This window comes from Streptomyces sp. NPDC085596, from assembly GCF_044541565.1.
Lineage (GTDB): Bacteria > Actinomycetota > Actinomycetes > Streptomycetales > Streptomycetaceae > Streptomyces.
Genome location: NZ_JBITTC010000007.1, coordinates 1 through 57,671, shown reverse-complemented (window position 1 = coordinate 57,671; position 57,671 = coordinate 1). Strand labels below are relative to the sequence as shown.

Below are 57,671 nucleotides of genomic sequence, written 5' to 3'. Positions count from 1 at the left end.
TCGCCGGCAACGTCACCTTCAAGAACGCCCAGAACCTCCGGGACGCCCTGGTCGTGGCCCCCCTGGAGCTGGTCCTGGTGGAGACCGACGCGCCCTTCCTCACCCCGGCGCCCTACCGCGGCCGCCCCAACGCCCCGTACCTGATCCCGGTCACCGTCCGCGCCATGGCCGCCGTACGCGGCACCGACGAGGACACCCTCGCCGCGGCCCTCGGCGCCAACACCGCGCGCGCCTTCGGCTACTGAGGCGTACGGAGCTGTCACTGAGGCGCCAGTTCGAGGCGTGACCCCGCGTGGTCGCGTCGCTTTGGAGAGTGACGCCCGCTCCGCTAGGTTCTGGGGGCCCGATCGGCCAAGGCCCCTGGAGCGTGTCGCGGTGAGCAAGAGTTACGAGCGGTACGGCCCCCACGGCACCCTCGGCGACGAACCGGCCGTGCCGTCGGTGCACAGCGCGCTGACCCTGCCGTACGGCGTGCCCGGCGACACCTACCGGCCCGCCTACGAGGCCGTACCCCCGCCCCGCCAGGCGCCCGGCGAGGGCGTCGGACCGGCGGGGCGCAGACGCCGGGCCGCCGCCCGGCCCGAGTCCCCGGTGCGCCGGCTGCTGCCCCAGGCGCTGGTCGTCGCCTTCCTCGCCGGGGGCACCGCCGCCTTCGTCGCCGAGGACAAGGCGGTCGAGCTGACCGTCGACGGACGCCCCCGCACCCTGCACACCTTCGCCGACGACGTCACCGGACTCCTCGCCGAGGAGGGCGTACGGGTCGGCCCGCACGACGTGGTCGCGCCCGCCCCCGGCACCCCGCTCACCGACGGCGACGAGATCGCCGTCCGACACGGCCGCCCCGTCCGGCTCACCATCGACGGCGAACGCCGCGTGGTGTGGACCACCGCCGACACCGTCGAGGGCGCGCTGCGGCAGCTCGGGGTGCGGGCGGAGGGCGCCTACCTGTCCGCCTCGCGCTCGCTGCCCATCGGGCGGGCCGGACTCGCCCTCGACGTCCGTACCGAGCGCAGCGTCACGATCATGGCCGACGGCCGTACCCGCACCATCCGCACCAACGCGGCCACCGTCGCCGACGCCCTCGGCGAGGCCGGGATCACCCTGCACGGCCAGGACACCACCTCCGTGCCCGGCACCAGCTTCCCGCGCGACGGCCAGACCGTCACCGTGCTGCGGATCACCGGCACCCACGAGACGCACGACGAGGAGATCCCCTACCCCGTGCGCCGTACCGAGGACCCCACCCTGCCCAAGGGCACCGAGGTCGTCGACCAGACGGGGCGGCCCGGACTGCGCCGCACCACCTACCTGGTGCGCACCGTCAACGGCGTCCGGCAGCGCCCGCGCCGGACCCGCTCCGAGGTGGTCCGGGAGCCGCGCCGCCAGATCGTCCGCGTCGGCACCAGGGCCCGCCCGGCCACCGCGTCCGGCGCCGACCACCTGAACTGGCACGCCCTGGCCGTCTGCGAGTCCGGCGGACGCCCCGACGCCGTCGACCCCTCCGGCACCTACGGCGGGCTCTACCAGTTCGACACCGCCACCTGGCACGGCCTCGGCGGCAGCGGACGCCCGCAGGACGCGCCGCCCGCGGAGCAGACACAGCGGGCCAAGACGCTGTATCAGCGCCACGGCACCTCGCCCTGGCCGCACTGCGGGGCCCGCCTGCGCGGCTGACGCCGGCACCGGTGCGGCGGGACGCCCTCCGCCGCCCCGTACCCTTGTCCCGTGAGCAGCCCCACCCCCGACGCCCTTCTCGGTCCCGCCGACATCCGTGAGCTGGCGGCAGCGCTCGGTGTGCGACCGACCAAGCAGCGCGGCCAGAACTTCGTGATCGACGCCAACACGGTCCGCCGCATCGTGCGCACCGCCGGGGTACGCCCCGACGACGTGGTGGTGGAGGTCGGGCCGGGACTCGGCTCCCTCACCCTGGCCCTGCTGGAGGCCGCCGACCGGGTCACCGCGGTCGAGATCGACGACGTACTGGCCGCCGCCCTGCCCGCGACCGTCGCCGCCCGGATGCCGGCGCGCGCCGACCGGTTCGAGCTGGTGCACTCCGACGCGATGCTCGTGGACGAGCTGCCCGGCCCGCCGCCGACCGCGCTCGTCGCCAACCTGCCCTACAACGTCGCCGTCCCCGTGCTGCTGCACATGCTCGCCACCTTCCCGAGCATCGAACGCACCCTGGTGATGGTCCAGTCCGAGGTCGCCGACCGGCTCGCCGCCCCGCCCGGCTCCAAGGTGTACGGCGTGCCCTCGGTCAAGGCCAACTGGTACGCCGAGGTCAAGCGCGCCGGAGCGATCGGGCGCAACGTCTTCTGGCCCGCGCCGAACGTGGACAGCGGCCTGGTCTCGCTGGTCCGGCGGACCGAGCCGGTCAGGACGTCGGCCACCAGGGCGGAGGTCTTCGCCGTGGTCGACGCCGCCTTCGCCCAGCGCCGCAAGACGCTGCGCGCCGCGCTGGCCGGCTGGGCCGGGTCGGCCGCCGCCGCCGAGGCCGCGCTGGTCGCGGCCGGGGTCTCCCCGCAGGCGCGCGGCGAGGCGCTGACGGTCGAGGAGTTCGCGCGGATCGCCGAGCACAAGGGAGCGGGCGCTTGAGCGTCACGGTACGGGTGCCCGCCAAGGTCAACGTCCAGCTCGGCGTGGGCGCCGCCCGCCCCGACGGCTTTCACGACCTGGCCAACGTCTTCCTCGCGGTCGGCCTCCACGACGAGGTCACCGTCACCCCCGCCGACGAACTCCGGGTGACCTGCTCCGGCCCCGACGCCGCGCAGGTCCCCCTGGACCGCACCAACCTCGCCGCCCGCGCCGCGCTCGCGCTGGCGGAGCGCCGGGGCATCGAGCCGACGGTCCACATCCACATCGCCAAGGACATCCCGGTCGCGGGCGGCATGGCCGGCGGCAGCGCCGACGGCGCGGGCGCGCTGGTGGCCTGCGACGCGCTGTGGGGTACGGGCGCCACCCGTGCCGAGCTGCTCGACATCTGCGCCGAGCTGGGCAGCGACGTCCCCTTCAGCCTGGTCGGCGGCGCGGCGCTGGGCACCGGGCGCGGCGAGAAGCTGACCCCGCTGGAGGTCGGCGGCACCTTCCACTGGGTGTTCGCCATGGCGGAGCGGGGCCTGTCGACCCCGGCGGTCTTCCGCGAGTTCGACCGCCTGACGGAGGGCCACGACATCCCGGCCCCGGAAGCCGACCCATCCCTCCTGACGGCCCTGGCGAAGGGCGACCCGGAAGCCCTGGCAGCAGCCCTCACCAACGACCTCCAGCCGGCCGCCCTCTCCCTCTACCCGGAGCTGGCGGCCACCCTGAGAACGGGCGAACGGGCAGGGGCTCTGGCCGCCCTGGTCTCCGGCTCGGGCCCCACCACGGCCTTTCTGGTCCGCGACGCGGACTCCGCGAACCACATCGCGGCCACCCTCCGCACCTCCGGCACCTGCCGAGTCGTACGCACGGCCTCGGGCCCGGTGCCGGGGGCGACGGTGGTCTCAGCCGGTCAGCGCCGGTCGATGCCGGTCAGGTCGACGCCGATCGGGTAGGGCTTGTCGACCTTGAGCTGGTCCCTGTGCAGGCCCATGTGAACGTATCGGCTGGTGAGCGGGTCGATCTCATAGACATGGACGAGTGGGCCGCCGGTGGTTCCGTCCTGCTCGACACGCCAGAAGTTCCGGATTCCCGCGGCGGCGTACTTCTGCGGCTTCGTCGTACGGTCGCGGGACCCGGACTCGGGTGAGACGACCTCCACGACGAGCAGCACGTCCTCGGCCCGGAACCTGGTCTGGTCCAGCCCGGTGACCGCGCCGGCGCGGACCACACAGACGTCGGGTTCGGGCCCGTTGCGGTCGTCAAGGATGACGGTCATCTCCCGTTCGACGCTGAACTCCGGGGGGAGAGCAGCGCGTAGTCCGTCGAACAGCAGGTTGATCGCAAGGTAGTGGAAACGCCGCTGCGGACTCACGAAAACCAGGCTCCCGTCGATCAACTCTGTGTGCGGCGGGAGATTGGGCAGCGTGAACAGGTCATCCACGGTGTAGCCGTCCTGCGGCGGCACCGGCCACTCGACCTGGTGCTCGACGGACTCGGCGGTCATTGTTCCTCCCATGAACGGAGATCCTGCTGCCTGCCCTCCACGGTAGCGGCCGTATCCCGATCCCGTCATCACAAAGGGTGACCGACACCTCGCGCTCCGCTCCCGCACCGCAGGGCCTACGCTTGAAGGCTGATCGATCCCCCTGCACAGGAGTGAAATGGCCGTCAATCTGGTCAATGTCGAGAACGTCAGCAAGGTCTACGGAACGCGGGCCCTGCTGGACGGCGTCTCGCTCGGTGTGTCGGAAGGGGACCGGATCGGGGTCGTCGGGCGCAACGGCGACGGGAAGACCACGCTCATCCGGATGCTCGCCAAGGTGGAGGACGCCGACAGCGGGCGGGTCACGCACTCCGGGGGCCTGCGGATCGGGGTGCTGACACAGCACGACTCGCTCGACCCCGAGGCCACCGTCCGGCACGAGGTCATCGGTGACCTGGCCGACCATGAGTGGGCGGGCAACGCCAAGGTCAGGGACGTGCTGACCGGCCTGTTCGGCGGGCTCGACCTGGCCGGCTTCCCCAAGGGGCTCGACACCGTCATCGGCCCGCTCTCCGGCGGTGAGCGGCGGCGGATCGCGCTCGCCAAGCTGCTCATCGAGGAGCAGGACCTCCTCGTCCTGGACGAGCCCACCAACCACCTCGACGTCGAGGGCATCGCGTGGCTCGCCCGGCACCTGCGCGAGCGCCGCTCCGCGCTGGTCTGCGTCACCCACGACCGCTGGTTCCTGGACCAGATCTGCACCCGCATGTGGGACGTGCAGCGCGGCGACGTCTACGAGTACGAGGGCGGCTACTCCGACTACGTCTTCGCCCGTGCCGAGCGCGAGCGCATCGCCGCCACCGAGGAGACCAAGCGGCAGAACCTCGTCCGCAAGGAGCTGGCCTGGCTGCGCCGGGGCGCCCCCGCCCGCACCTCCAAGCCCCGTTTCCGCGTCGAGGCGGCCAACGAGCTGATCAAGGACGTGCCGCCGCCCCGCGACAGCAGCGAGCTGATGAAGTTCGCCTCCTCCCGGCTCGGCAAGACGGTCTTCGACCTGGAGAACGTCAGCGTGACCGCCGGCCCCAAGGAGCTGCTCAAGCACGTCACCTGGCAGCTCGGCCCCGGCGACCGCGTCGGCCTGGTCGGCGTCAACGGCGCCGGCAAGACCTCGCTGCTGCGGGCCATGGCGGAAGCGGCGCGCACCGAGGGCGAGACGCAGCCCGCGGGCGGCCGTGTCGCCGTCGGCAAGACCGTCAAGCTCGCCTACCTCTCCCAGGAGGTCGCCGAACTCGACCCGGCCATGCGGGTCCTGGAGGCCGTGCAGCAGGTGCGCGAGCGCGTCGACCTCGGCAAGGGCCGCGAGATGACGGCGGGCCAGCTGTGCGAGACGTTCGGCTTCACCAAGGAGAAGCAGTGGACGCCCGTCGGTGACCTCTCCGGCGGTGAGCGCCGCAGGCTCCAGCTGCTGCGCCTCCTCATGGACGAGCCCAACGTCCTCTTCCTCGACGAGCCCACCAACGACCTGGACATCGAGACCCTGACCCAGCTGGAGGACGTCCTCGACAGCTGGCCCGGCTCGATGGTCGTGATCTCCCACGACCGGTTCTTCGTCGAGCGCACCACCGACAAGGTGTTCGCCCTGCTCGGTGACGGCGCGCTGCGCATGCTGCCGCGCGGCATCGACGAGTACCTGGAGCGCCGCCTGCGCATGGAGGAGGCCGTCGCCCAGCGGTCGGCCGCCGCCGCGCCCGCCCCGGCCGTCGCGACGGTGAGCGCCGCCGACCAGCGGGCCGCGAAGAAGGAACTCCAGAAGATCGAGCGGCAGTTGGACAAGATCTCCGACAAGGAGTCCAAGCTGCACACCCGGATCGCGGACAACGCCACCGACTTCGCCAAGGTCGCCGAACTCGACGCCGAACTGCGCGGACTCTCCGGCGAGCGCGAGGAACTGGAGCTGCGCTGGCTGGAGCTGGCCGAGGACGCGTAGCGCGTGCGGCGGAATCCGGCCATACCGGCGGGTGCGTAACGGGCGCATCACGGGGTGGTTCGTCCTTGGGCACAGGGGTTCGCATGGGCCCCTGTGCCGTCGGTGGTGGGTGATAGAAAGGCTGTCCGAGGGCTAAAAGTCAGTGAACGAGGGGGAGCGCGCTGATGAGCCAGCCGCCCGGCCAGCCGCCGCACGGCGGCTTCGGCCCGCCGCAGAACCAGCCACCGCAGAACCAGCCACCGCAGGGCCCGCCGCCGCAGGACCCGCCGCCACAGGGTGGCTTCGGCGCACCCCAACAGCCGCCGCCCCAGGGGGGCTTCGGCGCCCCGCAGGGCCCGCCGCAGCCGGGTTACGGCTACCCCCAGCAGCCCCCCGGCCCGTACGGCCAACCCGGCCCCTACGGTCAGGCCCCCGGCCCCTACGGCCCCCCGCCCGGGGCCCCTTACGGGACATACCCGCAGCCCCCGTACCCCGGCGCCCCCGGCAAACCGCCGGGCAGGAAGCGCACCGCGCTGATCGCCGGTGCCGTCGTGGCCGCGCTGCTGCTCGTCGGCGGCACCGTGTACGCGGTCGCCGGCGGCGGCGGGGACGACGACAAGCCCGTCGCCCACCCGAGCGGCGACACCAGGCACTCGGCCACCGCGTCCCCCTCCGTCGACCCCGGCGACGGCAAGGGCGACGGCCGCGCGGACGCCGAGGACCTCAACGCGGGCCGCAAGCCCGGCGAGTCGAAGGTCCTCTGGTACAAGTCCGCCCCCGACGCCCCGGCCAACGGCGCGGAGGCGCCCGGTCTCTGGGTCACCGGGAAGACCGCGGTGAAGGCCGCGTACAAGGAGGTCGTCGGCTTCCGTGTCGCCGACGGCACGCCCGCCTGGGACCCGATCGCGCTGCCGCACGCGGTCTGCGCGGTCACCCGCAGCGCCGACGCCACCGGCAAGATCGTCATCGCCTACATGAACGGCGTCAGCGACCGCGCCGACTGCAACCAGCTCCAGCAGATCGACCTCGACACCGGCAAGAAGGGCTGGCACGCCCAAGTAGCCGACGGCACCGCCCTGTTCGACAGCACCCGCAGCATCGAGCTGACCCTCAGCGGCAAGACCCTGATGGTGGGCCGCGCGATGTCCGGCACCGCGTACGACGCGGCGAGCGGCCGCAAGCTGTACGACACGAAGAAGTACGGCACGGACTGCTACCCGGCCGGGTACGCCGGTGGCACCGGGCGCCTGGTCCAGGTGGCCTCCTGCGGCGCGGGCGGTGCCAAGGAGCGCGAGGAGATCCGCGAACTCGACCCGGCCACCGGCAAGGCCAGGTGGACCCGGCCCGTCACCAAGGGCTGGCGGGTCGAGCGCGTCTTCTCCGTCAACCCGCTCGTGGTCTACCTGACCAACCGCGACAAGAAGGCGTGGAACATCTCCACGCTCGACGCCGGCGGCCGCTTCCGCGCCGAGGTCAAGGTCGACAAGAAGTTCGCCCCCGGCTGCGGCTGGTCCTCGCTGATGCGCGGCCTGCAGAACTGCCGGGGTGTCGCCGTCGACGCCAAGACCCTCTACCTGCCCACGGAGGCCACGACGGGGGCGAACGAGATCGTCGCCATCGGCCTCGCCGACGGCAAGGAGAAGTGGCGGGTGAAGTCACCGATCGCCCGCCCGATGGTCCCCGTCGGTCTGCAGGGCGGCAACCTCATCGCCTACGCCGACGCTGCCTCCACCCAGGGTGGCCGGGTGCTGTCCATCCCGACCGGCGCGGGCGCGCACCGGCCGGTCACGCTGTTGCGGAACCCCGACGGCGCGGCTCAGATCGAGAACGGCTTCTTCGACAGCGCCACGGTCTGGTCCGGCGGGCGCTTCTTCATCGCCACCAACCGGCTGGGCGGCCAGGACGACTCCGAGGAGAAGCTGATGATGGCCTACGGCAAGTAGCCGTCCTCCCCGCGCCCGCCGTCCCCACCAGCCGTTTCGAGGTACCCCACCATGACCGACCAGCCGCCGCCCCCGGGCCCGCCGCAGGACCAGCCGCCCACGCCGCCCGTCCCGCCGGGCAACCCCCAGCCCACCTACGGCTATCCGCAGGCACCCCCGCCGCAGCCGCAGCCCGGTTACGGCTACCCGGGCGCACCGCAGCACCCGTACGCCCAGCAGCCGGGCTATGGCTACCCCGCCCAGCCGCCCACGGTAGTGGCGGGCAGCGGTGACACCGGGAACCAGAACCGCACCATCGCCCTCATCATCCTCGCGGCCGTCGTCGCCATCGGGCTGATCATCGGCTCCGGCGTCTGGTACGCCCGCTCCTCCGGCGGCGGCGGTGGCACCGCGGACCCCGGCGGCGGGAAGAACGGCACCGCCACCGTGGCCCGCGGCAAGGAGAAGGTGCCGGACGACCCCGCCGCCGACGTCCTGTTCAAGGTCCCGGAGCCCAAGACCGAGGAGAACGTCGTCACCACCCCGGGCTCCTGGCTGACCGGTGGCGTCTACGCCAAGAGCGGCATCGCCGAGATCAACGGCTACGACCCGGCCGACGGCACCAAGAAGTGGACGCTCAAGTTCCCCGGCCCGGTCTGCGCGGCCGGCGAGCACGTCACCGCCGACGGCCGCACCGGGATCGTCTTCCAGCCCTCGATGCCGACCAAGACCACCCACCCGGGCTGCACCCAGGTCGCCGGGATCGACCTGAGGGCGGGTACCAAGCTGTGGACCAGGTCGGTCGGCACGGGTGAGTTCGCCACCCAGTTCCAGAACGTCACCGTCGCCCGGAACACCGTCGCGGCCGGCGGCCTCCATGGCGGCGCCGCGTACGACATCGGCACCGGCAAGGTGCTCTGGCAGCCCAAGCCCGGCGACAACTGCAGTGACGTCGGATACGGCGGCGGCACCAAGCTGGTCGCGGTGCGCAAGTGCGGCGCGTTCGGCAACCGCACCCTCAGCATCCAGACCCTCGACCCCACTTCGGGCAAGGTGATCTCCGAGTACAGGATGAGCGCCGGCATCGAGTACGCGGGCATCGTCTCCACCGACCCGCTGGTGGTCGGCGCCGACGCCGGGCACAGCGCGAGCGGCGGCAGCGGTGTCTCGGACTACTTCTCCATCGACAACCGCACCGGCAAGCTCCTGGCCCGCATCCCCGTGTCGGGCGACGCCTACGAAGGCGAGTGCGAGACCATCACCCGCGTCGAGGAGTGCAAGGGGGTCGTCGCGGGCGAGGGCAAGCTGTACCTGGCGACCGAGGAACGCAGCGAGAAGGGCGAGCTCGGCCGCACCAACGAGGTCGTCGCCTTCGACCTCGCCACCGGCAAGCAGACCGGCCAGCGCGCCCCGGCCGGCGAGAACTACACGCTCTTCCCGCTCCGTATGGACGGCGGCAACCTGATCGCCTACAAGAAGCCGCCCTACGACAAGGGCGGCCAGGTCGTCAGCATCGACGGCGCGAGCTTCAAGTCCACCAAGCTGATGGAGCTTCCCGCCGACAGGGCCGGCCGCGACCTCCAGACCGGTCTCCAGCCGGCCTACTCGGAGTACCGCTATGCGCAGGGCAAGCTCTTCATGGCGTCGCCGAACGCGGCCAAGCCCCTCGGGAGCTTCGACAAGGACAAGAACCTGTTCGTCGCCTTCGGCACCCGCGACTGACCGAAGCCCGCACGGCAGGCGCCCCGAGCGTGTAACTTCCGGGACATGAGGGACGAGGCGCCGGGGGGCCCTCTGTCCTCGCATACCGGTGGAGTCCATAGTGGGGCATCCATGGGGGGGACTGGGGGGTTGCTCTATGGGAGTGCGGCTCATGGTCGTCGACGACCACCGCCTGCTGGCGGAGGCGTTGGCGTCGGCGCTGAAGCTGCGCGGGCACCGGGTGCTCGCGGCGGCGGCGCCGGCCGCGGGCGCGGCCGAGCTGGTGATATCGCGTGCCCCCGAGGTGTGCCTGCTGGGCACGGCGGCGCCCGCCGAGCCGGGCGCGTTCGACCCGGTGGCACGCATCAAGCGGGAGCGCCCGCAGGTGGCCGTACTGGTCCTCGGCCCCGTGCCGTCCCCGCGCGGTATCGCGGCCGCCTTCGCGGCGGGCGCCGCCGGGTACGTACGGCACGACGAGCGCATCGAGGGTGTCGAGCGGGCCATCATGAAGGCCAGGGCCGGTGAGGCGGCCATAGCCCCCCAGCTGCTGCAGGGCGCCTTCGCGGAACTGCTGAACCCGGCCGTCCAGCCCGACGACGAGGGCCAGCGGCTGCTGCGGCTGCTCACCCCGCGCGAGGTGGAGGTGCTGGTCCGGGTCGCCGACGGCGAGGACACCCGGCTGATCGCGGCCGGCATGGGGATCGCGCCCAGCACCGCCCGCACCCATGTGCAGCGGGTCCTGATGAAGCTGGGCGTCGGCTCCCGGCTGGAGGCGGCCGCCCTCGCGGCCCGCACCGGCCTGCTGGACCGCGCGGGCGCCGTGCCGCACACGACGGGGCCGGAGCTGTAGGTTCCCGGCTCCGGCCCCGTACGGCGCGCGTGTCCCGTCAGTGGACGGGGTCCTCCTCGCCCGCGCCCTCCGCGGGCAGCGGCGGCGGGGTCGGCCGCAGCTTCAGCCAGGCCAGGAAGAACACCCCGAGGATCAGCATGCCGATGCCGGTCCACAGGTTGATGTTGACGCCCTCGGCCTTGTCGATCGCGGCCTGGGAGTCGGTGAGGCCGGTGATGGTGACGATGATGCCGTACACCACGAACAGGCCGCCGATGATGCGCCGCAGGTCGAAGATGCGGGCCGCGGTGGCGGACTTGCCCTCCAGCTCGGTGACCTCGCGCTGGACGTCGTGCTCGGTCGCGCCGTGCTCGGGGCGGGGGGATTCGTCGGTCATGGTTTCCTCATCCTCCCGCGATCAGAACGAGAACGGGATGTAGCAGGCGGCGGCCAGGACGACCGCGCCCCAGCCGAGCAGGGCGGGCTTGCGGTACCAGGCGTCGTCGCCCGCGGCGGGTGCCTCGGTCATGCCCGGCGAGGTGGTGCCGTAGACCAGGCCCTGGAGCTCCTCGGCCGGCTTGGGCTTGGTGAACAGCGACACCGCGACCATCACGACCGCGCCGGCCACGAAGCCCGCGATGGCGGAGACGAAGTTGGCGCCCTGGTCGGAGGGGATCGAGATGATGCCCTCCTTGTAGAACACGAAGTAGTTGACCATCGCGGTCGCGGTACCGGCGAGCAGACCCCAGAAACCGGACTTGGCCGAGGCGCGCTTCCAGAACATGCCGACGATGAAGACCACGAACATCGGGACGTTGAAGAAGGAGAACAGCGTCTGGAGGTAGCTCATGATGTTCGAGAACGACGACGCCAGGAACGCCGTGCCGACCGAGGCGGCCACGCCGACCACCGTGATCAGCCGGCCGAAGCGGACGTAGTAGGCGTCCTCCTGGCCGGGCTTGACGTAGCGGGCCCAGATGTCGGTGGTGAACACCGTGTTGAACGACGACACGTTGGCCGCCATGCCCGCCATGAACGCGGCGAGCAGACCGGTGACCGCGATGCCGAGCACGCCGTTGGGCAGCAGCTCCTGCATCAGATAGGGGATCGCGTCGTTGTACTGGAGCCCGGAGCCGGGCTGGCCGATCTTCGGGACCAGGGCGGCGGCGACCAGGCCGGGGATCATCACCAGGAAGACGATGAAGATCTTCGGGTAGGCCGCGATCAGCGGGGTGCGCTTGGAGGCGGAGAGGTTCTTTGCGGACAGCGCGCGCTGTACCTCGGCGAAGTTGGTCGTCCAGTAGCCGAAGGACAGCACGAAGCCGAGACCGAGCACGATGGTCAGCCAGTTGGCGCCCAGCGGGTTGGCGCTGCCGATGCCGGTGCCGCCCCACGCGGTGGTGAAGTTGTGGCCGTGGGCCGCGTCCAGCTTGTGCGTCAGGCCGTCCCAGCCGCCGGCCTTCTTCAGGCCGAGGATGGTGATCGGGATGAGGGCGGCCAGGATCACGAAGAACTGGAGCACCTCGTTGTAGATCGCCGAGGACAGGCCGCCCAGCGTGATGTAGCCGAGCACGAAGGCGCCCGCCACCACGATGGCCACCCACTGGGGCCAGCCGAGCAGGGCCTCCACCACGATCGCCAGCGCGTACAGGTTCACGCCCGCGATCAGGATGGCGGCGAAGGCGAACAGGACCGAACTGAGCAGGTGCGCGGCCTTGTCGAAGCGCAGCAGCAGGAACTCGGGGACCGAGCGGACCTTGCTGCCGTAGTAGAAGGGCATCATCACCAGGCCCAGGAAGACCATGGCCGGGATGGCGCCGATCCAGTACCAGTGCACGGTGTACGCGCCGTACTGGGCGCTGTTGGCCGCCATGCCCAGGATCTCGGTGGCCGCCAGGTTCGCCGAGATGAAGGCGAGGCCGGTGATCCAGGCGGGCAGCGAGCGTCCGGAGAGGAAGAAGTCCAGGCTGGTCTTCACCGAGCGGCGGGCCGCGAAGCCGATGCCGAGAACCACGACGAAGTAGATGGCCAGGATCGTGTAGTCGAGCCAGTTGGTGGGGAGCCGTAGCTCCGCCGCCAGATAGCTGGGGCCCGCCGCCAGGGGCGCGGGTCCGGTCGGGGGGGTCTGCATGAGAACTCGCTTCGTTGCGCGAACTGATCCAGAGCGGAACCTACGCCGCGGCGTTCATTATTTGAACAGTTCTGTTGGTGTTCTTTGTTCGATTGTGATCGTGCGACCCGTTGTCGAGTTGTGGTTTGTTATGTTTGATTGTGTTGAGTGAGAGCGAGGAGTCCGGTGTGAAGAAGACCTCGACCCGGCTGGCCGACGGGCGTGAGCTGGTCTACTACGACCTGCGGGACGACACGGTCCGCGACGCCGTGGACCGGCGGCCGCTGGACCCCACGGTCACCGTCTCCGAGATCCGCCGGGACCCGCTGCTCGGCGACTCGGTCGCCGTCGCTTCCCACCGTCAGGGCCGCCCGTACCACCCCCCGGCCGACGAGTGCCCGCTCTGCCCGAGCCGGGACGGCCGGCTCAGCGAGATCCCGGACTCCACCTACGACGTGGTCGTCTTCGAGAACCGCTTCCCCTCCCTCGCCGGCGACTCCGGCCGCTGCGAGGTCGTCTGCTTCACCTCCGACCACGACGCGTCCTTCGCCTCCCTCACCGACGAGCAGGCCCGGCTGGTGCTGGAGGCGTGGACCGACCGCACCGCCCAGCTGTCGCATCTGCCCTCCGTCAAGCAGGTCTTCTGTTTCGAGAACCGGGGCGCCGAGATCGGGGTGACGCTGGGTCACCCCCACGGCCAGATCTACGCCTACCCGTTCATCACCCCCCGCACCGCGCTGATGCTCCGCTCGCTCGCCGAACACAAGGCCGAGACGGACGGGGAGAACCTCTTCGACGCCGTCCTGGAGCGGGAACTCGCCGGTGACCGGGTCGTCCTGGAGAGTGAACACTGGGCGGCCTTCGTCCCCTTCGCCGCGCACTGGCCCTACGAGGTCCACCTCTACCCCAAGCGCCGGGTGCCCGACCTGCTCGCCCTCGACGAGGCCGCGCGCACAGAGTTTCCCCAGGTCTACCTGGAACTCTTGAGGCGCTTCGACCGGATCTTCGGGCGGCCGGAGGGTGGGGGGAGTGCCGAGGGCGAACCGCCGACGCCGTACATCGCGGCCTGGCACCAGGCGCCGTTCGGTGAACTCCCCGGCTTCGACGGGGTGACGCGGGACGACTTCGCGCTCCACCTGGAGCTTTTCACCATCCGCCGCACTTCCGGCAAGCTGAAGTTCCTCGCGGGTTCCGAATCCGGCATGAACGTCTTCATCAACGACGTGCCGCCGGAGCACGCGGCCGAGCGACTGCGAGAGGTAGCGAGTTCATGAAGTACCTGGTGACGGGTGGCGCGGGTTATGTCGGCAGCGTTGTCGCCCAGCATCTGCTGGAGGCGGGGCACGAGGTCACCGTCCTCGACAATCTCTCCACCGGCTTCCGCGCGGGCGTGCCCGCCGGTGCCGCCTTCGTCGAGGGCGACATCCGCGACGCCGCGAAGTGGCTCGACCCCTCCTACGACGCGGTGCTGCACTTCGCGGCCTTCTCGCAGGTCGGCGAGTCGGTGGTGAAGCCCGAGAAGTACTGGGAGAACAACGTCGGCGGCACCATGGCCCTGCTCGCCGCCATGCGCGAGGCGGGCGTGAACCGGCTGGTCTTCTCCTCCACCGCCGCCACCTACGGCGAGCCCGAGGAGGTCCCTATCCCGGAGTCCGCCCCGACCCGGCCCACCAACCCCTACGGCGCCTCCAAGCTGGCCGTCGACCACATGATCACCAGCGAGGCGCACGCCCACGGCCTGGCCGCGGTCTCCCTGCGCTACTTCAACGTGGCCGGCGCCTACGGCCCCTACGGTGAGCGCCACGACCCCGAGTCCCACCTGATCCCCCTCGTCCTCCAGGTCGCCCAGGGCCGCCGCGACGCCATCTCCGTCTACGGCGACGACTACCCGACCCCCGACGGCACCTGCGTACGCGACTACATCCACGTCGCCGACCTCGCCGACGCCCATCTGCTCGCCCTCGCCGCCGCCCGGTCCGGCGAGCACCTGATCTGCAACCTCGGCAACGGCAACGGCTTCTCCGTCCGTGAGGTCGTCGAGACCGCCCGCGAGGTCACCGGCCACCCCATCCCCGAGGTCACCGCCCCCCGCCGGGCCGGCGACCCGGCGGTCCTGGTGGCGTCGGCGGACACCGCACGCGACACACTGGGGTGGAACCCGTCCCGCGCGGACCTCGCCGGGATCATCGCGGACGCCTGGGAGTTCGCGCGCGACACGCAGAGGGAGCACTAGTGGGGGCACAGCAGGTCCGGGAACGCTTCACCGAGCTGTACGGAGCCGAACCGGAAGGGGTGTGGGCGGCGCCGGGCCGGGTCAACCTGATCGGCGAACACACCGACTACAACGACGGCTTCGTCATGCCGTTCGCACTGCCGCACCGGGTCACCGCGGCCGTCTCCCGCCGCACCGACGGCCGTCTGCGGCTGCACTCGGCCGACATCGGGGGCGAGGTCGTCGAACTCGCCCTGGACGGACTGGCGCCGGGCACCGACGACGACTGGACGGCGTACCCGGCGGGCGTGGTCTGGGCGCTGCGCGAGGCCGGGCACCCGGTCACCGGCGCCGACGTCCACCTCGCCTCCACCGTGCCGACCGGCGCCGGCCTGTCGTCCTCCGCCGCGCTGGAGGTCGTCATCGCGCTCGCGCTGGACGACCTGTTCGGCCTGGACCTGCCGCGCTGGAAGCTGGCCCGGCTGTGCCAGCGCGCGGAGAACGTCTACGTCGGCGCGCCCACCGGCATCATGGACCAGACCGCCTCGGCCTGCTGCGAGGAGGGCCACGCCCTCTTCCTCGACACCCGCGACCTGTCCCAGCGGCAGATCCCGTTCGACCTGGCCGCCGAGGGCCTGCGCCTGCTGGTGGTCGACACCCAGGTCAAGCACGCCCACAGCGGCGGCGAGTACGGCAAGCGCCGGGCCGGCTGCGAGCAGGGCGCCGCCCTGCTCGGCGTCGACGCGCTGCGCGACGTGGCGTACGACGAGCTGGACGCGGCGCTGGAGCGGCTCGGAACCGAAGAGGGCGCGGCGGACGCGGTGGACGCGGCGGAGGTGCGCCGCCTGGTGCGGCACATCGTCACCGAGAACCGCCGGGTCGAGCGGGTGGTGGAGCTGCTGACCTCCGGCGACGTCCGGGCCATCGGGCCGGTCCTCACCGACGGCCACGCCTCGCTGCGCGACGACTTCCGCATCTCCTGCCCGGAGCTGGACCTCGTGGTCGACACCGCGCTGGCGGCGGGCGCGCTCGGCGCCCGGATGACCGGCGGCGGCTTCGGCGGCTCCGCGATCGCGCTGGTCGAGGTGTCCGCGGTGGACACCCTCACCAAGGCGGTCGAGGAGGCGTTCGCGGCGGCCGGGTACACCGCCCCGCGTGTGTTCGAGGCGGTGCCCTCGCCCGGCGCCCGCCGTCTCGGCTGAGCCCTCGGGCCCCGTCAGCCGAGCGGCTTGGTCAGGGTGAACTCCGTGATCCCCGGCGGATAGTCGGGGATCACGGACACCACGTCGTAGCCACGGTCCCGGTAGAACGCCGGGGCCTGGAAGTCCCAGGTCTCCACGCGGGCCCGCGCGCAGCCACGGTCGGTGTGCGCCGTGCGCTCCGCCTCTCTCAGCAGCCGGGAACCTATCCCGGCGCCCCGGTGCCGGTCGTCCACCCACAGATAGGTGACGTGCAGCCAGCCCGCCCAGGTGTGCCCGACCAGCCCCCCGGCCAGTTCGCCCGCCGCGTCCAGCGCCCACACATGCAGCGGCGTCTGCCGCTCGCCCGGCGAACCGCGCAGCGCGGCCAGTACCGGGGAGGCCGCCGTGTTGGTGTCCCGCAGCCGCGCGCGCAGCAGATCACGTCGGCCTTTGTCGACTTCCGCCTCGATACGAAACATGCGCCACACCATAAACGCGGCGCCCGGCAAGTTCCGTCAATCGGCTGCCCCCGACGGCACCCGCCCGTACGCTGAGAAGCGGTACCGGCGGGGGGCCGGTGCCTCATCAGGGGGCGAGACAGGCGGGTACGGCGACCGCGGTGGGGGTAGCAGTTTCCGCGACGGCGGCGGCCGCGCGGTTCACCTCGCTGCCGCGGGTGCCGTGCCCGTGAGCCGTCGTCGTTCTCCGTACCTGGGGTGACCCCTGCTCCGTGCGGAGCCTGGGGATAGGGGGTTTCGTGGTTCGCATCCGAGTCCTGGTCGTGGACGACCACCGCATCTTCGCCGAGTCACTGGCGGCGGCGCTCGCCGCCGAGCCCGATGTGGACGTCTCCGCCGCGGGCAGCGGCCCGGCCGCGCTGCGCTGCCTGGAGCGCGCCGCCACCGAGGGCCGCCGTTACGACGTACTGCTCGTCGACGCCGACCTCGGCCATGCGCTCCCCGGCGGCCGGCCGGCCGTACCGGTGCAGGCGGGCGACGCGGAGGGCCTGGTCGACGGGATCTCGCTGGTCGCCGGGGTGCGCTCGGCGCAGGCCGGGGTGCGCACGGTGGTCCTCGCGGAGAAGGACGACCCCCGCCGGGCCGCTCTCGCGCTCCAGGCCGGGGCCTGCGGCTGGGTCGCCAAGGACTGCTCGCTGTCCCGGCTGCTCACCGTGATCCGGGGCGTGCTGCGGGACGAGACGCATCTGCCGGCCGCGCTGCTCACCGGCGTGCTCAAGGAGCTGACGGCGGCGCGCAAGCACCGCAGCGAGAGCGAGCGGCTGGTGCAGTCGCTGACCCCGCGCGAGCGGGAGGTGCTGCGCTGCATGGTCGCCGGGCTGGGCCGCAAGGCGGTCGCGGAGCGGCTGTTCCTCTCCCCGCACACCGTGCGCACCCATATGCAGAACGTGCTGGGCAAGCTCGGCGTGCACTCCACGCTGGCCGCCGTGGCGCTGGCCCGCCGGGCCGGGGTGGGCCCGGTCGACCTAACCGGGGACGTTGTCGAACGGGGCGGTCAACTGGCGTAGCAGCCCGGCGAGTTCGCCGCGCTGGGCGTGGGACAGCTCGCCGAGGATGGCCCGCTCCTGGGCCAGCAGGCCCGCCAGTGCCTCGTCCGCGCGGTCCCGGCCGGTGTCGGTCAGCCGCACCAGCACACCGCGCCGGTCGCTGGGGTCGGGCAGCCGCTCCACCAGGCCCTTCTTGGCCAGCCGGTCGATCCGGTTGGTCATCGTGCCCGAGGTGACCAGCGTCTGGGTGAGCAGCTGTCCGGGGGAGAGCTGGTACGGGGTGCCGGCGCGGCGCAGCGCGGTCAGCACGTCGAACTCCCAGGGTTCGAGCTGGTGCTCGGAGAAGGCGAGCCGGCGCGCGCGGTCCAGGTGCCGGGCCAGCCTGCTCACCCGGCTCAGCACTTCCAGTGGTTCCACGTCGAGGTCCGGGCGCTCCCGGCGCCACGCTGCGACCAGCCGATCGACCTCGTCCTCCATGGAGATCAGTGTAGTGGTTGTGTCGACGTGAAGTCTCTTGAAGCTGAGTATCTTGACGTCGAGATACTTGCTCCGGGAAGGTGGGGAACATGACGACGACACCCTCCTGGGACCCTGCCCAGTACCTCCGTCACTCCGGCCACCGGCTGCGCCCCTTCGTGGACCTCCTGGGCCGTGTGCCCGCCCTGCCGTCCGAGCGGCCCCGGATCGCCGACCTCGGCTGCGGCCCCGGCAACGCCACCGCCCTGCTCCGCGAGCGCTGGCCCGCCGCGCGCGTCACCGGCTACGACAACTCGCCCGAGATGCTGGAGCGCGCCCGCGCGGAGCACTCCGGGCCGGACTTCGCCTTCGCCGACGCCCGCACCTGGACGCCCGAGGGCCCGCACGACCTGCTCTTCTCCAACGCCACCCTCCAGTGGGTGCCGGGCCATCTCGACCGGTTCGCGGACTGGATCGCCGCGCTGCAGCCGGGCGGGGTCTTCGCCTTCCAGGTGCCGGACAACACCGACGCCCCGCTGCACGCCCTGATGCGCGAACTGGCCGCCACGCCCCGCTGGGCGCCTCGCCTGACCGGCGTCCTGCGCGTCCCCGGCTCCGTCCACGCCCCCGGCGCCTACCTGGACCGCCTGGCCCGGCTGGGCTGTGCCACCGACGTCTGGCAGACCACGTACCAGCACGTTCTGACCGGCGAGGACCCGGTCCTGGACTGGGTCAAGGGCACCGGCCTCCGCCCCGCCCTGACCGCGCTGGCCGCCGACCCGGAAGCCAGGGACGCCTTCGTCACCGAGTACCGCGACCTCCTCCGTGAGGCGTACCCGACCGCCCCCTATGGCACGGTCCTGCCCTTCCGCCGCCTGTTCGCGGTCGCGGTCAAGGGGGCGTGAGCGGGCCTCAGCTCTTGCGGTGCCCTATCAGGCGGGGCTTCTGCTCCAGGCCGTCCAGGCCGTGCCAGGCGAGGTTGACCAGGTGGGCGGCGACCTCGGCCTTCTTCGGGCGGCGGACGTCCAGCCACCACTGGCCGGTCAGGGCGACCATGCCGACCAGGGCCTGGGCGTAGAGCGGGGCGAGCTTGGAGTCGAAGCCCCGGCTCTTGAACTCGCGGCCCAGGATGTCCTCCACCTGGGTGGCGATGTCCGAGATCAGCGAGGCGAAGGAACCCGTGGACTGCGGGATGGGGGAGTCCCGGACGAGGATGCGGAAACCGTCCGTGTACTCCTCGATGTAGTCCAGCAGCGCGAACGCGGCCTGCTCGCACAGCTCACGGGGGTGGCCGGCGGTGAGGGAGCCGGTGACCATGTCCAGCAGGCACCGCATCTCCCGGTCCACCACCACCGCGTACAGCCCCTCCTTGCCGCCGAAGTGCTCGTACACCACCGGTTTGGAGACCCCGGCTTTGGCCGCGATCTCCTCCACCGACGTGCCCTCGAAGCCCTTCGCCGCGAACAGGGTCCGACCGATCTCCAGCAGCTGCTGGCGGCGCTCCGCACCGGTCATACGGGTCCGGCGGGTCCGCCGCGTCTTGTCGTTGCTCGAGGTGCTGCTGGAGTCGGTGGCCACGGCGTCAATCATGCCGCCTTCGCGGCAGCCTTCCCGCGCCGGGAGGAACCGTCGCCGTCGGTGCGGCGCGAATCGATACGCGAGCGTGACGGCCAGCGCACGTCATAGGCCCAGCCGAGCTTCTCGAACCAGCGGATGATCCGCGCCGAGGAGTCGATCTGCCCGCGCTCCACACCGTGCCGCGCGCTGGTCGGGTCGGCGTGGTGCAGGTTGTGCCAGGACTCGCCGCAGGACAGCACCGCCAGCCACCACACGTTGCCCGAGCGGTCGCGCGACTTGAACGGGCGCTTGCCCACCGCGTGACAGATCGAGTTGATCGACCAGGTCACATGGTGCAGCAGCGCCACCCGGACGAGCGAGCCCCAGAAGAACCCGGTGAAGGCGCCCCACCAGGACATCGTCGCCAGCCCGCCGATCAGCGGGGGCAGCAGCAGCGAGACCAGGGTCCACAGCGCGAACTGGCGGGAGATCGCCCGCATGTCCGGGTCCTTGACCAGGTCCGGCGCGTACTTCTCCTGCGGGGTCTGCTCCTCGTCGAACATCCAGGCGATGTGGGCCCACCACAGGCCCTTCATCAGCGCGGGGAGCGTCTCGCCGAAGCGCCACGGCGAGTGGGGATCGCCCTCGGCGTCGGAGAACTTGTGGTGCCTGCGGTGGTCGGCCACCCAGCGCACCAGCGGCCCCTCCACCGCCATCGACCCCATGATCGCCAGCGCGATCCGCAGCGGCCGCTTCGCCTTGAAGGAGCCATGGGTGAAGTAGCGGTGGAAGCCGATCGTGATGCCGTGGCAGCCGAGGTAGTAGAAGAACACCAGCAGGCCCAGATCGAGCCAGCTCACCCCCCAGCCCCACACCAGCGGCACCGCCGCCAGCAGGGCCAGGAACGGCACGACGATGAACACGAGCAGCGCGATCTGCTCGATCGAGCGCTTCTGTTCGCCGCCCAGCGTGGCGGAGGCGCCGTCGGCCTGGACTTCGTCGATCACATCGGAACTACGGGAGGTCATGCGCGTCCCCTGTGGGGTCGAGGGCGGGGGTCGAGACGGTGCCGGACAGGTATGGAACGGACGGTACGTCCCTACGGTTCCGTAACCTACGGCGTCGTAAGTATGTCAGCGGTCAGGTCGGCGGCAAGAGCCCGAGATCCTGCGCGTCCGCCGGGACACCTATCCTGGGAACCGGTCGGACAGCGCGGTCCGCTCTGTTTACTTCCCGGACGTTCCGGCCGGTATGCGGCGTTTTGCCGTGTGATGGATGGGTGTCCGGGTTCCCTCCCGGATGAGCTTCAACACCGCAAGGAGCCGCACCTGTGAGCAGTGTCGACGACCAGGCCACCACCAACGGCCAAGCGCTGCGCGCCGACATCCGGCGCCTCGGCGACCTCCTGGGCGAGACCCTCGTCCGCCAGGAGGGCCCCGAGCTGCTGGAGCTGGTCGAGAAGGTCCGCCGTCTCACCCGCGAGGACGGCGAGGCCGCGGCCGAGCTGCTGCGCGGCACCGAGCTGGAGACCGCCGCCAAGCTGGTGCGCGCCTTCTCCACCTACTTCCACCTCGCCAACGTCACCGAGCAGGTGCACCGGGGCCGCGAGCTGCGCGCCCGCCGGGCCGCCGAGGGCGGTCTGCTCTCCCGCACCGCCGACCGGCTCAAGGACGCCGACCCCGAGCACCTGCGGGAGACGGTGCGCAATCTGAATGTGCGCCCGGTGTTCACCGCCCACCCCACCGAGGCCGCCCGCCGCTCGGTCCTCAACAAGCTCCGGCGGGTCGCCGAGCTGCTGGACACCCCTGTCCTCGACTCCGACCGCCGCCGCCACGACGTCCGGCTCGCCGAGAACATCGACCTCGTCTGGCAGACCGACGAACTGCGCGTGGTCCGCCCCGAGCCGACCGACGAGGCCCGCAACGCCATCTACTACCTGGACGAGCTGCACGCCGGCGCCGTCGGCGACGTGCTGGAGGACCTCACCGCCGAGCTGGAGCGGGCCGGCGTCACCCTGCCCGCCGACACCCGCCCGCTGACCTTCGGCACCTGGATCGGCGGCGACCGCGACGGCAACCCCAACGTCACCCCCCAGGTCACCTGGGACGTGCTGATCCTCCAGCACGAGCACGGCATCAACGACGCGCTGGAGATGATCGACCAGCTGCGCGGTCTGCTCTCCAACTCCATCCGCTACACCGGCGCCACCCAGGAACTCCTGGACTCCCTGGACGCCGACCTGGAGCGCCTGCCGGAGATCAGCCCCCGCTACAAGCGGCTCAACGCCGAGGAGCCCTACCGGCTCAAGGCCACCGCGATCCGCCAGAAGCTGGAGAACACCAAGCAGCGCCTGGCCCGCAACACCCCGCACGAGGACGGCCGGGACTACCTCGGCACCGCCGAGCTCCTCGCCGACCTGCGGATCATCCAGACCTCCCTGCGCGAGCACCGGGGCGCCCTGTTCGCCGACGGCCGCATCGACCGCGTCATCCGCACCCTGGGCGCCTTCGGCCTCCAGCTCGCCACCATGGACGTCCGCGAGCACGCCGACGCCCACCACCACGCCCTCGGCCTGCTCTTCGACCGGCTCGGCGAGGAGTCCTGGCGCTACGCCGACATGCCCCGCGAGTACCGCGCCAAGCTGCTCGCCAAGGAGCTGCGCTCCCGCCGCCCGCTCGCCCCGAGCCCGGCCCCGGTCGACGCGGCCGCCGCCAAGACCCTGGGCGTCTTCCAGACCGTCAAGCGGGCCCTTGAGGTCTTCGGGCCCGAGGTCATCGAGTCGTACATCATCTCCATGTGCCAGGGCGCCGACGACGTGTTCGCCGCGACCGTGCTGGCCCGCGAGGCCGGACTGCTCGACCTGCACGCCGGCTGGGCCAAGATCGGCATCGTGCCGCTGCTGGAGACCACCGACGAGCTGAAGGCCGCCGACACGATCCTGGAGGACATGCTCTCCGACCCGTCCTACCGGCGCCTGGTCGCGCTGCGCGGGGACGTCCAGGAGGTCATGCTCGGCTACTCCGACTCCTCCAAGTTCGGCGGCATCACCACCAGCCAGTGGGAGATCCACCGCGCCCAGCGCCGGCTGCGCGACGTCGCCCACCGCTACGGCGTCCGGCTGCGCCTCTTCCACGGCCGCGGCGGCACCGTCGGCCGCGGCGGCGGCCCCTCGCACGACGCGATCCTCGCCCAGCCCTGGGGCACCCTGGAGGGCGAGATCAAGGTGACCGAGCAGGGCGAGGTCATCTCCGACAAGTACCTGATCCCCTCCCTCGCGAGGGAGAACCTGGAGCTGACGGTCGCCGCCACCCTCCAGGCGTCCGCCCTGCACACCGCCCCCCGCCAGTCCGACGAGGCCCTCGCCCGCTGGGACGCGGCGATGGACGTCATCTCCGACGCCGCCCACACCGCCTACCGCCGGCTCGTCGAGGACCCCGACCTGCCCACGTACTTCCTCGCCTCCACACCGGTCGACCAGCTCGCCGACCTGCACCTGGGCTCGCGGCCCTCCCGCCGCCCCGGCTCGGGCGTCTCGCTCGACGGCCTGCGCGCCATCCCGTGGGTGTTCGGCTGGACCCAGTCCCGGCAGATCGTCCCCGGCTGGTTCGGCGTCGGCTCCGGCCTGAAGGCGCTGCGCGAGGCGGGCCTGCGGCAGGAAGGGGACACCGTGCTCAGCGAGATGCACGAACAGTGGCACTTCTTCCGGAACTTCATCTCCAACGTCGAGATGACCCTCGCCAAGACCGATCTGCGCATCGCCCAGCACTACGTCGACACCCTCGTCCCCGACGAGCTGAAGCACGTCTTCGACACCATCCGCGCCGAGCACGAGCTGACCGTCGCCGAGGTGCTGCGCATCACCGGCGAGAGCGAACTCCTGGACTCCCAGCCCGAGTTGCGACAGACCCTCGGCATCCGCGACGCCTACCTGGACCCGATCTCCTACCTCCAGGTCGCCCTGCTCAAGCGCCAGCGCGACGCGGCCGCCGCCGGCGAGGAACCCGACCCCACCCTCGGCCGCGCCCTGCTGCTCACCGTCAACGGTGTCGCGGCCGGACTGCGCAACACCGGCTGACCGGACGCGAGTACGGCGGTGCCCCCGGAACCTTCCCGGTTCCGGGGGCACCGCCGTGTCCGGCTCAGGACAGGACGAAGGCCGCCGTCAGCAGGGCCGCGCCCGCTCCCGCCAGCAGCCAGGCGAGGCGGGGCATGCGCATACCGCCCGCGACCACCACCGAGGCCAGCAGCAGCGCGCCGCCGAGCGGCAGCCAGGCCAGCAGGACACCCGCGATGCCCGCGCGTGCCGCGAGGTTCGTACCGGGTTCTATGACGACGTCGTAGCTGTGCCCCTCGCGCACCGCCACCGACCGGTCGATCTCCACCGACGGCCTCGCCCCGGCGCCCGGCGACAGCGGCACGAAGGTGCCGCCGCAGCGCTCCGGCAGACAGTCCGTCACCGTCAGCGTGCCGCGCTCGCGGCCCTTGGGGAGCATCGCGTGCTGGGCGGTGCCCCAGGACCCCCACACCCCGGCGAACAGGATCAGCGCGGCGAACGCGCCCGTGACCACGGTCCGCCCCCACCAGACGGCGGAGCCGGGGCGAGCGGAACTGGCGGAGGCAGGCATGGCCGGGATCATTGGCCATACCCCTACGGCGGGTCAACTCGGGGCGGGCGCCGGGCCCGAATCGCGTGCTTACCGGTCCCGGGCAGCAGGACGGAACCCGCACGAGAGGGCCGTTCAGAGGACAACTTGCCTAAGATGAAAGACAGGTGAACCCGCGCGGTACGAGGGACAATCGGGGGAGAGCGATGAGTGCGCTGCTGTTCGTCCATGGCACCGGGGTCCGGCAACCCGCGTACGGCGAGACGCTGGAACTGCTCCGCGCCAAGCTGGCCGAACTCGCCCCCGACGCCCAGGTGCACGACTGCTACTGGGGCGACACCTTCGGCGTCCCCGCCGACATCGGCGCCGCCGCCCTGCCCGGCGCCCCCGTCCCCGACATCCCCGTCCCCGACACCCCGGCCGCGGACCCCGCCCCGGCGGCGGAACTCACCCCCGAGGACCGCCAGGCCGTCGTCTGGGGCGCCCTCTACGACGACCCGCTCGCCGTACTCCGCCGCCCCGACGGCGACGGACCGGGCCTTGGCGCCCCCGCGTTCGGCGACCGCTCGGGGCCCGACGTCGAACACCGCGCCCGCGCACTGGCCGAGGACCCGCCCGAGCGGCTCGCCCGCCTCCTCGACGCCGCCGGGGTCCGCGCCGGCTTCCGGACCTCCCTGACCGCCGTCCTCGACAGCGAACCAGGCCGCGACGCCCTCACCCACGGCCTCGGACCCGGCGCGCTCCCCCAGGCCGTCGCCACCGCCACCGTCGCCCACCTCCTCGGCGGCGCCCTGCGCCGGGGCACACCCGTACTGTGGACCACCGCCCAGCGCGACGAGGCCGTACGCCTCGTCACCGGCGAACTCGGCGGCCAGGCACGGGGGATCGGGCTCGGCATGCTCGCGCTGCACGGCTGGGCCGCCCACCGCTTCGGCGTCATGCGGGCCGTGGAGAAACGGCGCGCCCGGCTCATGACCCGCATCCACCCGCAGGCCGGCGACATCCTCAAGTACCTCGCCCGGGGCGCCGCCCTGCGCACCCTCGTCAAGGACCGCGTCACCGCCGTCGCCCGCGACCACGGCCCGGTGACCCTCCTCGCGCACAGCCTCGGCGGCATCGCCGCCGTCGACCTGCTCGCCCAGGAGGAACTGCCCGGCGTACGCCACCTGGTCACCGTCGGCTCCCAGGCCGCCCACCTGCACGAGATCGGCGCCCTGCCCGGCCTCGACCCCGGCAAGCCGCTGCCCGAACACTTCCCGGCCTGGACCAACGTCTACGACGCCCGCGACCTGCTCGGCTTCCCCGCCGAACCCGTCTTCCCCACCCGCGTCACCGACCTCGAACTCAGCAGCGGCCAGCCCTTCCCCGCCGCCCACAGCGGCTACTTCCCCAACCCCGACGTCCACCGCCTGCTCGCCCGCCTCCTCGGGGCATGACCGGCGCCCTCGACGGCGTCGACCCGCGCTCCACGTACGCGATTCTCGTCGGCATCGAGAAATACGAGGACGACGCCTACCTGCCCACGCTGCACGAGAGCCCCGCCGCCGACGCCCTCGCCCACGCCACCTGGCTGCGCGCGAACGGCGTCCCCGCCGAACAGATCCGGCTGTGCCTGTCCGTGGAGGACGCCCGCCGGGAGAACGTCGAAGCCGAGGCCGCCACACTCGGCATCCAGGTGCGCGGCGCCACCCAGGCCGACATCTGGGCCGTCCTCGCCACCGAACTCCCCACCTGGAAGGGCGACCTGCTCTGGCTCGCCTGGAGCGGCCACGGCGCCCTCGACCCCGGCACCGGCGAGCAGTACCTCTTCTACGCCGACGCCGTCCGCTTCCGCGAGTACACCCTGTCCACCGAGAACCTCCAGGACACCCTGCTGCACAACCCCCTCTACGCCGGCATCCCCCGCACGGTCCTCCTGGCCGACGCCTGCCGCCAGTACCTGCCCGGCTTCGCCGGCGCCGGCGGCATCCGCTTCCCCGCCCCCACCCAGCACAGCGCCGGCTCCCAGCTGATGAGCCTGTACGCCACCCAGAACGGCGCCACCGCCTCCAACGGCCGCTCCGGCCGCGGCGGCGCCTTCACCAGCGCCCTCATCGCCGAACTCGCCGCTGCCCCCGCCTGGCCCCCCGACCCACAGACCCTGATCGAACCCGTCCGCGCCCGCCTCACCGCCGACCGCACCCGGCAGACCCCCTACCTCGACGCCCGCCACTGGAACGGCGACCGCCGCGACTGGGGCCGCACCACCCCACGCCACGCCGCCGTCCTCACCCACGACCAGGCCCTGCACCGCATCGGCCCCAAAGGCCGCTACCTCAGCGACGACCACCTCCCCTACGTCCCCCCGGAAGACCCCCGGCACCCCGCCGCCCCCGCCAACCTCCTCGACCGGCTCGCCGACCCGCCCACCACCGAGTTCGGCGAACCCGTACGCGGCGTCCTGCTCACCGCACCCTGGGGCGCCGGCAAGACCCGCACCTGCCTGGAGACCGCCGAACTCGCCCAGGAACAGGGCTGGCACGTCCTGCACATCGCCCAGCCCGAAGGCCGCACCGGCGCCACCCGCCTCCTCGTCGACGACCTCCTCCACGAGATCCGCGAAGACACCGAGGAAGACCCCGAACGCCGCTTCCTCCTCGTCTTCGACTACCTCGACAGCCAGCGCTACCTCGACCTGCGCGCCCTCGCCGAAGCCCTCGTCGCCGAAGACCCCGACGGCAGCCGCATCGCCTGCCTCGCCTCCGTACGCCCCGGCGCCCTCGACCTCGTCCACCAGCGCGGCTCCCAGGAACTCTTCGAGGAGATCCGGCTCGCCGATGACGACCCCGACCAACGCGCCGTCGCCGCCCGCATCTTCGAACGCGTCGCCCCCCGCGCCCTCGAAGCCTGGGGCCACACCCGCATGGCACGCGCCTGCGGCACCCGGCCCGTCCTCGCCCTGCTGCACGCCCTCGCCGTCGAGAAGAACCTCGAGAAACTCCTCGCCGAAGGCGACACCGCACCCGGCAACCAACGCCTCGAACCCACCGCCGCCCGCTCCGAGACCCTCCTGCGCTGGCTCCACCGCCGCACCGGAGAAGGACTCACCGCCGCCGACGACCCCAGGGAAGAGCGCGCCCTGCTGCTCGCCGTCACCGTCGCCGCCCTCGCCTGCACCCAGCCCCGCGACGCCGTCGAGACCGCCGTCGACCGCTGCCTGACCCGCACCGGCACCGACTTCGACGACGGCCAGAGCGTCGTCAACCGGCTCGTCGCCCTCGGCTGGCTGCTCCCCACCACCGACCTGCCGGACTCGGTGGAACTCATGCACGACATCGTCGCCGAGGCATTCCTCCAGCAGACCTGCCTGCCCCGCGCCGTCGCCCTGCACACCGCCCCACTGATCCAGCTCCTCGACACCTTCCTCGGCGACCTCCCCTCCTTCCGCCGCGCCGTGGAACACATCGGCCGCTGGGCCAAGGAACTCGAACCCGACCGGCAGCGCGAACTCGTCCGCGCCTGCGCCAACTGGACCGCCGACCGAGCCTTTGACCTCGTCGACATGCTCGTCACCGACCCCCAGGACGGCATGCGCGCCCTCACCGCCATGGTCTCCGACACCCCCTGGCGGCACGGCGTCATCGACGCCTGGGACACCGTCATCACCCCCTGGATGGAACGCGCCGACGACCCCGCCCTCGTCCGCACCTTCCTCACCGACGCCGTCCGCAACACCCGGCAGCCCCCCGACAGCCTCCTCGACTGCGCCCGCACCTGGCTCGGCCACCACATCACCACCGCACCGGACTCCCTCGCCCTCATCAACGTCCTCGCCCGCGTCCCCGACCTCCCCGACAGCCACCGCGCCGACCTCGACCGGCTCACCCACACCTGGCTCCGTGAACACGGCGACACCCCCGAAGCCCGCGACCGGCTGCGCACCCTGCTCCAGCACGACGGCCACAGCCCCACCGTCCGCGCCGCCGCCCAGCGCACCGCCATCGCCCTCGCCCACCGCCTGCGCGACGACCTCGACACCGGCGAACTCCTCACCGCCCTCACCCACACCACCGGCGCCGACGCCGAGGACTGGCCCGTCCTCACCGAATCCCTCCACGACTGGCTGCGCCGCCACACCACCCGCGAACGCGCCGCCTCCCTCTACGCCGCCGCCCTGCGCCACCCCCAACTCCCCGACAGCAAAGCCGAACACATCGCCAAACTCGGCATCCGCTGGCTCGGCGGCCACGGCCGCAAAACCGTCGCCGGACACCTCCTCACCGTCCTCCTCGACCGCCCCGGCATCCCCACCCGCCAGGTCGAAGACGCCACCCACCTCGCCCACACCTGGCTCCAGGACCACGGCACCCGCAAACGCGCCTCCTACGTCCTGGCCCGCCTCCTCAACCACGCCCGCACCGGCACCCCCGTCGCCCCCGCCCGCACCCTGACCCACACCCTGAACTGGCTCGACCGCTACGCCGACAGCACCGCCGCCGACTACGTCCTGCGCCTCGTCCTCCGCGTCCCGGCCACCGCCACCGCCGACCTGAGCGCCGACCTCGTCGCCGACCGCACCTTCGACCACGCCCTCACCTGGCTCGACCGCCACGGCGCCGGCTCCGCCGACACCCAGGTCCTCGTCTACCTCCTAGGCCGTGCCGCCGAACTGACGCCCCGCCGGCTCGACCGCGCCACCACCATGGCCCTGCGCCGACTGAAGCGCCCCCAGCCCGTCGAAACGGGCGACCGCTACCTGCTCCAGCACCTCCTCAAACGCGAAGAGCAGTTCCCCGACATCGAGGAACTGCTCCACACCACCGCCCTCACCTGGCTCGACCTCCACGGCCACGCCGCCGAAGCCGCCTACGTCCTGCCCTCACTCATGGGCCGCGCCCGCGCCCAGGACCGGCCCGACGACCTCGCCGCAGCCGTCGAACGCGTCCTGGACTGGCTCGAGATCCACCACACCATCGACACCGCCGGCCGCGTCCTGCGCGTCCTGCTCATGTGCCAGGGCGTCACCACCGCCACCCGCGACGCCGACACCGTCGCCCACCAGTCCTTCGAGCACACCCTCGCCTGGTACGACGCCCAAGACGTCCCCGAGGACACCGACGACCTCGCCCACCTGCTCAAACCCCTGCACAGCCTCGCCCCCCGCGCCGGCGAACTCACCCCCGGACAGGCCGAACGCGCCGCCCGCCACATCATCACCTGCTACCGCGGCCAGCACCGCGGACCCGACACCGAGGAATGGCGCTACGCCCTCGACGGCGCCCTGAAATTCCCGCCCCTGGAACCCGACACCGAGACCGGACTCGTCCGCACCGCGAAGAAATGGCTCGGCCACCGCCACGACCGCCTCGCCGTCACCGACACCTTCACCCTCGCCCCCCTGCTCAGCAGAGTCCGCGAAGCCCCCGAACCCGACGGCGCCATCCTCCGCATCACCCTCGGCTGGCTCAAACGCTTCGGCCACACCCCCGAAGCCACCTTCCTCCTGCACCACCTGCTGAAGACGGCCGCCCTGCCCCGCGACACCCTCGACACCGCCCTCGGCCACGCCGTGATCTGGCTGCGCGCCCACGGCACCAGCCCCGGCGCCTCCTACATCATCGCCCCCGTCCTCACCCACCTCACCGAACGCGGCGGCTCCGACCGGGGCACCGTCGACCGCGCCCTCGACTGGCTGCGCGCCCACCCCCGGCTCGACGAACACCCCCAGCTCGGCGAGAGCACCTGGCGGGTCCTCAGCACCCTCGCCGCCCACCCCGCCGCCACGCCCCACCACCCCGAACTGCGCGAACGCGCCCGCATCTGGACCGCCGCCCACCCCGACGCACCCGAGCGCAACGCCGAACTCGCCACCCTGCTCGGCCTCGAGAACGCCCCGGACGCTACGAGTTGTACGCCGACTGAGCCCGCTCCAGCCCCTCGATGACCAGACACTCCGCCGCGTCCGCCGCCCGGTCCACGAAGTAGCCCAGCTCCTTGCGCTCCGCCGACGCGAAGTCCTTCAGCACGAAGTCCGCCACCTGCATCCGCCCCGGCGGCCTGCCGATCCCGAACCGCACCCGGTGATAGTCGGCGCCCATCGCCTTCGTCATCGACTTCAGGCCGTTGTGCCCGTTGTCACCGCCGCCCAGCTTCAGCCGCAGCGCCCCGTAATCGATGTCCAGCTCGTCATGGACCGCCACCACCTGGGAGAGCGGCACCTTGTAGAAGTCCCGCAGCGCGTTCACCGGGCCGCCCGACAGATTCATGAACGACATCGGCTTCGCCAGGATCACCCGCCGGCCCGCCGGACCCACCGGACCGATCCGGCCCTCCAGCACCTGCGCCTGCGCCTTGCCCGCCCGCTTGAACTTCCCGCCGATCCGCTCCGCGAGCAGATCCACCGCCATGAAACCGACGTTGTGCCGGTTCATCGCGTACTCAGGCCCCGGATTACCGAGCCCGACCACCAGCCAAGGGGCGTTTTCGGGGGTGCTCACGACCACGTCTCCTCACGTGCGACAGCCGCCGCTCCCCTCCAGGGAAGCAGCGGCTGGAGCTCAACACAGGCACCACCGCGGGCGCGGCGGCGAACCGGGGATCAGGCCTCGGCGGACTCGTCGCCCTCGGCGGCAGCGCCCTCGGGGGCCTCCTCGACCTGGGCGGCCAGGACCTGGAGCACGACAGCGTCGTCCTCGACGGCCAGGGAGACGCCCTTGGGCAGCTTGATGTCCTTGGCGTGGATGGAGGCACCGGCCTCCAGGCCCTCGACGGAGACCGTCACGGACTCGGGGATGTGGGTGGCCTCGGCCTCGACCGGCAGCGCGTTCAGCACGTGCTCGAGCAGGTTGCCGCCCGGCGCCAGCTCGCCCTCGGTGAGGACCGGGATCTCGACGGTGACCGTCTCGCCACGCTTGACCAGCAGCAGGTCGACGTGCTCCAGGAAGCCCTTCAGCGGGTCGCGCTGCACGGCCTTCGGGATCGCCAGCTCGTTGGTCTTGCCGTCGATGTCCAGGGCGATCAGGACGTTCGGCGTACGCAGCGCCAGCGACAGCTCGTGGCCCGGCAGGCTGACGTGCAGCGGCTCGGAACCGTGGCCGTAGAGCACACCGGGAACCTTGTTGTCACGGCGGATGCGACGGGCGGCACCCTTGCCGAACTCGGTGCGGGACTCAGCGGCGAGCTTGACCTCGGACATACGGATCACTCCTCGTACAGGTTGATGCGGACGGGTCACCCGGCCACGAACGGCCTGCTACGAAGAGCGCGTCGATAACGGACAACCGGCACCCGTGGAACACACGAGCGCGGCCTCCCTCGCCGAGCAACTTCGGCAGTCTACTCGGCAAGGGAGGCCGCACCCAAAAGGATCTTCCGCCGCCCGCCTCAACGGGCCCGCAGAAACCTCACTGCTCGTCGAAGAGGCTCGTCACCGAACCGTCCTCGAACACCTCACGCACCGCGCTGGCGATCGTCCCGGCGATCGACAGCACCGTGATCTTGTCCAGGTCCGCCGCCAGCTCACCCGGCGTCGGCAGCGTGTCGGTGAACACGAACTCGCTCACCCGCGAGTTCTTCAGCCGGTCCGCCGCCGGACCCGACAGCACACCGTGCGTCGCCGTCACGATGACGTCCTCGGCCCCGTGCGCGAACAGCGCGTCCGCAGCGGCGCAGATCGTGCCACCCGTGTCGATCATGTCGTCGACCAGGACACACACCCGGCCCTCGACCTCACCCACGACCTCATGGACCGTGACCTGGTTCGCCACGTCCTTGTCCCGGCGCTTGTGCACGATCGCCAGCGGCGCACCGAGACGGTCGCACCAGCGGTCGGCCACCCGCACCCGGCCCGCGTCCGGGGACACCACGGTCAGCTTCTCCCGGTCCACCTTCGTGCGCACGTAGTCCGCCAGCAGCGGCAGCGCGAACAGGTGGTCCACCGGACCGTCGAAGAAGCCCTGGATCTGGTCCGTGTGCAGATCCACGGTCAGGATGCGGTCCGCACCCGCCGTCTTCATCAGATCCGCGATCAGCCGCGCCGAGATCGGCTCACGGCCCCGGTGCTTCTTGTCCTGACGGGCGTACCCGTAGAACGGCACGATCACCGTGATCGAACGCGCCGACGCCCGCTTCAGGGCGTCGATCATGATCAGCTGCTCCATGATCCACTTGTTGATCGGAGCCGTGTGGCTCTGGATCAAAAAGCAGTCCGCGCCGCGCGCCGACTCCTGGTAGCGCACATAGATCTCACCATTGGCGAAGTCGAAAGCCTTCGTCGGGACGACCCCGACACCCAGCTTGTGGGCGACCTCCTCGGCAAGCTCGGGGTGGGCGCGGCCGGAGAAGAACATCATCTTCTTCTCGCCGGTCGTCTTGATCCCGGTCACAGCACTGTCTCCTCAGAGGTTCTCAGCCAGCCGTCAGCCGGGCGACCTCTCGACGGGGCATGAGAGGGCCGAATCAGCTGGTAGGGGTGCGGTTGTGCACTTATCACGGTACGCCGTGTTTGACGCACTCGTGTCCGACGGGCCTTCGCTCAGCCCTCGTCCACGCCCGGCCGGGACGCCGCCTCCGCCGCCTTCGCGGCCGTGCTCCCCGGACGCTTACGAGCCACCCAGCCCTCGATATTCCGCTGCTGGCCACGGGCCACGGCCAGCGAACCGGGCGGCACATCCTTCGTGATCACGGACCCCGCACCGGTGTACGCGCCGTCCCCGACCGTGACGGGAGCCACAAACATGTTGTCCGAACCGGTCTTGCAATGCGACCCCACCGTGGTGTGGTGCTTGCTCTCACCGTCGTAGTTCACGAACACACTCGCCGCGCCGATGTTGGTGAAGTCACCGATCGTCGCGTCCCCCACGTACGACAGATGCGGAACCTTCGTCCCCTCACCGATCGACGCGTTCTTCGTCTCCACGTACGTACCGATCTTCGCCTTCACCCCCAGCCGCGTACCGGGACGCAGATACGCGTACGGACCCACCGTCGCGCCCTCGCCGACCACCGCGCCGTCCGACACCGTGTTGTCCAGCCGGGCGCCCTCGCCCACCACCGTGTCGTGCAGACGGCTGTTCGGGCCGACCTCCGCGCCCTCGGCCAGCCGCGTCGCACCGGTCAGCTGCGTACCCGGATGCACCACCACGTCACGCCCGAAGCCGACCGTCACGTCCACCCACGTCGTCGCCGGGTCCACCACGGTCACACCGGCCAGCATCGCGGCCGTCAGCAGACGGTCGTTCAGCGTCCGGCGAGCCTCCGCCAGCTGCACCCGGTTGTTGATCCCGGCGATCTCCCGGTGGTCACCGGCCACCGACGCGCCGACCCGGTGCCCGGCCGCCCGCAGGATGCCCAGCACATCGGTCAGATACTCCTCGCCCTGGCTGTTGTCCGTACGCACCTGCTTCAGCGCCTGGGCCAGCAGCCGGCCGTCGAACGCGAACACACCGCTGTTGATCTCGCGGATCGCCCGCTGCTCGTCGGTGGCGTCCTTGTGCTCCACGATCGCGGTCACCGCGCCGTTCGCGCCGTCCCGCACGATCCGGCCGTAACCGGTCGCGTCCGGGACCTCGGCGGTCAGCACGGTCACCGCGTTGCCGTCGGTGTCGTGGGTGGCGGTGAGGCGGGCGAGGGTGTCCGCGGTCAGCAGGGGGGTGTCGCCGCAGACCACCACGACGGTGCCGTCCACGGGGCCGCCCAGCTCCTCCAGCCCCATCCGCACCGCGTGCCCGGTGCCGTTCTGCCGCTCCTGCACGGCCGTGCGGACCCCGGGGTCGATCTCGGCGAGGTGCGCGGCGACCTGCTCACGGGCGTGGCCGACGACGACGACCAGCTCGGCGGGGTCCAGTTCACGGGAGGCGGCCAGTACATGACCGACCAGGGAACGGCCGCAGATCCGGTGCAGGACCTTCGGTGTGGCCGACTTCATACGGGTGCCCTCACCCGCTGCGAGAACGACGACGGCTGCCGGGCGAATGGCGCTCACGGGGTTGCCTTTCGGCTCTGGGAGAAGGTGGTGACTGCCCGCAGAATACCGGGGCGGTTTCTGGCGGACATGAGACTGGGTCCCGACAGTACTGTCAGGACCCAGAAGGGCAGCTCCGCCGCTAGGACTCGAACCTAGACCGAACACCTCCAAAGGGTGCCGTGCTGCCAATTACACTACGGCGGATCACTGCGTCAGACCTTACCGGAGGGCGGCGGCATCGTAAGTCCCGAGACCGCATCGACCATGCCGGTCCACCATCCTTCGATGCGACGGTACAGATCGGCACCCTGAAGGACATTGATCACCAGACAACCCCGGTAGTTCTCGCCCACGTTCTTGCGGACGGTCCTCGGGTTGTGCTTCTTGATGGTCGTCGGCTGGAACGCTGATGTGTCGACGCCGACCAAGCCGGCCCAGTAGCGCTGTGCGCCCTCGACGTCGGCGGTCATGTGGATCATGACTCGGTACCGCAGACGCTCGCGCTCCACCCCGAGCAGATCGAGCCAGGCGACGAACACCCGGATCACTCCCGGGTCGCTGTTGACGAACTGCACGTTCTCGCGCCTGGCGTACGGCTTGTCCTTGGACCCTTCGGCCCAGTACAGGGCCACACCGGTCATGAACAGCTCGCGGGGGGTCATCGCGCCGATCTCCTCGGCGGCGGTCTTGGTCCTGCGGCGCTGGTCGTCGCGGATCGCCAGCTCGTGATCCCACCTCTTCCGTGCGGCCAGCGTCGCCTGCTCGGTCGGGTTCCGGCGCTCGGGCTTCGGCAGGTCCCGCACCCACAACGACACCGAACTGCGTGAGCAGCCCAGTGCCGCTTCGATCTGGTCGTAGGTCCAGCCCTGGCGGCGGAGTTCTCGGGCCTGTTCTCGGAGGTCGTCCTTGGCGTTCGGGCGTCTTGTCCATTCCGGGGCGGGCTCGCCCCGGACCAGGCGGTTGAGGAGGTCGTTGTTGTGGATCTTCAGGTGGTTCCGGATCTGGCGGAGGCTCAGGCCCTGGCGGCGGAGGGCGATCGCCTGTTCGCGGAGTTGTTCGAAGTTCGCGTACTTACTGGTTTTGCCCGGTGAATGTGCCATTTGAATATCGTCCGGGCGGAATGTGGGCTTCCGGGGGGCAGGCGGTGGAGTTCAGTAGTTCGAGTGACCCCGCCGGGTTTCGGGGCCGGACGGGTAGGCGAAAGTCACCGGAAAAGCCGCCCTGGGCGCCCGTAGGCTGGAGGGCATGACCACGACGGGGGAAGACCACACCAGGGCGCCGACCGGCCCGTGGTGGTGGGAGAGACGGCGCGGTGCGGTGCTGGACGTCGGCCTCGCGCTGGCGTCCGCGGTGGAGTGCGGCGCGGAGGGAATCCCGTTCGCGCGGGACGCGGGTGTGCCGCTGTGGCTGGGCATCATGTTCGGGCTGCTCGCGGGCTCGGTACTGCTGGTGCGCCGGAAGTGGCCGGTCGCGGTGGTGCTGGTGGCGATCGCGGTGACGCCCGCCCAGATGGGTTTCCTGATGGGCATCGTCGGCCTGTACACGCTGGCGGCGTGCGAGCTGCCGCGCCGGGTGATCGTGGCGCTGGCGGGCATGTCGCTGGTGGGCACGATGATCGTGACGTTCGTCCGGGTGCGCCAGGACATGGCGCGCGGCGATCTGACGCTGGGCGACTGGTTCGTGCCGTTCGCCGCGGTGACCACGTCGCTGGGCCTGACGGCGCCCCCGCTGCTGCTCGGGCTGTACGTGGGTGCGCGGCGCCGGCTGATGGAGAGCCTGCGGGAGCGGGCGGACAGTCTGGAGAGGGAGCTCCAGCTGCTCGCGGAGCGGGCCGAGGAGCGTGCGGAGTGGGCGCGGAACGAGGAGCGCACGCGGATCGCGCGGGAGATGCACGACGTGGTGGCGCACCGGGTGAGTCTGATGGTGGTGCACGCGGCGGCGTTGCAGGCGGTGGCACGCAAGGACCCGGAGAAGGCGGTGCGGAACGCGGCGCTGGTGGGGGACATGGGCCGGCAGGCGCTCACCGAGCTGCGGGAGATGCTCGGGGTGCTGCGGTCGGGGGACGGGGTGCGGCGGCGTGTGCAGCCGGTGCCGGTGCCGTTGGCGGCGGTGGGTGTCGCGGCGGCGGAGGCGGCGTCGAAGGCGGCGGCCGAGGTGGTCGTGGTGGACGGGCCGTGGTTGTCGGAGCTGGAGGAGCTGGTGGGGCAGTCGGCGGCGGCCGGGATGGTGGTGGCGCTGTCGGTGGAGGGTGAGCTGCGGTCGTATCCGGCGGAGGTGGAGCAGACGGCGTACCGGGTGGTGCAGGAGGCGTTGACGAACGTCCACAAGCATGCGGCGGGTGCGAAGACGTATGTGCGGCTCGCCCATCGGTCGGCGGAGATCGCGATGCAGGTGGAGAACGATTCGCCGCCGGAGCCGGGGTCGGCGTCGGCGGGGTTGCCGTCGGGTGGCAATGGTCTGGTGGGGATGCGGGAGCGGGTCGTGTCGCTGGGGGGTGTGTTCGTGTCGGGGCCGACGGATGCGGGGGGTTTCCGGGTGTCGGCGGTGATTCCGGCGGCCTAGGGCCGCGTTTTCCGGTGGCCGCTTCTGGCGGTTTCGCGGCGCAATCCTCGGTAGGTGCTGAATCCACCCATTGGATGAACGTGCCTGTTCGGCGGCATGCGGGGGGCTTCTGAGACGCAGTGTGTCGGTGTGTCCCGAGGGGATCGGGGCGAGTCGACGAGAGGGTCTGGGGAGTCATGCGTACTGAGGCCATCGACCGGGTGACGCTGGTGTTCTCGCTGTTCGACGCGAATGGCAACGGTCATCTGGACCCGGAGGACTTCGAGCTGATGGCGGCCCGTGTGACGGAGGCGGCCGAGGGTTCGGGCGAGGGTGCGCGGGCGCGGATGTCGGCGGCGTTCCAGCGGTACTGGGAGACGCTGGAGGCGGAGCTGGACGCGGACGGGGACGGGGTGATCACGCTGGAGGAGTACCGGGCGTGTGTGCTGGCGCCGGAGCGGTTCGCGGGGACGGTGCGGGAGTTCGCGGAGGCGCTGGCGGCGCTGGGTGATCCGGACGGGGACGGGGTGATCGGGCGTCCGTTGTTCACGGCGTTGATGCGGGCGATCGGTTTCGCGGGTCCGAACATCGACGCGCTGTTCGACGCGTTCGGTCCGGACGAGGGGGACCGGATCGCGGTGGCGACGTGGGTCGGGGGGATCGAGGACTTCTACGCGCCGGACAAGGCGGGGATTCCGGGTGACCACCTGGTGGGCGCGGCGGGCTGAGGCGGGGCGGTTCGGGGAGAGGGGCGGCCGGGGTGACGGTTGTGGGGCTCGCCGTGGGGCGGGGTACGGGCGCTGAGGTGGCCGGTGTCTTCGAGCGGGTGCTGGGGCAGCTGGCGGGGGCGTTCGGGGTGCCGGTGCGGGTGGAGCGTGCGGAGCGGGTCTATCACTCGTATGTGTCGCTGCGGGGTGAGGCGCCGGAGCGGATCGCGGCGCTGACGGCACAGGACGCGGCGCATTACGAGGGGTTCTGCCGGGGGCTGGCGGGCCGGGGGGTCTCGGCGGTGTTCCGTACGGCGATCAACGCGCAGTCGTTGTATCTGGTGCGGCAGCGGTTGCGTGCGGTGAAGGTGGACGGGCTGGGGGGTCCGCCGGGTGGGGTGGCGCCGGAGTTGTTGCTGGTCCGGGATCAGGCGCAGGGGTTCTACACGGGGGAGAACCGGCATGGGCCGGGCCGGGTGGTGCGGACGATGGAGTTCACCGAGGAGATCACGAACGAGGTGATCGACTGCGCGCTGGGGCGGGCGCGGCTGTTGTGGCCGGGGGGCGGGGCGGCGCGGGTGGTGATGGCGTACAAGTTCCATCTGCTGGACGGGGCGCTGGACGACTGGGTGCGGGGGGCGGCGGCGCGTCATGGGGTGGAGATCCGGTTGTGCCAGCCGGACACGGTGAACCGGGATCTGATCGCGCATGGTCTGCCGCCCAGGACGGTGGTGGTGGCGGGGAACGAGTGGGCGGACATCATGCATGTGGTGCTGCTGGACCGGTTCGGGGGTGAGCGGCAGGAGAGCCGGTTCACGGAGAACGTGCACTTGCGGCCGGATGTGGCGGGGCTGGTGGAGTTCCAGACGGTGCATGGTTCGGCGGACGATCTCGAGGGGCGGGACGCGGTCAATCCGGTGGCGGCGATCCGGGCGGCGGCGGCCGTGGCGGAGCGGCATGTGGGGTGTCCGGGGGCGGTGGCGGCGGTGGAGGGGGCGCTCGCGGGGCTGGCGGACCGGGGGGTGTGCACGGCCGATGTGGGTGGGTCCGCGTCGACCGGTGAGGTGGTGGCCGGGGTGCTGGCGGGGCTGGGGGTGCCGGGGCCGGGGGCGGGTGCTGGGGCGGACGCGCTGGTGGCGGGGGCGTGAGGGTGGCGGGCGGCGGTGTGGTGCTGGTGGTGGTCGATCTGCAGAACGACTTCTGCGACGCGTCGGCCGCCGCCCGTCATGGCGGTGATCCTCAGGTGCTGGCGCGTGCGGCGGGGGCCGCGGCCGAGGTGGTGGGGGCGGCGCGGGAGGCCGGGGTGGAGGTGGTCTTCGTCCGGTTCCTGGGGGATGTGGAGCATCAGGGGCGGAGCTGGCGGCGGCGGGACCGGGTGCGGGGCAAGCGGGCGAAGTGCCTGACGGGGAGCCGGGGCGCGGAGTTCCACGGGGTGGTGCCGGCCGCGGGGGAGGCGGTGTTCACCAAGTACGCGTGTTTCGACGCGTTCCTGGCGGAGGGGTTCGAGCGGCATCTGCGGGACCGGGGGGTGGTGCGGCTGGTGTTCGCGGGGGTGTTCGCCGATGTGTGTGTGGATTCGACGGCTCGGACGGCGTTCCAGAAGGGGTTCGAGGTGACGGTGCTCACGGACTGCACGACGCCGTTGCATCTGCCGGAGCCGATGGTGTGGTCGTTCATGCGGCGGGTGTACGGGGCCCGTCTGACGACGCGTGCGGACCCGGAGCTGTGGGCCGCGTATCCCCCGACCGAGGAGGAATCATCGCAGCCGTCGGTACGGCGGACCGGCCCGGTGCCGGTGACTTCGGAGTGGACGCGGGAGTAGGGGTGACCGCGCTGCTGGTCGCGGCGGCGCGGGCGATCGAGGCGCGCCGTCCGGACGCGCTGGCGCGTGATCCGTGGGCGGAGTGTTTCGTGCGCGCGGCGCCGGTGTCGGCCGGGTGGCCGGTGTGTCCGGAGCAGGTGCCGCGTGGGGAGGCCGATCCGGTGTGGGGCCGGCTGGGCCGGTATTTCGGGCTGCGGACGCGGGTGCTGGACGATGCGCTGCGGTCGGCGGCGCGGGCGGGGACGCGGCAGTTCGTGCTGCTGGGGGCGGGGCTGGACACGCGGGCGTTCCGTCTTGACTGGCCGTCGGGCAGCACGGTGTGGGAGGTGGACCGGCCCGGTGTGCTGGGCTTCAAGGAGCGGGTGCTGGCGGGTGCGGGTGCGGTGCCGTCGGCCGGGCGGGTGCCGGTGCCGGTGGATCTGCGGGGGGACTGGGCGGCGGCGCTGCTCGGCGCCGGTCTTGAGCCCGGGCTGCCGACGGCGTGGCTGGCGGAGGGGCTGTTGCTCTATCTCCCGGCCGATGCCGAGCGCCGGCTGATCGCCGTGGTGGACGAGTTGAGCGCGGCGGGCAGCATGCTGGGCTACGAGGTGAAGCTGCTCAAGGAGGCTCGCGCGGTGCGGGACAGCCCGGTGTACGCGGAGGCGCGGGAGCGGCTGGGGGTGGATCTGCTGGCCCTGTTCGACGGCGATCCGCGTCCGGACTCGGCGGCGGATCTGGCGGGCCGGGGCTGGCGGACCGAGGTGGGTACGCCGTACGACCATGCCCGCAGGTACGGCCGGGGGCCGCGGCCGGAGCCGGACGACGCGCTGGCCGCCAACCGCTGGGTGTGCGCGGTGAAGGGGGCGGCGGGGGTCAGCCGGCGGTGAGGCGGACGGGCTGGGTTCCGGCGATGAGCGCGGTCAGCGCGTGGTCGATGCCGGGGCCGAGGTACCAGTCGCCGGTGTGGTCGAGGGTGTAGACGCGGCCCTGGGTGTCGATGGCGAGGAGGGCGGCGGTGTCGGTCTCCTCGCCCAGCGGGCTGAGTTCGGTGCCCAGCGCGCGGCCGAGGTCGCCGAGGGTGCGGGCCAGGTGCAGGCCCTGGAGCGGGTCGAGGTGGAGGACCGCCGGGGCGATCTGGCGTCCGGTGCCGGTGGGGGTGACGTGCAGTCCGCCGAACTCGGCCCAGGCTTCGACGGCGGCGGGGAAGACGGCGTGCCGGTGTCCGGCGGGGGAGAGGTGTTCGCGCAGGGTGTCGGCCCAGATCTCGGCCTGCTTTATGTCCCAGCGGCCGGGGTGCCAGCCCGCGGTGCGCAGCGCGTTGTCGACGGCGCCGGGGAAGCGGGGTGCGGTGCCACCCGGCCCGTGGGGTGCGGCGAGCCTGGGGGAGGAGGTGCGGTCGGGGTGCATCTGCCCTATCGATCGTCGTGCTGGTGAGCTGGTACGGGGGCCCGGCGGGGCGGGGTCAGTCGCCGGTGGTGGCCGGGTCGACGACGCGGACGCCGAAGTGGGCGCTGAGGGCGGCGCAGGCGCGGCAGGGGGTGGCGAAGCTGCCGTGCAGCGGGTCGCCGTCCTCGCGTATGCGGCGGGCGGTGAGCTTGGCGTGCTTCAGCGACTTGCGGGCCTCGCCGTTGGTCATGGGCCGGCGGGCGGAGCGCCTGCTGCGGGTGGCGTCGGCGGCGGTGAGGTGCCGGGAGATGAGGATCGTCTCGGCGCACCGGCCGGTGAAGCGGTCGCGCTGGCCGCTGGTGAGGGTGTCGAGGAAGTCCTGCACGAGGTGGTGCAGGGGGGCGGGCTGGTCGCCGCGGGCGGCGGTGCCGGTGAGGGTGGCGCCGCGTACGGAGAGGGCTGCTGCGACGGCGGGCAGGATGCCGTCGCGGCGGTGCAGCAGGGCGGGGGCGGGAGCCTCGTTGGTGTCGCTCCAGCCGATACGAGGGTCGCCGGCCCGCACGTCGGTACCTCCTGTCGGCATGGTGTTCATGATCGTCTTCCCTCCCCTGGGCCCGCGCCCGAGGGACACAGAGTGCCAAATGCCGTGGCCACTGCGGAAGCTGGGGCGGTGCGACACGCCAGGGCGGGGTTCACCCGTCACGTGTGGTGACGGCTGGTCACACAAGTGACGGGCTTTCGGTGGGGTGTTCGAGGGGGTCGGGGGTGGCGGGGGTGGAGGACCGGGGTCCGGTGGGCCGGTGACCGGTGTGCGCGTACCGCATAGGCTGTCGGCACCGCGCCGGGGCGCGGCCTTTAGGCGTCGGTGACGTTGAAGACAGTCGGATACGGGTCGGGGCGTACCGGAGAGGGTGCGGTGCCCGGCTCGTACAGAGTGCCGCAGGGGGCAACCGCCATGACGACAGGTCGGCTCGGGCAGGAAGCCGCGCCGCCGAACGCGGCCTATGCCGGGCAGGTCGTGCACTTCCCGGACCCGGTCCGGGCGGCCCGCCATCCGCGCGGTGTGCGGATCGACGAGCACGGTCATCCCGACTTCGCGCCGTACGCGCGCGCGGCGGCCGAGATCGCGGAGCCCCCGGAGGGGTTCGGCGTCGACGAACTGCGGCTGACGGACTACGTGTCGGCCAACGCGGTGCTGGCGGCGTCGGGGCACGAGCTGTGGGACACGGTGCCCGAGGTGGCGACGCCGCACGGCTGGACGTGGCACCACGTGGCGGGCTCGCGACGGCTGGAGCTGGTCCCGGTCGAGGTGAAGGCGCTGCTGCGGCATCACGGCGGGGTGGCGACGGCGGTGGTGGACCACGCCAAGCGCGGCACCCGCCCGCTGAACGAGACGCGTCCGGCGCACTTCGCGCTCCCCAAGTCGGGGATCGCGGTGACGGAGTCGCAGGTGCAGGGCGTCGAGGAGGACCTCGGCTACCGGCTGCCCGGCGCCTACCGCTCGTTCCTGAAGGCGGCGGGCGGCTGCGCGCCGGTGGGCGCCGCGCTCGACGCCGAGCTGGGCCTGCTGCTGGACCAGCCGTTCTTCACGGTCCGGGACGAGGCCGCGGTCAACGACCTGGTGTACGTGAACAAGTGCCTGCGCGACCATCTCACCAAGGACTACCTGGGCGTCGCGTTCGTCCAGGGCGGTCTGGTCGCGGTGAAGGTGAAGGGCGAGCGGGCCGGCTCGGTGTGGTTCTGCGCGTACGACGACGTGCGGGACGTGGACCCGTCGTGGTCGGCGGCGGAGCGCGTGGAGCGGCTGCTGCTGCCCTGCGGCGACGACTTCGACGCGTTCCTGTCCCGGCTGGCCGGTGATCCGCCGGAGCTGGACACGGTGGCGAGTCTGATGGTGGACGGCGGCTTCGCGCGCGCCGTCCCGGTGTCTCCGGCGTCCTCGGCGTCGGCGGGGGAGTGAGGTCCGGGTCATGGTGACGTTTGCGCGCGCGCAGGAGCGCGGCGAGGAGTGGATCAACGGGGACGTCCCGGCGTACCAGCACCGTGAGGTGCGGGTACGGGAGTTCGACCTCGGGTTCGTGGTGTGGGGCGAGGACCGTGCCGACGGCCCGCGTTCCGACGCGGGCGGCCAGCGGCTGGTCATCGCGCGGGACAGCGGCGAGGCCACGCTGTGGCCCGCGCTGCCGGTGGGCGAGGTCATCCGCCGGTACGAGGAGCTGTACGGCCGTCCCGACGACGTCGAGGACGCGGCACCGGTGCCGCCCGCCGCGCGGGTGGACCTGAACCAGACGTCGTTCCTGCTGAGTCCTCCGGAGTGGTTGCAGGAGGCGGCGGACAAGCTGGGTATCCCGGACCGTAGGTCGGGGTCGGGGTCGGACCAGGGTTCGCCTTCGGTGCCGGCTCAGGGTTCCCCCGCAGGGCTCGCCCAGACGCAGGCCGGCCTGCCCGCCGCCGCTCCGGACAGCGGGGCCGCCTGGCCCGCCGCCAAGGGCGAGGCGGAGGAGAACCGCGACGGGGACACCCCGTGGGCCGGTACGGACACCAACGCCGAGGGTGGCGAGGACCGTTCGGTGCCGCTGCCCGCGACGGTGTTCGCGCCGCCGCTGAACGACGGCACCCCGCGTCCGCCCGCCGCCGCGCCGGACGCGAAGACGGCACTGATGTCGGGCGGCAGCCAGCTCCCGCCCACCGCGGTCGCCCCCGCGGTGGACGACGCCGGCACACCGGCCCCGGCCCAGGGACCCGGTACTCCTCCCGCTCCGGCGCGGCCGCTGCCGCCGCACGCCGGGGACATCGCCGACGCCGCGACCAGCAAGGCCGCGCCGCCGCCCCGCAAGCGTGGCCCCGGTCTGCCCCCGCACCCGCCGGGCGCCCCCGGAGCACCGGGCGCGCACCCGGGCGGCGAGGGCTACGTACCGACGCAGCTGGTCTCCTCGCTCGGCCCCGAGAACCCCTCCGGGCCTGGCGGGACGCCGCAGCCGCCGGCCGCTCCGGGCACCCCGGCCCCGCCCCGGCCCGCCGGAGCGCCCGGTGCCGTGCATCACGCGGAGACCGTGCTGTCCCCGCCCTCGCCCGGCGGTCCCGGCGTCCCCCCGCCGCCGTCCGCCCCCGGCACGCCCCCCGCGCCCGGCACCCAGCCGACGGCGGGGATGCCGCCCGTACCCGGCATGCCGCAGGCCCCCCCGCCCGCGCCGCAGCCGATGCCGCACGCGGGGCCGCCGCCGCAGGGCGCGCCCATGCCCCCGCCCGGTGCCATGCCGCCTCCGGGAGCGATGCCGCCGGTGGCCGGTGCCATGCCGCCGCCCGGCGCGATGCCGCCCCCGGCCGCGCCGATGCCGGGACAGCCCGCCGCGTACGGGTATCCGCAGCCGGGGCAGCCCATGGTGGGACCCGGTTACCAGGCGGTGCTGCGCTACCGCGCGCAGGACGGCTCGGAGCAGCAGCTGATCCGGCGTTCGGCGCCGGGCACCCCGCACCCGGAGTGGCAGATCTTCCACGAGCTGCGCGCGATGAACGTGCCGCCGGACCAGGTGCTGGAGCTGCACACCGAGCTGGAGTCCTGTGAGCTGCCGGGCGCGTACTGCGCGCGGATGATCCGGGAGCAGTGGCCGCAGGCGCGGATCGCGTCCATCGCGCCGTACGGCACGGACCACGCGAGCCGGCAGGAGGGCATGCAGGAACTGCTGGCCCATCAGGGCGAGCTGCACCAGGTCGCGGACGGTCCCGCGCGGCCCGCGCCGGTGCGGGCGCCGCTGCCGCCGGTGCCGCCCGCGCCGCCGATCCCGCCGGAGGGCGTCGCGCAGGAGCTGGCGGCGGTGTTCGGTCCTGGCGTGTACCGGTTCGAACAGCAGGCGGTGGCCCGGCAGGGCGTGCCGCCGGTCGTGGCGCACACCCTGGTGGTGGCCGGACTGCCGCTGGACATGGGCCCGTTCTTCTGGGCGCAGGCCCAGCCGGGCCGTCCGGTGCCGACGCTGGCGGAGCTGGCGGCCGAGCGCGGGGTGGCCCCGGCCTCGGACGCGGGGTCGTACCTCGTGATGGGCACGGACTTCGGCAAGGCGATCTGTGTGCAGTACGGGACGGCGAACATCGTGGCCGTGCCGGTGGAGAGCGGGCCGGGCGGTGCTCCGGTGCCGCCGCAGTTCGTGAACTCCGGGCTGCCCGAGTTCGCCCGCTGTCTGGGGCTGCTGGGCCGGATGTGGCGGCTGCGCTACGGCCTGAACCAGGAGCAGGCGGCCCGCTGGACCGTCGACTTCCAGGCCCAGCTGGCGGCCCTGGACCCGGCCGCGCTGGCGTCGCCGGAGAGCTGGTGGTCGGTGCTGCTGGAGCAGATGTGGGACGGGCTGCTTTAGCGAGCGCGTCCGCTGAAACGTGGGGCCCTTCACCGGTTCGGGTGAAGGGCCCCACGGCGTTTCCTGCCCGCTTCTGACCCGGTGTCATCGGCGGAGTGTCGCGTTATGAACACCTATGACCCAACCGGCAGGATATGCGGGAAATCATCATGTCGGGTATGTCCGACGGAGAGGGGTCCCTGGGTGAGCGGCACAGCGAGGACACCGCGCGGTTACCGCCCCGACCAGGTCGACGCGTTCCTGGCGGCGCTCTCCCGCGACCGGGACGCGGCCTGGGAGCGCGCGGCCCGGCTGACCGTGCTGGCCAGGCGCATGGAGGCCGAGTCCGCGCGGCTCGGCGAGACGGCCGCGGGGCTCGCCCCGCAGGAGTACGACGCCCTCGGCGAGCGGGCCCGGCACGCGTTCCGGCTGCTGCGTGAGGAGGCCGCCGCCGTGCGCGAGGCGGCCCATGAGGAGGCGCGGCACCGGGTCGCGCGGGCCGAGCGGGACGCGGCCGGCGTGGTGCGGGCCGCGCGGGAGGCGGCGGAAGCGTTGTGCGCCGAGGCCGAGGAGGAGGCCGGGCGGCTGCTGCTGGCGGCGCGCACCGAGGCGGACGGGGTGCGGGTCGGCGCCCGGCGCGAGGTACGGGAACTGCGCGGGCAGGCCCTCGCGGCACTGCGCGAGGCGCGGACCCACGCCGCCACGATGCCCGCCGCGCAGGAGGCCGGGCACGCGGAGCGCCGGGCGGCGGCCGAACGCGCGGACGCGGAGCGGGCGGTGGCCGCCGAGGCCCGCCTCGCCGAGCGGACGGCCCGCGCGGAGGCCGAACTCGCGGCGGCCGGACGAGCCCTGGAAGAGGCGACGGCCCGGGCCCGCCACCGCCAGGACGACGCACACGCGCGTGCCGCCGAGATCGTCGCCGGGGCCCGCCTCCACGAGGAACGCACCGCCCGCGAGACGGAACACGTGCTGCGCGAACACAGCGACACCTGGGACGACGTACAGGCCCAGACGAGCCGCGTACGCGACCACCTCACGGAGCTGACCAGCCGGGCCGCCACCGCGCGGTGATGCCGCCTCATGGAAGGGATGCCCTAGGGGGCGGGTTGACCCTGACGTGGCGTAAGGGTGGAGGCTGAGCCGGGTCCGGGGTGGAGACGACCCTGAGAAGGGCTCCACCCGGCGGTGGAGTACCCCTAGGGGTATCTCCGTACGAGGGCTCGGGGAGGGTTCGTCCCCGCGGAGGACGAGGGCGGCCCTGCCCCGTCCTTAGTCTGGCTTTATGCCGTCGGGGGGCGGCAGGCCGAACCTCGGGGGTAGGGATTTCCCCCCTGGAAACGGGGGCCCGCACCAGCGTGCGGCACCCCCCGCCACGGCCAGACTCAAGGCGTAGCGCACGGACGTACCGGCCCGCACCACTCCGCATCGCACCGCGATCCAGGTCGCCCGCGATCGACCCGCATAGGAGACATACCGTGACATCGGCTGTGACCATTCCCAGGCACGGGGGCACTGGAGGGCCTACGGCCGTAGCCGCGCGGGCGCGGCAGGTCGTGAAGGCTTACGGGGCCGGGGAGACCCGCGTCGTCGCCCTCGACCACGTCGACGTGGACATCGCCCGCGGCCAGTTCACCGCGATCATGGGCCCCTCCGGATCCGGCAAGTCCACCCTGATGCACTGCCTCGCCGGTCTGGACACCGTGACCAGCGGTCAGATCTATCTCGACGAGACCGAGATCACCGGTCTGAAGGACAAGAAGCTCACCCGGCTGCGCCGCGACCGGATCGGCTTCATCTTCCAGGCGTTCAACCTGCTGCCGACGCTGAACGCGCTGGAGAACATCACGCTGCCCATGGACATCGCGGGCCGCAAGCCGGACCAGGCGTGGCTGGACCAGGTCGTGGAGACCGTCGGGCTCGTGGACCGGCTCAAGCACCGGCCCGCCCAGCTCTCCGGCGGCCAGCAGCAGCGCGTCGCCGTGGCCCGCGCGCTCGCCGCCCGGCCGGAGATCATCTTCGGTGACGAGCCGACCGGAAACCTCGACTCCCGCGCCGGCGCCGAGGTCCTCGGCTTCCTGCGCCGCTCGGTGGACGAACTGGGCCAGACCATCGTCATGGTCACCCACGACCCCGTCGCCGCCTCCTACGCGGACCGCGTGCTCTACCTGGCCGACGGCCGGATCGTGGACGAGATGCGGGGGCCCACGGCCGAGCAGGTACTGGACCGCATGAAGGACTTCGACGCGCGGGGGCGCACATCATGACCGTCCTGAAGACCTCGCTGCGCAACTTCCTCGCGCACAAGGGCCGGATGGCGCTCTCCGCGATCGCGGTCCTGCTGTCGGTGGCGTTCGTCTGCGGCACGCTGGTGTTCACCGACACCATGAACACCACCTTCGACAAGCTCTTCCAGGCGACGTCCTCCGACGTCACCGTGAGCGCCAAGGGCGCCTCCGACACCGGGGAGACCACCTCCGACACCGGCAAGCCGCCCGTACTGCCCGCCGCCGTCGTCGGCGAGATCAAGGGGGCGCCGGGTGTGAAGGCGGCCGAGGGCACGGTGTTCTCCACCTCGGTCACCGTGGTCGACGGCGACAAGAACAAGCTGTCGCCCACCAGTGGCGCGCCGACCATCGTCGGCAACTGGAACGGCAACGACGCCCGCACCATGAAGATCACCACCGGTGCGGCGCCCAAGGACTCCGGCCAGATCATGGTCGACGCCGACACCGCCGACAAGCACCACCTGAAGCTCGGCGACGACATCGGCGTCATCACCGCCCTCGGCACGCACCACGCGCGCGTGTCCGGCATCGCCACCTTCACCGTCACCAACCCCGGCGCGGCGATCTTCTACCTGGACACGAAGACCGCCCAGCAGACCCTGGTCGGCCGCACCGGCGTCTACACCAACGTCAACGTCACCGCCGCCCAGGGCGTCACCGACGCCCGCCTGAAGCAGGACGTGAGCGCCGCCCTCGGTGCCGGCTACAAGGTGCAGACCGCCAAGGAGGTGGCCGACGCCAACCAGCAGGACGTGAAGGGCTTCCTCGACGTCATGCGGTACGCGATGCTCGGCTTCGCCGGGATCGCCTTCCTGGTCGGCATCTTCCTGATCATCAACACCTTCTCGATGCTGGTCGCCCAGCGGACCCGCGAGATCGGCCTGATGCGTGCCATCGGCTCCTCCCGCCGCCAGGTCAACCGCTCGGTGCTGATCGAGGCCCTGCTGCTCGGCGTCATCGGCTCCGTGCTCGGTGTCGGCGCCGGAGTCGGCATCGCCGTCGGCCTGATGAAGCTCATGGGCCAGATGGGCATGCACCTGTCCACCGACGATCTGACGGTCGCCTGGACCACCCCGGTCGCCGGTGTGGTGCTCGGTGTCGTCGTCACCGTCCTCGCCGCCTACCTGCCGGCCCGCCGCGCGGGCAAGGTCTCCCCGATGGCCGCCCTGCGCGACGCGGGCGCCCCGGCCGACGCCAGGGCCGGTGTGATCCGCGCGGTGATCGGTCTGGTCCTCACCGGGGCGGGCGCGGCCGGTCTGTTCGCGGCCGCCGCGGCCGACAAGGCCACGACCGGCTCGGCGTGGCTGGGCCTCGGCGTGGTGCTGACCCTGATCGGCTTCGTGGTGATCGGCCCGCTGCTCGCCTCCGGCGTGGTGCGCGTTCTCGGCGCGGTCGTCCTCCGGGTCTTCGGCCCCGTGGGCCGCATGGCCGAGCGCAACGCGCTGCGCAACCCGCGTCGCACCGGCGCGACCGGCGCCGCCCTGATGATCGGCCTCGCCCTGGTGGCCTGCCTGTCGGTGGTCGGCTCGTCCATGGTGGCCTCCGCCACCGACCAGCTCGACAAGACGGTGGGCGCGGACTTCATCGTCCAGAGCGACAACGGCGCCGTCATCACCCCGCAGGCCGTCGACGCGCTCAAGGGCACCCCGGGGCTGGAGCGGGTCACCGAGTACAAGATCCTCCCCGTGACCATGACCACCCCGGACGGCAAGGTCTCCAAGAACGAGTCCCTGAACGCCGCCGACGCCACCTACGCCGAGGACCTGCGCACCGAGACCGTCCAGGGCGACCTCGCCGACGCCTACGGCGCCGACTCCATGTCCGTCTTCGCCGGCTTCGCCAAGGACCACGGCATCAAGCTCGGCTCCAAGGTCGACGTCGCCTTCAAGAACGGCCGCACGGCCCGGCTGACGGTCCGCGCGATCACCAGCGACGACGTCGTCGTCGACAAGGGCGCGATGTACGTCTCCATCGCCACGGCGAAGAAGTACGTACCCGCCGACAAGATGCCGCTCGACCTGCTGCTCTTCGCCACGGCCAAGGACGGTCAGCAGGATGCCGCGTACAAGGCGCTGAAGGCGTCCCTGCACGACTACCCGCAGTACACCGTGCGCGACCAGACCGACTACAAGCGGGCCCTCAAGGACCAGATCGGCCAGATGCTCAACCTGATCTACGGCCTCCTGGCCCTGGCGATCATCGTCGCCGTCCTCGGCGTGGTGAACACCCTCGCCCTGTCGGTGGTCGAGCGGACCCGCGAGATCGGCCTGATGCGCGCGATCGGCCTCTCCCGCAGGCAGTTGCGCCGCATGATCCGCCTGGAGTCGGTGGTGATCGCCCTCTTCGGCGCCCTCCTCGGCCTGGGCCTCGGCATGGGCTGGGGCGCCACCGCCCAGAAACTCCTGGCCCTCCAGGGCCTCACGGTCCTGGAAATCCCGTGGCCGACGATCATCACGGTGTTCATCGCCTCGGCCTTCGTGGGGCTGTTCGCGGCGCTGATCCCGGCGTTCAGGGCGGGGCGGATGAATGTGCTGAGTGCTATCGCCACAGAGTGAGGTGGGGTGAACGGGGGATTGGTGCCGGGGGCCCACGGGGGGCTCCCGGCACCGGCGTGTCCGGGGGGCGCTTTTGGGCGCGGGCGTTCCGGCTGCTCCCGAGACGCGCCCAGCCTGTCCCACCCGAGACGCCCGCCTCTCAGCCAACAGAGACAGGCGGGCTGGGTGGGAAATCGGGGGTCCAGGGGGCAGAGCCCTCTGGTACACGCGCTGCAGCACATGGCACCCAGGAAACAGACGTTATCCACAGCCCCCGCCAAGCCGGACCGCAGCGTCGTACGCTGGAAGCACCCCCGGCCCGTACGACGAGTCGGGTCCTTCGCGTTCCCACCTCCCTGGACGGAAAGCCCCCTCCATGAGCCTGCACGGTCTGCTCGACGCCGTCGTCAAGGACCCCGCCCTCGCGGAAGCGATCACCGCGGCCACGGACGGCAACCGCCCCCACATCGACCTCGTAGGTCCCCCCGCGGCCCGCCCCCTGGCGATCGCCGCCCTGGCCCGCGAGACCACCCGCCCGGTGCTCGCCGTCACCGCCACCGGCCGCGAGGCGGAGGACCTGGCGGCAGCCCTGCGCTCGCTGCTGCCGTCCGAGGGCGTCGTGGAGTACCCCTCCTGGGAGACGCTGCCGCACGAACGCCTCAGCCCGCGCAGCGACACAGTCGGCCGCCGCCTGGCAGTCCTGCGCCGCCTGGCCCACCCCCGCCCGGACGACCCCGAGACCGGCCCCGTCTCCGTCGTCGTGGCCCCCGTGCGCTCCGTGCTCCAGCCGCAGGTCAAGGGCCTGGGCGACCTGGAACCCGTATCCCTGAAGACCGGCCAGACCGCCGACCTGAACGAGATCGTGGAAGCCCTCGCGGCCGCCGCGTACGCGCGCGTGGAGCTGGTCGAGAAGCGCGGCGAGTTCGCCGTACGCGGCGGCATCCTGGACGTGTTCCCGCCCACCGAGGAACACCCCCTGCGCATCGAGTTCTGGGGCGACGACGTAGAGGAGATCCGCTACTTCAAGGTCGCCGACCAGCGCTCCCTGGAAGTCGCCGAACACGGCCTGTGGGCCGCGCCCTGCCGCGAACTGCTGCTCACCGACGACGTGCGCGCCCGCGCGCGTGCCCTCGCCGAGGAACACCCCGAGCTGGGCGAACTGCTCGGCAAGATCGCCGAGGGCATCGCGGTGGAGGGCATGGAGTCCCTCGCCCCCGTCCTGGTCGACGACATGGAACTGCTGCTGGACGTGCTCCCCAAGGGCGCGATGGCCGTGGTCTGCGATCCGGAGCGGGTCCGTACCCGCGCCTCCGACCTCGTCGCCACCTCCCAGGAGTTCCTCCAGGCGTCCTGGGCGGCCAGCGCGGGCGGCGGGGAGGCACCCATCGATGTCGGTGCGGCCTCCCTGTGGTCCATCGCGGACGTACGGGACCGCGCGCGCGAGCTGGACATGATGTGGTGGTCCGTCTCGCCGTTCGCCGCCGACGAGGAGTTCGACGGCGACACCCTCAAGCTCGGCATGCGCGCCCCCGAGACCTACCGCGGCGACACCGCCAGAGCGCTCGCCGACACCAAGGGCTGGCTCTCCGAGGGCTGGCGCACGGTGTACGTCACCGAGGGCCACGGCCCGGCCACCCGCACGGTCGAGGTCCTGGGCGGCGAGGGCATCGCGGCCCGGCTGGACGCCGACCTCGCCGAGCTGGGCCCCTCCGTGGTGCACGTCTCCTGCGGCTCGATCGACCACGGCTTCGTGGACGCGGCGCTCAAGCTGGCCGTCCTCACCGAGACCGACCTGACCGGTCAGAAGGCCGCCGGCCGCGAGGGCGCTCGGATGCCTGCCCGCCGCCGCAAGACCATCGACCCGCTCACCCTGGAATCCGGCGACTACATCGTCCACGAGCAGCACGGCGTCGGCCGCTACATCGAGATGGTGCAGCGCACCGTCCAGGGCGCCACCCGCGAGTACCTGGTCGTGGAGTACGCGCCCGCCAAGCGCGGCCAGCCCGGCGACCGGCTGTACATCCCCACCGACCAGCTGGAGCAGATCACCAAGTACGTCGGCGGTGAGGCGCCCACCCTGCACCGCCTGGGCGGCGCCGACTGGACGAAGACCAAGGCGCGCGTCAAGAAGGCCGTCAAGGAGATCGCCGCCGACCTAATCAGGCTGTACAGCGCCCGCATGGCCGCCCCCGGCCACGCCTTCGGCGCAGACACCCCCTGGCAGCGCGAGCTGGAGGACGCCTTCCCGTACGCGGAGACCCCGGACCAGCTCACCACCATCGCCGAGGTCAAGGAGGACATGGAGAAGTCGGTCCCGATGGACCGTCTGATCTGCGGCGACGTGGGCTACGGCAAGACCGAGATCGCGGTCCGCGCCGCCTTCAAGGCCGTCCAGGACGGCAAGCAGGTCGCCGTCCTGGTGCCCACCACCCTGCTGGTGCAGCAGCACTTCGGCACGTTCTCCGAGCGGTACTCGCAGTTCCCGGTCAATGTGCGCGCCCTGTCCCGCTTCCAGACCGAGACCGAGGCCAAGGCGGTGCTGGAGGGGCTCAAGGACGGCTCCGTGGACATCGTCATCGGCACCCACCGCCTGTTCTCCTCCGAGACCAAGTTCAAGGACCTCGGCCTGGTGATCGTCGACGAGGAGCAGCGCTTCGGCGTCGAGCACAAGGAGCAGCTGAAGAAGCTGCGCGCCAACGTGGACGTCCTCACCATGTCCGCCACGCCCATCCCGCGCACCCTGGAGATGGCGGTCACCGGCATCCGCGAGATGTCCACGATCACCACCCCGCCCGAGGAGCGCCACCCGGTCCTCACCTTCGTCGGCCCGTACGAGGAGCGGCAGATCGGCGCCGCCATCCGCCGCGAACTGCTGCGCGAGGGCCAGGTCTTCTACATCCACAACCGGGTCGAGTCCATCGACCGCGCGGCCGCCCGGCTCCGCGAGATCGTCCCCGAGGCGCGGATCGCCACCGCGCACGGCCAGATGTCCGAACAGGCCCTGGAACAGGTCGTGGTGGACTTCTGGGAGAAGAAGTTCGACGTACTGGTCTCCACGACGATCGTCGAGTCCGGTATCGACATCTCCAACGCCAACACCCTGATCGTGGAGCGCGGCGACAACTTCGGCCTCTCCCAGCTGCACCAGCTGCGGGGCCGCGTCGGCCGTGGCCGCGAGCGCGGGTACGCCTACTTCCTGTACCCGCCGGAGAAGCCGCTCACCGAGACCGCGCACGAACGGCTCGCCACCATCGCCCAGCACACCGAGATGGGCGCCGGTATGTACGTGGCGATGAAGGACCTGGAGATCCGCGGCGCGGGCAACCTGCTGGGTGGTGAGCAGTCCGGCCATATCGCGGGCGTCGGCTTCGACCTCTATATGCGCATGGTGGGCGAGGCCGTCGCGGACTACCGGCGTCAGTTGGAGAGCGGCGGGATCGAGGAGGAGCCGCCGCTCGAGGTCAAGATCGAGCTGCCGGTCGACGCGCATGTCCCGCACGACTACGCGCCCGGCGAGCGGCTGCGTCTCCAGGCGTACCGGTCCATCGCCTCCGCCAACTCGGAGGACGACATCAAGGCCGTCCGCGAGGAACTCACCGACCGCTACGGCAAGCTGCCCGAGCCGGTGGAGAACCTGCTGCTGGTCGCCGGTCTGCGCATGCTCGCGCGGGCCTGCGGTATCGGCGAGATCGTCCTCCAGGGCAACAACATCCGCTTCGCTCCGGTGGAGTTGCGGGAGTCGCAGGAGCTGCGGCTGAAGCGGCTGTATCCGGGCTCGGTCATCAAGGCGAACGCGCGCCAGGTGCTGGTGCCGCGTCCGAAGACGGCGAAGGTCGGCGGCAAGCCGCTGGTCGGCCGTGAACTGCTGGGCTGGGTCGGGGAGTTCCTGGCTTCGATCCTGGGGTCCTGAGCCGGTCGCTGGAGAGGTCGCTCGAGAGGGTCGGGGGAGCAGAGGCTCCTCCGACCCTCTCGGCTGCACCGGCCCGGTGTCAGTCGGCCGCCGAGTGGAACAGCATCGCCGTGAGCGCGCGGAACGTCTCCTCCGGGTCCTCCGCTCCCACCTGGCCGTCGAGGTTGTGGCCGAGGAGCAGCGTGGCGTAGCCATGGGCGAGCGACCAGGCGGCGATCCCGGCCAGCCGGGCGTCGGGGCCCCGGTCGCCGGGGTCGACGGTGGCGACGGCCTGGCTCAGGGCGTCGGCGGCCAGCGCGCGGGCCGTGGTCAGTTCGAGGTCCTTGGCGCGCAGCAGCTCCGGGCCGAACATCACCTGGAAGTGCGCGGGGTGTTCGCGGGCGAAGCGGACGTAGCGCACGCCCGCCTCGCGCAGTCCGGATGCTTCCCCCAGCGTGTCCGCGAGCAGTGCGAACCCCTCGGCGGCTATCGCGGTGAGCAGTCCGGTGCGGTCCTTGAAGTGGTGCGCGGGCGCCGCGTGCGAGACGCCGGCCCGGCGGGCGAGGTCACGCAGGCTGAGCGCGCCGGGGCCGTCGGAGGCGATGACGTCGAGCGCGGCGGACAGCACGGCGCGCCGCAGGTCGCCGTGGTGGTACGACCGCCGGTCTGCGGACGCGGACTTCGAGGGGCTCATGGAAACCAGAATACGCGGAATCTAGTCATTGACAAGTTCTTCCCGGTCCGGCAATCTAGTCAGTGTCAAGTCGAAGGCGGCCGGTCGACGGTCGCATCCGGGGGAGGAGACCGGCATGTCCGCGAAGGCACTGGAAATGGTGGAGACAGCTCGCGTTCGCCAGCTCTGGCATCTGCTGGAGCCGTTCCACGCACTGCTCTACTTCGCACCCGAGGTCGAGCAGGAGATGGCCGCGCTCGGGTACGGAACACAGGACCGCTGGCCCGCCTACTTCCCTCTGCGCGCAGCTCCGTTGGGCGAGGTCGGCGCCGAGCGGGTGACCTCCGCCTTCTACAGCTTCAGCCCGCGCATGGTCACCGAACACATGAAGCGGGCGTGGGACATCGCCGGCCCCCAGGAGGTCCTGGCGGCCCGCCTGCGCGGCATGGACCGCGCCTACCGCGCCATCCTCGGAGACCGTGTGGACGGCCCCGGCCTGGCCGAGGCCGCCGCCCTGGCCCGCCGCGCGGCGGAGTCCGCGGGTACCGAGGGGCGTCCCCTCGCGGCGGCCAACGCCGAACTGCCCTGGCCCGAGGCCCCGCACCTTCAGTTGTGGCACGCGGCCACGATCCTCCGGGAACACCGGGGCGACGGCCACCTGGCCGCCCTGCTCGTCGAGGGGCTCGATCCCGTGGAGTCCCTGGTGTCCTTCGCGGCGATAGGCGCCGCGTCCGTGGAGCGTTTCGAAAGCCGTGGCTGGAGCCGCGAGGAATGGGCGGCCGCCCGTGAACGCCTCGCCGTGCGCGGTCTGGTGGAGCCGGACGGTGCGGCCACTCAGGAGGGCCGCGCCCTGCGCCGCCGCGTCGAGGACCACACCGACCGCCTGGCCGCTGCCCCTTGGCAGTCCCTCGGCCGAGCGGACGCCGACCGCCTGGCCGACCTCCTCGGCGACCACTGGGTCGCGGTCCTCTCCTCCGGCCTGCTGCCCTCCGAATCGACCCTGGGGATAGGCAAGGTCTGAGCGAGGCGCGCGAACCGGCAGACGCCCAGAGCCCCGAATGACCCTGTACGCCCCTTTGGTTCCTATCCATCAAGCGCGGCCCGGCGGTTACGGTGGAGAGCGGATCTCTCCGCCCGCGTCCGCGGACGGACCAGGGCGAGCGAGGGGGACGTGCCGTGAAGCGTCTGTGGGGCGGGGCAGTCACCGCCATGGTCGTGATGACCGCCGTGACGGGCTGCAAGGCCGAACCGGTCAAGGGGTCTTCGGGCGCGGAGGAGACCGGTGCCCGTGGCGCCGCCCTGACCGCCGCCGACTCACTCGAGGTCAAGGGCCGCGCACCCAAGACCGGTTACTCGCGCGAGCGCTTCGGCAGCGCCTGGGCCGACACCGACTCCAACTCCTGCGACACCCGCGACGACATCCTCAAGCGCGACCTGAAGGAGGTGAAGTTCAGCGGCGGCAAGTGCAAGGTCACCTTCGGGGTGCTCGAACCCGATCCCTACTCCGGCAAGACGGTCACCTACCGGCGCGGCCGCAGCCTGGTCGACATCGACCATGTCGTCGCCCTCTCGGACGCCTGGCAGAAGGGCGCCAAGTACTGGGATGCCGGCAAGCGCATAGCCCTCGCCAACGACCCCCTCAACCTCCTGGCGGTCGACGCGAGCACCAACCGCGGCAAGGGCGACGGCGACACCGCCAGCTGGGTCCCTCCGGAGAAGAAGTACCGCTGCACCTACGTCGCCGCCCAGGTCGCCGTGAAGAAGAAGTACGACCTCTGGGTCACCTCGGCGGAGAAGTCGGCGATGAAGAAGATCCTCGCCGACTGCCCCACCCAGAAACTCCCCACCGGCGGCAACCCCACCAACGCCCCGTCCCGCTTCCGGGCCCGCTGACGCGGCTCGTCGACACCTTCCGGTCGTCCATGCATTGCATCGGTGTGCACTCGCTCATGAGACGGCAAAAATGTTCACAAGCTGCAAAGGGGTGTTTATCGACAAACTGGCCGGGTTGAGCAAGCGGCGTTCAAGAGTTGCGCAAGATCGTCCCTCGCGCCCGCCCACAGGGTGTTCACAACGGCAAGATCAATGGGCTTATCTGTCGCTTATTGATCGCTGGAGTCGAACCCGTGCCTATAAGGCCACTCAGTCGACCTAGACCCGCACGACGTGCTCAACGTCTGCGGCGTTCTGTCGCCGTTCTCGTACTCACCGCACTCGCGTTGATGTTCACGACTGATCAGGCCCTTGCCGAGGGCCTTGAACTCGGTCGCATCAAGTTGCCGAGTGCGAGTCTGTCCTCGTGGGCCTCCTGGTTCACCGACCCCCACTGGGGCAAACTGCCCCACCAGCAGTCCGGCACCGCGGCCGGCAAGCGGCACCATGTGTCGGCCGCCGCGACCCGCGCGCACCGGGGTGCGGGTCACAAGCCGGGTCACGGCCGCGGCGAACTGGGCGCGTACAAGGCGCACAAGTCCTCGGCGAAGGCCGGGCTGAGCGCCTCGTTCCGTGGGTTCAACCCCCGCACCAGCAAGCGGGTGTCGAGCCGGTCGACGCAGAAGTCGACGTACTACCACAACACGGACGGATCGTTCAGCCGGAAGGTATCCCCCTTCCCCCTGAACTACAAGGACCCCAAGGGGGAATGGCAGCAGATCGACACCGCTGTCGCCCGTGGTCCTGACGGCCGGTGGGTCGAGAAGTCCAACGCGGTGGATGTCGGTTTCGCGCCGAGGGCTGCGGATGAGGATCTCGCGTCGTTCGGCAAGGACGGGAAGAGCGTCGGGTTCGCTCTTGAGGGTGCCGCGAAGGTGGCCGGTGTGGCGAAGGGGTCGACGGTCGCCTATCCGGAGGTTCTTCCGGGTACGGACCTGGAGTTGACGTCCACGTCGGTCGGTCTGCGGCAGGCGCTGGTGCTGCATTCGGCGGATGCGGCGAACTCGTGGGTGTTCCCTCTTCATCTGAAGGGGTTGACGGCGGGGCTGAACAAGTCCGGTGGGGTGGATCTGCGGGACGCGAATGGTAAGGGTGTCGCCTCGATCCCGTCGGCTTATGCGTTCGATTCGAAGATCGACAGGGTGTCGGGTGAGCGGGCGACGACGCACGCGGTGTCGTACGAGCTGGTCACTTCGCATGGTGAGTCGGCGTTGCGGATGACGTTGAACCCGGCGTGGCTGCATGCGAAGGCGCGGCAGTTCCCGGTGACGGTGGATCCGGACACGTCGGTGTGGGACTACGTGCACAGTACGTACACGGAGTCGGGTTATCCGGTGGCGGACCGGTCGCAGGAGCAGACTCTGAAGATCGGCTCTTACGATTCCGGTTCGCACTCGGCGGTCTCGTTCGTGCAGGACTGGCGGGACAGCTTCGATGGTTCGGGTGTCTCTCTGGTCTCGGCCAATCTGCATCTGTATGACATTTGGGCCTCGACGTGTACGCCGGAGGCGTTCAGCGTCGCGCAGGTGTCGGCGGCGTGGGACCCG

General features: G+C 71.8%; 45 protein-coding genes, 1 tRNA gene and 1 pseudogene (1 of these 47 running past the window's edge). 30 read left to right on the top strand and 17 right to left on the bottom strand.

From position 1 onward, the window contains the following. The 4 genes from ACIGA3_RS20960 to ACIGA3_RS20945 form a co-directional block, all read left to right on the top strand. A protein-coding gene (locus ACIGA3_RS20960; RefSeq protein ID WP_399717735.1) for a TatD family hydrolase crosses the window boundary here: on the top strand, positions 1–245 show its 3' portion. It extends 643 nt beyond the left edge of the window; the window shows 245 of its 888 coding nt (coding positions 644–888); its start codon lies off the left edge, out of view; the stop codon is at positions 243–245. Positions 246–375: 130 nt separating this feature from the next. Beyond that, positions 376–1,674, top strand: coding sequence for a ubiquitin-like domain-containing protein (locus ACIGA3_RS20955; protein ID WP_399717733.1), 1,299 nt, complete (start codon positions 376–378; stop codon positions 1,672–1,674). 51 nt (positions 1,675–1,725) lie between these two features. After that, on the top strand, positions 1,726–2,595 hold the full coding sequence (gene rsmA / locus ACIGA3_RS20950) for a 16S rRNA (adenine(1518)-N(6)/adenine(1519)-N(6))-dimethyltransferase RsmA (protein WP_399717731.1): 870 nt from the start codon (positions 1,726–1,728) through the stop codon (positions 2,593–2,595). Continuing rightward, positions 2,592–3,533 carry a 4-(cytidine 5'-diphospho)-2-C-methyl-D-erythritol kinase gene (locus ACIGA3_RS20945; RefSeq protein ID WP_399717728.1) on the top strand — a complete coding sequence of 314 codons (942 nt, stop codon included), beginning with the start codon at positions 2,592–2,594 and terminating at the stop codon, positions 3,531–3,533. The genes rsmA and ACIGA3_RS20945 overlap by 4 nt, the downstream gene beginning before the upstream one ends. Here the strand turns inward: ACIGA3_RS20945 and ACIGA3_RS20940 are convergent. After that, positions 3,491–4,096: a Uma2 family endonuclease gene (locus ACIGA3_RS20940; protein WP_399717725.1), complete on the bottom strand. Its 606-nt coding sequence runs from the start codon at positions 4,094–4,096 to the stop codon at positions 3,491–3,493. The two genes, ACIGA3_RS20945 and ACIGA3_RS20940, sit on opposite strands and share 43 nt — an antisense overlap. 145 nt (positions 4,097–4,241) lie before the next feature. On the opposite strand from ACIGA3_RS20940, the gene ACIGA3_RS20935 reads away from it, so the two are divergent. The 4 genes from ACIGA3_RS20935 (at position 4,242) to ACIGA3_RS20920 (ending at position 10,502) form a co-directional block, all read left to right on the top strand. Beyond that, complete coding sequence (locus ACIGA3_RS20935; protein ID WP_399717722.1) at positions 4,242–6,050, top strand: ABC-F family ATP-binding cassette domain-containing protein; 1,809 nt, start codon at positions 4,242–4,244, stop codon at positions 6,048–6,050. Between the two features lie 164 nt (positions 6,051–6,214). Then, positions 6,215–7,972 carry a PQQ-binding-like beta-propeller repeat protein gene (locus ACIGA3_RS20930; protein ID WP_399717720.1) on the top strand — a complete coding sequence of 586 codons (1,758 nt, stop codon included), beginning with the start codon at positions 6,215–6,217 and terminating at the stop codon, positions 7,970–7,972. 51 nt (positions 7,973–8,023) lie between these two features. Next, positions 8,024–9,673 carry a PQQ-binding-like beta-propeller repeat protein gene (locus ACIGA3_RS20925; protein WP_399717719.1) on the top strand — a complete coding sequence of 550 codons (1,650 nt, stop codon included), beginning with the start codon at positions 8,024–8,026 and terminating at the stop codon, positions 9,671–9,673. Positions 9,674–9,809: 136 nt separating this feature from the next. Next, positions 9,810–10,502 carry a response regulator transcription factor gene (locus ACIGA3_RS20920; protein ID WP_399717717.1) on the top strand — a complete coding sequence of 231 codons (693 nt, stop codon included), beginning with the start codon at positions 9,810–9,812 and terminating at the stop codon, positions 10,500–10,502. 37 nt (positions 10,503–10,539) lie between these two features. On the opposite strand, the gene ACIGA3_RS20915 is transcribed toward ACIGA3_RS20920, so the two are convergent. Together ACIGA3_RS20915 and ACIGA3_RS20910 are read right to left on the bottom strand one after the other, a co-directional pair. Further along, positions 10,540–10,878 (bottom strand): hypothetical protein, encoded by a 339-nt coding sequence (locus ACIGA3_RS20915; protein ID WP_399717715.1) that lies wholly within the window; start codon positions 10,876–10,878, stop codon positions 10,540–10,542. 21 nt (positions 10,879–10,899) lie between these two features. Next, positions 10,900–12,612: a sodium:solute symporter family protein gene (locus tag ACIGA3_RS20910; RefSeq protein WP_399717713.1), complete on the bottom strand. Its 1,713-nt coding sequence runs from the start codon at positions 12,610–12,612 to the stop codon at positions 10,900–10,902. A gap of 167 nt (positions 12,613–12,779) precedes the next feature. Between ACIGA3_RS20910 and galT the strand changes: the two genes are divergently transcribed. From galT to galK, 3 genes are read left to right on the top strand one after another with little or no spacing between them, the layout of a single operon-like run. Beyond that, positions 12,780–13,865, top strand: coding sequence for a galactose-1-phosphate uridylyltransferase (gene galT, locus ACIGA3_RS20905; RefSeq protein ID WP_399717711.1), 1,086 nt, complete (start codon positions 12,780–12,782; stop codon positions 13,863–13,865). Next, on the top strand, positions 13,862–14,824 hold the full coding sequence (gene galE / locus ACIGA3_RS20900) for a UDP-glucose 4-epimerase GalE (protein ID WP_399717709.1): 963 nt from the start codon (positions 13,862–13,864) through the stop codon (positions 14,822–14,824). The genes galT and galE overlap by 4 nt, the downstream gene beginning before the upstream one ends. Then, the gene (gene galK, locus ACIGA3_RS20895; protein WP_399717706.1) at positions 14,824–16,005 is read left to right on the top strand and encodes a galactokinase; all 1,182 of its coding nucleotides are present in this window, start codon (positions 14,824–14,826) and stop codon (positions 16,003–16,005) included. Before galE ends, galK begins: the two co-directional genes overlap by 1 nt. 14 nt (positions 16,006–16,019) lie before the next feature. Here the strand turns inward: galK and ACIGA3_RS20890 are convergent, their stop codons facing one another. Then, entirely contained in the window at positions 16,020–16,475 is a 456-nt protein-coding gene (locus tag ACIGA3_RS20890) for a GNAT family N-acetyltransferase (RefSeq protein WP_399717705.1), read from the bottom strand. A gap of 266 nt (positions 16,476–16,741) precedes the next feature. On the opposite strand from ACIGA3_RS20890, the gene ACIGA3_RS20885 reads away from it, so the two are divergent. Continuing rightward, positions 16,742–17,509 (top strand): LuxR C-terminal-related transcriptional regulator, encoded by a 768-nt coding sequence (locus ACIGA3_RS20885; RefSeq protein WP_399717703.1) that lies wholly within the window; start codon positions 16,742–16,744, stop codon positions 17,507–17,509. Here the strand turns inward: ACIGA3_RS20885 and tamR are convergent. Then, positions 17,468–17,965 (bottom strand): MarR family transcriptional regulator TamR, encoded by a 498-nt coding sequence (tamR, locus tag ACIGA3_RS20880; RefSeq protein ID WP_389004916.1) that lies wholly within the window; start codon positions 17,963–17,965, stop codon positions 17,468–17,470. The genes ACIGA3_RS20885 and tamR overlap by 42 nt on opposite strands. 89 nt (positions 17,966–18,054) lie before the next feature. On the opposite strand from tamR, the gene ACIGA3_RS20875 reads away from it, so the two are divergent. Further along, positions 18,055–18,849, top strand: coding sequence for a trans-aconitate 2-methyltransferase (locus tag ACIGA3_RS20875; protein ID WP_399717701.1), 795 nt, complete (start codon positions 18,055–18,057; stop codon positions 18,847–18,849). 7 nt (positions 18,850–18,856) lie between these two features. Here ACIGA3_RS20875 and ACIGA3_RS20870 read toward each other — a convergent pair whose 3' ends face one another. Continuing rightward, positions 18,857–19,534 carry a TetR family transcriptional regulator gene (locus ACIGA3_RS20870; RefSeq protein WP_399717698.1) on the bottom strand — a complete coding sequence of 226 codons (678 nt, stop codon included), beginning with the start codon at positions 19,532–19,534 and terminating at the stop codon, positions 18,857–18,859. Beyond that, positions 19,531–20,529, bottom strand: coding sequence for an acyl-CoA desaturase (locus tag ACIGA3_RS20865; RefSeq protein WP_399717695.1), 999 nt, complete (start codon positions 20,527–20,529; stop codon positions 19,531–19,533). The genes ACIGA3_RS20870 and ACIGA3_RS20865 overlap by 4 nt, the downstream gene beginning before the upstream one ends. A gap of 302 nt (positions 20,530–20,831) precedes the next feature. Between ACIGA3_RS20865 and ppc the strand changes: the two genes are divergently transcribed. Continuing rightward, entirely contained in the window at positions 20,832–23,576 is a 2,745-nt protein-coding gene (gene ppc, locus ACIGA3_RS20860) for a phosphoenolpyruvate carboxylase (RefSeq protein ID WP_399717692.1), read from the top strand. A gap of 64 nt (positions 23,577–23,640) precedes the next feature. Here the strand turns inward: ppc and ACIGA3_RS20855 are convergent, their stop codons facing one another. Continuing rightward, positions 23,641–24,138 (bottom strand): hypothetical protein, encoded by a 498-nt coding sequence (locus tag ACIGA3_RS20855; protein WP_399717689.1) that lies wholly within the window; start codon positions 24,136–24,138, stop codon positions 23,641–23,643. Between the two features lie 173 nt (positions 24,139–24,311). On the opposite strand from ACIGA3_RS20855, the gene ACIGA3_RS20850 reads away from it, so the two are divergent. Together ACIGA3_RS20850 and ACIGA3_RS20845 are read left to right on the top strand one after the other, a co-directional pair. After that, positions 24,312–25,541 carry a hypothetical protein gene (locus ACIGA3_RS20850; protein ID WP_399717687.1) on the top strand — a complete coding sequence of 410 codons (1,230 nt, stop codon included), beginning with the start codon at positions 24,312–24,314 and terminating at the stop codon, positions 25,539–25,541. After that, the gene (locus ACIGA3_RS20845) at positions 25,538–30,028 is read left to right on the top strand and encodes a hypothetical protein (RefSeq protein ID WP_399717684.1); all 4,491 of its coding nucleotides are present in this window, start codon (positions 25,538–25,540) and stop codon (positions 30,026–30,028) included. Before ACIGA3_RS20850 ends, ACIGA3_RS20845 begins: the two co-directional genes overlap by 4 nt. On the opposite strand, the gene pth is transcribed toward ACIGA3_RS20845, so the two are convergent. From pth to ACIGA3_RS20815, 6 genes are all read right to left on the bottom strand, one after another. Next, positions 29,985–30,587 (bottom strand): aminoacyl-tRNA hydrolase, encoded by a 603-nt coding sequence (gene pth / locus ACIGA3_RS20840; RefSeq protein ID WP_399717682.1) that lies wholly within the window; start codon positions 30,585–30,587, stop codon positions 29,985–29,987. The two genes, ACIGA3_RS20845 and pth, sit on opposite strands and share 44 nt — an antisense overlap. Positions 30,588–30,682: 95 nt before the next feature. After that, positions 30,683–31,279, bottom strand: coding sequence for a 50S ribosomal protein L25/general stress protein Ctc (locus ACIGA3_RS20835; RefSeq protein WP_399717679.1), 597 nt, complete (start codon positions 31,277–31,279; stop codon positions 30,683–30,685). A 208-nt stretch (positions 31,280–31,487) separates the two neighbouring features. Next, positions 31,488–32,468 (bottom strand): ribose-phosphate diphosphokinase, encoded by a 981-nt coding sequence (locus ACIGA3_RS20830; protein ID WP_399717676.1) that lies wholly within the window; start codon positions 32,466–32,468, stop codon positions 31,488–31,490. A gap of 149 nt (positions 32,469–32,617) precedes the next feature. Next, positions 32,618–34,066: a bifunctional UDP-N-acetylglucosamine diphosphorylase/glucosamine-1-phosphate N-acetyltransferase GlmU gene (glmU, locus tag ACIGA3_RS20825; RefSeq protein ID WP_399717673.1), complete on the bottom strand. Its 1,449-nt coding sequence runs from the start codon at positions 34,064–34,066 to the stop codon at positions 32,618–32,620. Positions 34,067–34,179: 113 nt separating this feature from the next. After that, a tRNA-Gln gene (locus ACIGA3_RS20820) sits at positions 34,180–34,252 on the bottom strand. Between the two features lie 8 nt (positions 34,253–34,260). Further along, positions 34,261–35,148 carry a hypothetical protein gene (locus ACIGA3_RS20815; RefSeq protein WP_399717670.1) on the bottom strand — a complete coding sequence of 296 codons (888 nt, stop codon included), beginning with the start codon at positions 35,146–35,148 and terminating at the stop codon, positions 34,261–34,263. Between the two features lie 145 nt (positions 35,149–35,293). Between ACIGA3_RS20815 and ACIGA3_RS20810 the strand changes: the two genes are divergently transcribed. From ACIGA3_RS20810 to ACIGA3_RS20790, 5 genes are all read left to right on the top strand, one after another. Then, complete coding sequence (locus tag ACIGA3_RS20810; protein ID WP_399717668.1) at positions 35,294–36,610, top strand: sensor histidine kinase; 1,317 nt, start codon at positions 35,294–35,296, stop codon at positions 36,608–36,610. A gap of 176 nt (positions 36,611–36,786) precedes the next feature. Then, complete coding sequence (locus ACIGA3_RS20805) at positions 36,787–37,317, top strand: EF-hand domain-containing protein (protein ID WP_399717665.1); 531 nt, start codon at positions 36,787–36,789, stop codon at positions 37,315–37,317. 32 nt (positions 37,318–37,349) lie between these two features. After that, positions 37,350–38,444: an isocitrate/isopropylmalate family dehydrogenase gene (locus ACIGA3_RS20800; protein ID WP_399717662.1), complete on the top strand. Its 1,095-nt coding sequence runs from the start codon at positions 37,350–37,352 to the stop codon at positions 38,442–38,444. A 2-nt stretch (positions 38,445–38,446) separates the two neighbouring features. Next, the gene (locus tag ACIGA3_RS20795; RefSeq protein ID WP_399718509.1) at positions 38,447–39,118 is read left to right on the top strand and encodes a cysteine hydrolase family protein; all 672 of its coding nucleotides are present in this window, start codon (positions 38,447–38,449) and stop codon (positions 39,116–39,118) included. Between the two features lie 2 nt (positions 39,119–39,120). Then, complete coding sequence (locus ACIGA3_RS20790; RefSeq protein WP_399717660.1) at positions 39,121–39,984, top strand: SAM-dependent methyltransferase; 864 nt, start codon at positions 39,121–39,123, stop codon at positions 39,982–39,984. Here the strand turns inward: ACIGA3_RS20790 and ACIGA3_RS20785 are convergent. Further along, entirely contained in the window at positions 39,971–40,504 is a 534-nt protein-coding gene (locus ACIGA3_RS20785) for an SUKH-3 domain-containing protein (RefSeq protein ID WP_399717657.1), read from the bottom strand. The genes ACIGA3_RS20790 and ACIGA3_RS20785 overlap by 14 nt on opposite strands. A gap of 55 nt (positions 40,505–40,559) precedes the next feature. Continuing rightward, on the bottom strand, positions 40,560–41,075 hold the full coding sequence (locus ACIGA3_RS20780) for a YwqJ-related putative deaminase (protein WP_399717655.1): 516 nt from the start codon (positions 41,073–41,075) through the stop codon (positions 40,560–40,562). 363 nt (positions 41,076–41,438) lie between these two features. Here ACIGA3_RS20780 and ACIGA3_RS20775 point away from each other — a divergent pair, with 363 nt between their 5' ends. The 6 genes from ACIGA3_RS20775 (at position 41,439) to mfd (ending at position 53,540) form a co-directional block, all read left to right on the top strand. Continuing rightward, the gene (locus ACIGA3_RS20775; RefSeq protein WP_399717653.1) at positions 41,439–42,443 is read left to right on the top strand and encodes an SMI1/KNR4 family protein; all 1,005 of its coding nucleotides are present in this window, start codon (positions 41,439–41,441) and stop codon (positions 42,441–42,443) included. Positions 42,444–42,453: 10 nt separating this feature from the next. Further along, the gene (locus ACIGA3_RS20770) at positions 42,454–44,832 is read left to right on the top strand and encodes an SUKH-4 family immunity protein (protein ID WP_399717650.1); all 2,379 of its coding nucleotides are present in this window, start codon (positions 42,454–42,456) and stop codon (positions 44,830–44,832) included. Positions 44,833–45,015: 183 nt separating this feature from the next. Then, a complete protein-coding gene (locus ACIGA3_RS20765; protein WP_399717647.1) occupies positions 45,016–45,882 on the top strand; it encodes a DivIVA domain-containing protein in 867 nt (288 codons plus the stop codon). 404 nt (positions 45,883–46,286) lie between these two features. Continuing rightward, positions 46,287–47,075 carry an ABC transporter ATP-binding protein gene (locus tag ACIGA3_RS20760; protein WP_399717644.1) on the top strand — a complete coding sequence of 263 codons (789 nt, stop codon included), beginning with the start codon at positions 46,287–46,289 and terminating at the stop codon, positions 47,073–47,075. After that, positions 47,072–49,651, top strand: a complete 2,580-nt coding sequence (locus ACIGA3_RS20755; protein WP_399717642.1) for an ABC transporter permease — start codon at positions 47,072–47,074, stop codon at positions 49,649–49,651. The genes ACIGA3_RS20760 and ACIGA3_RS20755 overlap by 4 nt, the downstream gene beginning before the upstream one ends. Before the next feature lie 355 nt (positions 49,652–50,006). After that, the gene (gene mfd / locus ACIGA3_RS20750) at positions 50,007–53,540 is read left to right on the top strand and encodes a transcription-repair coupling factor (RefSeq protein WP_399717639.1); all 3,534 of its coding nucleotides are present in this window, start codon (positions 50,007–50,009) and stop codon (positions 53,538–53,540) included. Positions 53,541–53,619: 79 nt separating this feature from the next. Here the strand turns inward: mfd and ACIGA3_RS20745 are convergent, their stop codons facing one another. After that, a complete protein-coding gene (locus ACIGA3_RS20745) occupies positions 53,620–54,213 on the bottom strand; it encodes a TetR/AcrR family transcriptional regulator (RefSeq protein ID WP_399717636.1) in 594 nt (197 codons plus the stop codon). 115 nt (positions 54,214–54,328) lie between these two features. Here ACIGA3_RS20745 and ACIGA3_RS20740 point away from each other — a divergent pair, with 115 nt between their 5' ends. The 3 genes and pseudogenes from ACIGA3_RS20740 to ACIGA3_RS20730 form a co-directional block, all read left to right on the top strand. After that, a complete protein-coding gene (locus ACIGA3_RS20740) occupies positions 54,329–55,213 on the top strand; it encodes a hypothetical protein (RefSeq protein WP_399717633.1) in 885 nt (294 codons plus the stop codon). Positions 55,214–55,410: 197 nt separating this feature from the next. Beyond that, complete coding sequence (locus ACIGA3_RS20735; protein ID WP_399718506.1) at positions 55,411–56,085, top strand: HNH endonuclease family protein; 675 nt, start codon at positions 55,411–55,413, stop codon at positions 56,083–56,085. 329 nt (positions 56,086–56,414) lie between these two features. Further along, a pseudogene (locus ACIGA3_RS20730) lies at positions 56,415–57,671 on the top strand (Teneurin-1); the annotation flags it as partial.

What these genes read in the sequence shown, in the direction of transcription:
- ACIGA3_RS20940 (WP_399717725.1), bottom strand. Translation starts at nt 4,096, where the DNA reads ATGGGAGGAACAATGACCGCCGAGTCCGTCGAGCACCAGGTCGAGTGG.
- ACIGA3_RS20935 (WP_399717722.1), top strand. Translation starts at nt 4,242, where the DNA reads ATGGCCGTCAATCTGGTCAATGTCGAGAACGTCAGCAAGGTCTACGGA.
- ACIGA3_RS20930 (WP_399717720.1), top strand. Translation starts at nt 6,215, where the DNA reads ATGAGCCAGCCGCCCGGCCAGCCGCCGCACGGCGGCTTCGGCCCGCCG.
- ACIGA3_RS20925 (WP_399717719.1), top strand. Translation starts at nt 8,024, where the DNA reads ATGACCGACCAGCCGCCGCCCCCGGGCCCGCCGCAGGACCAGCCGCCC.
- ACIGA3_RS20920 (WP_399717717.1), top strand. Translation starts at nt 9,810, where the DNA reads ATGGGAGTGCGGCTCATGGTCGTCGACGACCACCGCCTGCTGGCGGAG.
- ACIGA3_RS20915 (WP_399717715.1), bottom strand. Translation starts at nt 10,878, where the DNA reads ATGACCGACGAATCCCCCCGCCCCGAGCACGGCGCGACCGAGCACGAC.
- ACIGA3_RS20910 (WP_399717713.1), bottom strand. Translation starts at nt 12,612, where the DNA reads ATGCAGACCCCCCCGACCGGACCCGCGCCCCTGGCGGCGGGCCCCAGC.
- galE (WP_399717709.1), top strand. Translation starts at nt 13,862, where the DNA reads ATGAAGTACCTGGTGACGGGTGGCGCGGGTTATGTCGGCAGCGTTGTC.
- ACIGA3_RS20890 (WP_399717705.1), bottom strand. Translation starts at nt 16,475, where the DNA reads ATGGTGTGGCGCATGTTTCGTATCGAGGCGGAAGTCGACAAAGGCCGA.
- tamR (WP_389004916.1), bottom strand. Translation starts at nt 17,965, where the DNA reads ATGGAGGACGAGGTCGATCGGCTGGTCGCAGCGTGGCGCCGGGAGCGC.
- ACIGA3_RS20875 (WP_399717701.1), top strand. Translation starts at nt 18,055, where the DNA reads ATGACGACGACACCCTCCTGGGACCCTGCCCAGTACCTCCGTCACTCC.
- ACIGA3_RS20870 (WP_399717698.1), bottom strand. Translation starts at nt 19,534, where the DNA reads ATGATTGACGCCGTGGCCACCGACTCCAGCAGCACCTCGAGCAACGAC.
- ACIGA3_RS20865 (WP_399717695.1), bottom strand. Translation starts at nt 20,529, where the DNA reads ATGACCTCCCGTAGTTCCGATGTGATCGACGAAGTCCAGGCCGACGGC.
- ACIGA3_RS20855 (WP_399717689.1), bottom strand. Translation starts at nt 24,138, where the DNA reads ATGATCCCGGCCATGCCTGCCTCCGCCAGTTCCGCTCGCCCCGGCTCC.
- ACIGA3_RS20850 (WP_399717687.1), top strand. Translation starts at nt 24,312, where the DNA reads ATGAGTGCGCTGCTGTTCGTCCATGGCACCGGGGTCCGGCAACCCGCG.
- ACIGA3_RS20845 (WP_399717684.1), top strand. Translation starts at nt 25,538, where the DNA reads ATGACCGGCGCCCTCGACGGCGTCGACCCGCGCTCCACGTACGCGATT.
- ACIGA3_RS20835 (WP_399717679.1), bottom strand. Translation starts at nt 31,279, where the DNA reads ATGTCCGAGGTCAAGCTCGCCGCTGAGTCCCGCACCGAGTTCGGCAAG.
- ACIGA3_RS20815 (WP_399717670.1), bottom strand. Translation starts at nt 35,148, where the DNA reads ATGGCACATTCACCGGGCAAAACCAGTAAGTACGCGAACTTCGAACAA.
- ACIGA3_RS20810 (WP_399717668.1), top strand. Translation starts at nt 35,294, where the DNA reads ATGACCACGACGGGGGAAGACCACACCAGGGCGCCGACCGGCCCGTGG.
- ACIGA3_RS20805 (WP_399717665.1), top strand. Translation starts at nt 36,787, where the DNA reads ATGCGTACTGAGGCCATCGACCGGGTGACGCTGGTGTTCTCGCTGTTC.
- ACIGA3_RS20785 (WP_399717657.1), bottom strand. Translation starts at nt 40,504, where the DNA reads ATGCACCCCGACCGCACCTCCTCCCCCAGGCTCGCCGCACCCCACGGG.
- ACIGA3_RS20780 (WP_399717655.1), bottom strand. Translation starts at nt 41,075, where the DNA reads ATGAACACCATGCCGACAGGAGGTACCGACGTGCGGGCCGGCGACCCT.
- ACIGA3_RS20775 (WP_399717653.1), top strand. Translation starts at nt 41,439, where the DNA reads ATGACGACAGGTCGGCTCGGGCAGGAAGCCGCGCCGCCGAACGCGGCC.
- ACIGA3_RS20770 (WP_399717650.1), top strand. Translation starts at nt 42,454, where the DNA reads ATGGTGACGTTTGCGCGCGCGCAGGAGCGCGGCGAGGAGTGGATCAAC.
- ACIGA3_RS20755 (WP_399717642.1), top strand. Translation starts at nt 47,072, where the DNA reads ATGACCGTCCTGAAGACCTCGCTGCGCAACTTCCTCGCGCACAAGGGC.
- mfd (WP_399717639.1), top strand. Translation starts at nt 50,007, where the DNA reads ATGAGCCTGCACGGTCTGCTCGACGCCGTCGTCAAGGACCCCGCCCTC.
- ACIGA3_RS20745 (WP_399717636.1), bottom strand. Translation starts at nt 54,213, where the DNA reads ATGAGCCCCTCGAAGTCCGCGTCCGCAGACCGGCGGTCGTACCACCAC.
- ACIGA3_RS20740 (WP_399717633.1), top strand. Translation starts at nt 54,329, where the DNA reads ATGTCCGCGAAGGCACTGGAAATGGTGGAGACAGCTCGCGTTCGCCAG.
- ACIGA3_RS20735 (WP_399718506.1), top strand. Translation starts at nt 55,411, where the DNA reads ATGACCGCCGTGACGGGCTGCAAGGCCGAACCGGTCAAGGGGTCTTCG.